Here is a 57,671-nt window from a genome sequence, read left to right as displayed (position 1 = left end):
TGACCAATAAAGGTATGGTCGTCGCTGCTACTACTCTTCACCTCCAAATCGCTGGGTTTGACAAAGAACTTACGGATGAATATCATTGCAAAGATAACACCTACAACACCGAGTGGATAGGTAACAGCCGTTGCCAAAGCTGCTCTAGCACCGCTCACACCGACATGCTGCAACGCTTGCTGACCCGCACCGAGAGCCGGCGTATTCGTGGTTGCACCGCAAAGAATACCTATCATATCCGACATGGGCACCTTCATGATATACGTAAGGGCTATTGCCATTGCCGTACCAAGAATGATGACCGCCAGAGACCAGATATTAAACGAGGTTCCCTCATGCCTGAAGGAACCAAAGAAGTTAGGTCCCACGTGCAAGCCTAAGGTATAAACGAAGATAACCAAGCCGAACGTCTCACAATAGTTGAGCATTTGGTCGTCTACCTTCAAGCCGAGACTTCCCACAGCGATACCAAAGAAGAATACAAAGGCAACGCCTAACGAGATACCAGCAAACTTTATCTTACCCAAGCCGAGACCAACAGCACAAATGAGCGATATAACTACTACGCCTTGAAGCGCTGAAGGAATGGAGAAGAGTCCATTGATCCAATCCATATTATCGTTGTTTAGTTGTTATCCTTTATAATAATCCTAAGTATTGCTCCAAAGGGATTCCCCTGTTCTTATCCTCGTTATCCTTATTACGATCTATCAGTGCGTAAACGCCATCCATCGCCTTTTGTGTACTAGGGATGAGCAGTTCGCCATCCAGCAAGTGACCAATAAGAATAGCTGAGAAGATATCGCCTGTCCCTGGGAAATGGACGGGGATTTCGGTATAAGGGAGACTGAAATACTTATCTGTTACATGATTATACCCCGCTACGGAAGGCGTACCATCAATAAGAATGGAGGTGATTAATGCCGACTTCGTTCCTATCAAACGCAAGTCATCGAGCAAACGCTTCGCCTCATCGAAGTCTACTCCATCTGTATTAAACTTGCTCGATGTGAGGTAACAAGCCTCCGTGTAATTAGGGAAAGTGAGGTCGGCAACGCTTATCATCTCACGCATTGAGTTGATAGTGGCAGCCGTCACACCATTATAGAGCTTCCCTTCATCGCCCATTATCGGGTCAACAAAGATGGTTGTGCCCCGTGCAGCTTGCTCACGACAATAGGCTGAAACTAATTGCGCCTGACGTTCTGATGCGATAAAGCCCGTCGCTATCGCATCGAAACTGAAACCTAATTCCTTCCAAACAGGGAATACATCCTTGATATAATCAGTTGTCTCTAAGATCTTAAACTTACCATAGTCGAGCGTATTTGAGACCAATGCCGTAGGAAGGTTATACACCGGATGCCCCAAATAAGACAAGATAGGCAGCATTGCGGCTGTAGCCACTTTGCCATATCCTGCCATGTCATTGATAAGAAGTATATGTTTCTTACTCATTAATTATGTTGGTTAATGGACTACAAAGGTAGTGTAAACCGCATGAACGGCAAAATAAAAACCCCATAAATAACGTGTTGACACGAGTTGACGAGTGTATGAGGTGACAAGTGAACAAGTGGTTAGTTCCGTTGGAGAGGCTACCCAACACGCCCCCTAAAAGTTATAGCTAACAGCTAAGAAGATGCCATGCATGCACTTCTTCTTCGGATAGAAGTCATTGAATCGGACGTTGTCATAGACCAGATTGCGCCGCAGGGCATACGTATCAAGAGTAGAGAACTTATAGCCAGTCCAAATGCTCATATCACCAACATCAACACTCAGTCCCAGCTTGTAATCGAAGGCATACCACGTACCCTTACTCGTATGGACATTCACCACATCCTTTGGTAGGTTGTAATTACCCAACAAGTCAACAAAGACATTACCCAAAGGGATATTCATCATAAAGCCTGGTTCGGCAAATAACTTCAGCTTCGCATCAGCTATCTTCAATACAGTTGGAGACACAAGACGCAGCGAAGGACGAAGGAAGAAGTCCTCCGCTTCTCTATAGTCTGACGAGACTATCCATCCATTGCCTTCGGGAACTCCATGATAAGAAACCTGCTTCCACATTCCCACCGATGCACCCACGCCTACATAAGGGGTAAACATTCGATGATAGGAAAAATCTACTTGCCAAGTGCCTTGTAAGGTTAGTTCGCCCCCTAAGGCGGTACTGTTCTTATTAAACAAGTCATTGTCTTGGGCACTCGCGACTAGCACGGAGCCTAACAAATAGAGTAACGTTAGAATCTTCTTCATCATATTTTGTCGAATTAAGTCAGGTGCAAAGGTAAACAAATAATACCTATTTCTATTTCATCATACCCTACTTAATGACCATACTACCGCTCTGCCCATCGTTTCTAACGTGTTTCCACTTCGATTATAACCCTTTCGAGGATGGTTTCTAATCTGCGTTCAGCTTGTTATTCCCCTACCTCCGAGTTGCCACGCACGTGTGTTCCGTTCGTTACGCACGTATGTTTCAATCGCTATACACGTATGAGTCATTCGTTACACACGTGTGAGTCATTCGTTACACACGTGTGAGTCATTCGTTATACGCCTATGTTTCATCTCTTATATACGTGTGTTTTATTCGTCTCATCATGAAGAGACACAAGTTTCATCGTGATGAGACATAAGTTTCATCATGATGAGACACAGACTTCACCATGGTGAAGATAACAAAACATACGTGAGAAAAAGATGCAAAGCATAGGAGAAAGCAATCGAAGACAGGCGAGAAACGAAAGGGAATCGTATTACGCAAGGTGGGGATACGGGGGAGAAAGAACAACAAGAAAGGGCAACGGGCGAGAGGGAACAAGGCGGTTGCGGGAAATGAAACAGCCCGCTACCAAAGGGTAACGGGCTGCTTATATATATATAAGGTGTAAACCTTATCTGTTTTTGACCTATTGATTATGCCTCTACAGGAGCTTCTGCAAGTTCGTGTGAACGCTTTTCAATCTTCTTACCTAATACGAGGTAAGCAACTGGAGATGCAATGAAGATTGAACTCAAAGTACCGATGATGATACCAATAATCATTGCGAATGAGAAGCTGCGGATGCTATCACCACCGAGGATGAAGATAGATACGAGCACAATCAATGTAGAGACTGACGTATTGATAGTACGTGAGAGGGTCTGGTTGATAGAGTCGTTAAATATCTTCTGAATATCCGCCTTACCGAGTGTGTGCTGATGTTTGCGCAAGTTCTCACGGATACGGTCATATACAACCACCGTATCGTTGATATCGTAACCGATAACGGTCAAGATGGCACCGATAAAGGTCTGGTCGATCTCGAGAGAGAAGCCTATCCATCCATAACATAACGAGAAGCAACCGATAACGATAGTGGTATCGAGGACAAGTCCTACTATTGAACCAACAGAGAAACCGATATTGCGGAATCGTAAGAGAATATAGAGGAAGATGAAGAAGATAGCCAGTAAGACGCTCATGAACGCATTGTAGGTAATGTTCTTTGCGATAGAAGGACCCACCTTTGCGCTCTGGATGATAGAACCACCCTCACGAATGTCTGGATTCTTGAAGTTCGCTACACTTGCCTGACTAACGAAGCCACCCTTCTTCAACGCATTGTAGAGGATAGTCTCTGCTTTGTCGTCTTCCATTGGGTCGTTAGAATCGATGTTATAGTTGGTTGAGATACGAACAGTCTTACCATCTGTACCAAGTGCGATAACACTGGTTGTAGCTGGTTTACCTGCGTTCTCGCCCACTGTGTTGACGAATGCATTAGTCATCACCTTACGTACATCCTCAACCTGTGTTGGCTTATTCAGTGTGACAACATAGTTGCGACCACCAGTGAAGTCGATACTACGGCTCAAACCACGTACTACGAAACTACCGATACATACCAATACTGCAATGCCCCAGACTGCGAATGTAGTCTTATACATTGAGAGGAAGTGGTAGTTCTTATCCTGCATGAAGTTCTTAGAGAAGGCGGTTGTAAATGTCTGATTCAACCACTTATCCTTACCAACGCGGTTCTCGAATACGATACGTGTGAGGAATACGGCGGTGAAGAAAGAGATTACAAGACCGATGATCCATGTTGTTGCGAAACCACGGATAGGACCTGTACCTGTAACAAGGAGGATAACACCTGTGATGAGTGAGGTGAGGTTAGAGTCGAAGATAGCAGAGAATGCGTTACTATAACCTTCCTTCAAGGCTTGCTTCATACCCTTGCCGAGTTTCAGCTCCTCCTTAATACGCTCATAGATAAGCACGTTAGCATCCACGGCTGTACCCAAAGTCAACACGATACCAGCAATACCTGGCATAGTCAATGCCGACTGGAAGGATGCTAGGACACCCAAGGTGAAGAAGAGGTTGGCAAGCAATGCCAAGTTAGCCATCATACCTGGGATGAAGTTATACATCAGAATCATGTAAAGCATGAGCAATACAAAGGCGATTGCAAATGATACAAGACCTTGATGGATAGACTGCGCACCCAATGTAGGACCAACGACTTCCTCCTGTACTATCTTAGCAGGTGCAGGCATACGACCTGACTCCAATGTGTTTGCTAAGTCTTTTGTATCCTCAATCGTGAAGTTACCAGAGATAGATGACTGACCACCTGTAATCTCACCATTTACACGAGGAGCAGAATATACTACGCCATCCAATACGATAGCAATAGCCTTACCAACATTTGCCTTCGTGAGAGCTGCCCACTCACGAGCACCTTCTGAGTTCATGGTCATGCTAACCTCAGGGCGACCAAACTGGTCGAACTGGTCTTTAGCATCTGTAACAACGTCACCTTCCAATGGTGCACGACCGTCAGAGGTTGTGACCTTCAAGGCGTGAAGTGCATATACGTTCTTCTGCTGTAAGCCTTCAGCTGGCTTTGCACTCCAAAGGAGTTTCAAGTTGCTAGGCAATACTTGCTTTGCAAGCTGACTATGGATGAGCTTATTAATAGCGGCTGTGTCACGCACATTTGCATAACCTACGAGGCTCAAGCCTTCGCCTGGCACAGTCTGTAACATTGAGAGTAATGGGTGTTGCTTCTTAGCAGCAGCCAAAGCAGCTGACTCTGTTGATGTGGCAGAGTTCTTACCTGCATTCAATGTTAGTTTAGCCTCTTTGTTAGGCTTTGCAGCCTTCGTAGAATCCTTTGCTGTAGCATCGCTCTTTGAATCACCATTAGCTAAACGCTGGTCGAGCTGGGCTAGGTAAGGAGCAACCTCTTGGCTGTTGTAAGTCTCCCAGAACTCTAGATTAGCTGAACCCTGAAGGAGTTTACGCATACGCTCAGGCTCACGAATACCAGGCATCTCAACCATCAAGCGACCTTCCTGACCTTCCAACTTCTGGATGTTAGGCTGAACTACGCCGTACTGGTCAATACGATTGGTAACAACGTTGTAAGAGTTATCGATGGCTGAAGCAACTTCCTCACGGAGAGCCTTCTCTACATCTGCATCAGAACTCTGTGTTGTAACCTTGCCTTTCAACTGCTGTGTTGCAAAAATTTCTGCCAGCTTATGACCTGGAGCTACCTTGTGGTAAGCATCAACGAAAAGACTGATAAAGTCCTTCTGACTTGTCATCTCTTCCTTCTTTGCCTCCGCCATAGCTTTCTGATAAGCAACATCCTGCTTGTGGTCAGCCAACACGTCAACAACATCAGGTACTGAAATCTCAAGTACAACGTTCATACCACCTTTCAAGTCAAGACCTAGACCGATCTGTGTTTCAAGGCACTTCTGGTAAGAGTAGATACCCAAGTACTTAACAGAATCTTTATAATCCTGTCGCGCAATAGGGTCTTTAATCTCCGCTGCCTTGCTATCGTAGTAGCTTGTCGCCACTGAGAAAGACAGGTAGAAGATACTTGCGAGCGTCAACAAGACTGATACGCAAATTACTAATCCTTTGTTTTGCATTTTATTTGATTGTATTTAATTATAGTTTCGCTACGCTTAATAGACGTGCAAAGATAAGCATTTTCTCACACTTTGGGAAATTTACACCTTATAAATGTGTGCTTTTTAAGGTTTGGGGCGGTATTTGAGCCAACAATAAATGGGATAATGGTCAGATGTAGTCACACTATTGTCGACGTGCGCATCGTATGGCTCAAAGTCGTCAGAACAGAATATATGGTCTATACGGAAGTACATCCCGCTACGATGATAGCTGATTCCAGGACCATTACCACTCGCTACGAAGCAATCTATCAGTTCCTTATCTATGACTCGATGGGTGTAACTTAGTGGGTTATCATTAAAGTCGCCACAGAGTATTACGGGCACTTTCTTATCGAGATATTGCTTAACATAACGTGCCACCATATCTGCTTGTGGGGCACGACGCATTGAGACCTTTCCCAACTTACGCAATAGGTGCACGGACTCTGACTTGGCCTTATTCGTCCGCATATGCCCTTTCACGAGCGACTTAAAGCCCGCTTTATCATCATTGGACAATCCGTTACTCTCAAAATGGTTATTCACAACAAGCGTCTTTGTGCCTTTTATGTCTACCATATAAGCCACACTTTGGTTAGAACTAGAGCCATACGGGATGGTATCTTGCCAAAGAATTGGATAACGACTCAGCAATACCATGTAATCAGCACCGGGCTTCTTCTTCACCATCAACTTGAAGTATGGATAGTGTGCCTTTAGTCTTTTATAGATTCCTCCATTCTTATCACCATCGCCTTGAGCTTCTTGCAAGCAAACCAAATCAGCCTTGCTGTCAATGATATAGTTGACAATTGGGTTGGTCTTAGGATTGGTCTCTTCCCAAGAATCAAACATATAGACATTGTAAGACAGGACTTTAATAGCACCATGGGGCTTATCCTTTGGAAGATTAAACGGGCAATAGATTCGGATAGAGGCAAAACAAAGGATAAAGCCCAATACGGGAAGCCATATTGTACGCAATCTCACAAATGCCCAAAAGACAAGGAAAGCGAAGTTAAACGCAAGGAGTATAGGATATCCCAATCCTAGATTAGCAAGCAGAGGATAATCAACAGGATTCAACCAGTCGATATTGCCAATTAGCAACATCAACAATATAACAAGGATATTACCTACAAAGAGTGCTCTGAATGTGAACTTCTTGAAATTCTTAAGCATCATAAATATACGCTCATAAGTCTCGTTCAGGACATCTGCCCATGCTTATTACAATTACACTTACTTCTTGCTACTATCGAAGAGCTTTTGCTTCTCTGATTTAGAAAGACTATCATAGCCGCTCTTGCGAATCTTGTCTAAGATACGATCTATCTCTTCTTGCTCTCTATGCTTCTGCGCATTATAATCCCAATCACTAGTCTGTGGTGTCGAGTTATGCTGTGAGGAGGTTCCCCAAGAGTTATTATTCCCGTCTGTCCCAACCTTCCCTGTATGCTTTTCCCAGCTATCTTTCATACGATCAAAGAACTGATGTCCTTTGTGCATACCCATATTTCCATATCCTGAATATGGATGTCTCTTCCAATACATAATCAGCAAGAAACCCGTTAAAGCACCTCCCACATGCACTACATGGGCAATATCAGAGCCAGGACTGAACGATGAGAATATCTCAATAGCAATCATACCAGTCACCAACCATTTGGCTTTTATGGGAACAGGAATCGGTATAATGAACATTCGCTCATTAGGGAATAACATTCCAAAAGCTAGCAACAAACCTACGACAGCACCGGATGCTCCAATTGCCATTGTCTGTTGGATATATATAACAGATGGTATGTCAATGCTCACCCCATTCCTCGTCACAGTAATCGTATCCATTACGAAAGGCATACAATACCACGCTAATTCCTGAAGGATACCGCCTCCGATACCACAGATAATGTAATAAAAAAGGAACTTCCTCGGTCCCCATACATGCTCTATGACTGATCCAAACATCCACAACATAAACATGTTCGTGGCAATATGCATAATATTGCCATGCATAAACATACTGGTAAAGAACTGCCAGACGCCGAAGTTAGAAGAACCAATATAGAATAACCCAAAGAGATTATCAAAATCAATACCTATAACTCCAAACACATAAGAAGCAAAAAACACCAAGACGTTTATAATAAGGAGATTTCTTGTGACTATCGGAATATTCAGTATATTACGCATTTGTTAATTTCTTATTGTAAGCCATTATCTTTAAAACGTTGCAAAAATACGAAATAATCCCGTTATTTAGCAGGAAAAGGGAAGGATAAGAGCCTATTTTTATATTTTTCTACACTTTTCCTTCGATTTTACTTGTTATATAAAAGGAATCAACTATATTTGCAGCATAATCGAAAGTATCATTCATAAATTAATCAACAAATAAATCGGAATTATGAACAAGACAGAGTTAATCGAGAAGATTGCGGCTTCTGCTAATCTAAGCAAGGCTGACGCAAAGAAGGCATTAGATGCAACAACTGAAGCAATCAAGGGTGCACTTGTTGAAGGAGATAAGGTTCAGCTCGTAGGCTTCGGCACATTTTCTATCAACGAGCGTCCAGCTCACGAAGGTATCAACCCAGCAACAAAGCAGAAGATTCAGATTCCAGCAAAGAAGGTAGCAAAGTTCAAGGCTGGAGCAGAATTGGCAGATGCTGTTAACAAATAAATTGTAAACTATTTACAATAGTATAAGAGGCGAGCCTTGCAAGGTTCGCCTCTTCGATTGTTTTACTATTCAAGACAAAACAATAAAAGAAATGACATATTCCTCATTGCTTATCATTCCCGTCTCTCAATATCCTAACTAGCTTCCCATTAGGCACATCCCCTCCTAGAGCTACCCTCTCCCTCGGAGAGGGGCTGGGGGGTGAGGCCTGGGCTTGGGGAGGCCTTACCCAACCACCGGTCCAGGATTCTCTTCACTCCCCTCTCCACTCGGAGAGGGGTCGGGGGTGAGGCTTTCTTTTCCTGTTTTCCTAGCAGGATTATCCACTGACACCTCCACGGCATTTGCAGCCTCACGCATCCTATTCTTAGGAGTAAAGACAATCTTCGGTTTCTTCAGCGTGGCGGCTGTTACATCTTTCTGATTGTCCATCATCTTTGGAGGGAAATAAACACGGAGCGAACCAAGGTCGCCAAGATCAACACTAGCACCCATCTTCAATGATCGGCACGCCATCTTACCCAACGTGATAAGCGTGCTCATCACATCACCACGCGAGAGCGATGTCTCGTCCATAATCATGTCGCAAAGTGCATCAAGCGTCATGTGTTGGTTACTCTTGGGCACAGCATAGTACACCGTCTGCCCCTTCTTCTTCCCGATTGTTTGTTTCTTTGATTTTACCTCAAATTCTACCATAGTATCATTCTTTTAAATGGTTGATAATTATGTTATTAAAACTCTTTTTCTATTAGTATTCAACTGTTCGTATGTTACTATGTCTCAAAATCCTATGTACCTCTGTCTCATACAAAAGCCCCACCCCGTTAGGTTGGGGTGAGGCTATACCACGGAAGCGAGAGAACCAAATTAATACACTAGTTTTGAAAGACATTAATTTCACAATTAATATAATCGATTGTCTTATTACAGAACGTTTGAGACCCTGAATCAATCTTAAATGCTCCCGTGGTAAAAAAGAAAGCCGACCCTAAAGGAAGCCTCCCCAAGCCCCTCCGAAGGAGGGGATGTCCATAACCCAACTTACAGGCTCTCTGTCGTTTCAAACTATATCCAATAAGGACATCCCCTCCTTCGGAGGGGCTTGGGGAGGCTTTTTGAGGGGGCTTTTACCCTGCCTGTGGTCCAGTGTGGTCTTCACTCCCCTCTCCTTTCGGAGAGGGGTCGGGGGGGAGGCTTTTTTTCTTCCTAGCAGGATTATCCACCGACACCTCCGCAGCATGAGCAGCCTCACGCATTTTAGCTTTAGGCGTGAAGATAATCTTAGGAGTTTTGAGTGTGGCAGCTGTCACGTCCTTCATGTCGTCCATCATCTTTGGAGGGAAGTAAATGCGGAGCGAACCAAGGTCGCCGAGGTCAACACTGGCACCCATCTTCAATGAGCGACACGCCATCTTACCCAGCGTGATAAGCGTATTCATCACGTCACCGCGCGAGAGCGATGTTTCGTCCATAATCATGTCGCAAAGTGCGTCAAGCGTTATGTGTTGGTTACTCTTGGGAACAGCATAGTACACTGTCTGCCCCTTTTTCTTCCCGATTGTTTGTTTCTTTGATTTTACCTCAAATTCTACCATAGTATTTACTTTTAAATGGTTGATAATTATGTTGTTAAAACTCTTTCTCTATTGGTATTCAACACTTCAAATCAAGGGTGTTTAAAGACTCGTCATCAAGGGTGTTTAACACTGTTGACCAAGGGTGTTAAACACCCTTGACCGTAGGTATTAAACACCCTTGAAGCCCATTGTCTATGTCCTATTTCAATCACCTTACGGCGTTGTCCGAGGTGGAGCTTCTTAGAGGGCGACACCTGTAAAAGGGCAAGCGCACGGACTACTCGAACCCGCCGACCCTGAATCCGCTGACGCGGTTGCGGCTGTTCACGCCGAAGCCACCACTGTTGAAGTTCAGGCTGTACGCGCTGCCGCTGTTCCCTGGGAGAGCACTTGACAACCAATAGTAGCCGGTGACGCCAACGAAGTACAGCTGACCAGAGACGTAGTAACCCAAGGCGGGCAGGTAGAAATATTTGTTTGCATCGGCTGCGGAAGGAAGTGTATGAGATGCTGACCAACTTTGATAGTTTAAGTTAGTTCGCCAATCGATTCCATCGACAGCCGTGTTGGCATTGAATCCGCTTATGTATGCTTTCTTCTTAAACCACATGCCACCTTTATATAAATGACCCATAGTTGTCCATAATTCGTCATTGTCCCAACAAGGATCGCCATTTGCGGCGTACCATGTCATCTCGTTTACGTTAGGAAGACCTGCGCAACTCTGGGTAGCGTCGAAGCGACCTGAACCACCACCCCCGTGGTACCGACGAGAGTCAGTGTAGATCTGGGCGTAGTTTGATGAACTGTTACCATTAAGGGTTGGCTGACCTGCGTTTCCTGGTAAGTGCTTTGTCCATTCGTAACCTTTCCAATATTGTTCCTGTGCGTCCCACATATAGTAATGGTCGCCGTCGTAATCGTGCACGTCAAGGTTGGCAGTGATGTTATAATACTTGTTCTGCTCAAAGTTCTTTGAAGAAAGGACCTTAGTGATAGTTCCCTCAACATTGGTGGCAATATCTTTCACCCAATAACGAATCTTTAAGGTGTGTGTGCCTGGCTTAATTACCATATAAGCACCATTAGTGGCTGCACTGGCTGTGCTATTAGTCAAAGGGAAACCATTAGCATAAGTACCGCTACCACCTAGTTCAACTGTAATCTGCTTGCCAGTGCCCGTTCCTGTGAGTTCGCCTGTTGTTGGGTTGAGGGTGTAAGTATCGGTAATATCATCAGCGGAATTTACCTCTACCTTGGTTAAGTAACATTTGTTCAGAACCGTGTTGCTAGTGCGTGGCAAGAAGAGGAGGTAAGCTGCCTTATGGTCTAAGGTAAAAGCGAACTGCTGTTTACCTGGTACTTTAGTTGCTGTTGCCATTCCGCAATCACCTGCTGCACCGAAGTGAGTGGTTGTGTTTGGCTCTGCTTGGCTTTGGCTGGCAGCGATAACAGCTTGGTCATTGCTACCGCCTTGACCTGGATAATAAACCTCGTATGACGTGTGGGCTGTGTAAGTGCCAGGCACTTTGAACTTAAAGTTATCTGTCTTACCTGTTGGTGAGTTGCTACTTGCGTTCCATGAACCGTTATCGTCCTTTACATAAATCTTATCTCCTTGCTCCCAAAAGAACTTACCGTCGCTCTCCATTGAGGTGCGGGTTGTGGGAGTGCCTGCTGCAAAGGTCGTCAAATTCTTGTCGTCGTTAGGTATTGTTGGGTTCTGTGCTACATCATCGTTCGCGCAAGAACCGATTGTCAAAGCCATGCTGCATAATGCCATCAATGACAAAAGCCCTGACTTGAATGAATGTCTTTTCATTGTTTTCTTCATTTTCTTTGTTTGCTTGTCGTAAGTCTGTACTTACGTTCTTTACTTTGTTAATAACTCTCTGTTAGTCTTCCCATGCTGGGTTTTCTTCTTCCTCTTCTTCAGACAACCATCCTGGTGCTTGCTTTGCATCACCAAAGGTTCCACCTGACTGTGCAGGATTATGCTGACTGGGGAAAGACGTATCCATCAAATTAGTGGTCTCGTTCATTTGGATTATCATGCAACTGGGTGCAGAATAATCCCTTTTAGTTTGTTCTTTTCTCATAACTTTCTTGATTAAAATAGCTGTTATTTCATTCTTATTTTGCTCTAAATCGAGTTCACAAAAGGGCATAAAAAAACGAACAAAGGAAACTCTTGAAAGTCCTTTGTTTACAGGGGTTACGGCACGCTTCGCGCGCGCGTATGAGAGAAGAAAAAATGTGTTATTAGACGCTAGGTGCGAATGTGTGTGTGTGTGTGTGTGTGTGTTAGCAAATTATTTGGATTGACCAAAGATAAAGTGCAAAAAGATGCAAAGAACTTGATAATTCTTTGCAGTACTTCGTTCACTTGATATGTCATTGCTAATTCTTTCACGGCGGCAAAGGTAAGAAGAATAAATTAAAGGAGCAAGGAAAAGAGGAAAAGTCTTCTCTAGGACACCTAAATTTTACTAGAAGTCCTAGAGAAGACTATGCGAAATTAGAGGAACTAGACGCATCACTAGCCATAGTACTTTACATGATTCCAGTCTGCTTATCTTCTTGACGTTCTATTCGCTTTTCAATCTGCTTATAAGCCTTACCCTTCGACAATCGCCACGTAAAGTTAAGCCCTATCATATTACCCAAGTCTCTATTACGTTCTATTTCACTCTTATGTAGATATGCGTTGAGGAGCTGTGACTTATACATTCGTGGATGCTGTTGGAAGACGTGTTGCACATCGAGAGAAAGACTGCAATTCCCCCAACTATAACTTATTGCCAAATAACTAAACGCTCCATTATGCCCTAATCTCTCTCCTTCTAAGAACCTCCAACCATTATCTGCATATCCTTGCAACGTCCATTTACCAAGGTAAGCCTGCACACTTCCACCATAAGTGTAGCTGGTGAGATAATGACGATAAAGACTACAAACATTAAAATAACGGTTAATTCCACCCGTCAATGTCACTGATAAGTGTTCAGGAATAAGCTCATACTTCAAATTATCTTGCACATGGAACAAGCTAATACTCCCCATGTTCTGTTGCGAATAAAGGAACTCATCCGATGCAGTTCGCTCATATCTTGCCATATTACAATGCAAGTTTCGCCGATACTCCATGTACATACTGTTCGACACCCGATCACCATAATAATCTAAACTCATCGTATGTTGAATGACGCGTGAGGGCTTCAAGGCTGGATTACCCACAGTCCATTCACGACTATTATTCCTTATTCGCATATCAGAAACCATTGCGTAAGGCGAAACTCGGCGATAAGTTTGAAAAGCGTAACCCACATTTAGTCCTTTCAGAAGCATATACTTTAATGTAACCTTCGGTCGCAACGTCCAATAATTATAATCATAACTGGCTTGAGAATAGGTTTTGTTTGCCACTCCAACGCCCAGAGAATAACTCAACTGCTGCCACTTTCCTTTTAACTCAGAGAAAAGATAGAGTTCACCAAGGTGCATCTTATTCAGTGCATCAACATCCCCTGTATAATGATTACGCGTGTATTTCTGCATGTGTTGCAAGCCAGCAGAGAGCGTGAAAGGCTCCAATTTGTTTTCATAAATAGCCTCACTCTGAACCGACCAAGTATCTCCATCTACATTATAAGTATAAGGTGTTCCCTCACCCTGCCTCACGTACTTATCCGTGTAGATAGCTGTTCCAACAACGTTCGCCGTTACACTCTGATGATTCCCTAGCTTATGAAAGAAGTAAAGATCGATAACTGGCGTAAAACGACTCGACTTATTCACATCTTGATAAGCCTGTGTTAGCGTCCCATCCATTAATTGATAATCAGAGAAACAACTAGGAGTATTCATTCCAAAGGTCGATAACGTGGCTTGGAAAACATAGGAGGCAGAATCGGCAAGGCTATACTTCATCTGAAGTCGATTACCCAAAGCTCTATCCCTACCAGCCGTTTGCTTACGTGTAACAAGATAATGACTACCATTATTTAATAGGTAATCTGCCGTCTCTGAAGTACGCCCATTACGGAAGTCCCGATAGGAGAAGTTATAAGAAAAGGACAGTTCCGAATTTTTATGATTTAGCTTTGTATAGATGGTATTATCCGTATTCCACGCTGTTAGCGTGTGTGTTAAGTCTACGCCAACGACGTATCCACCTATGTTCCTTTTCGTTTTTATATCAATAACATAAGCTATATTCTCCCCGTATCTGACACCCGGATTATCGATGAAATCAATGTTTTTCACAAGTTTAGGGTCTAAGGAGAGCATTTCCTCCTTATCTATTACAACTCCATTCAGCCTTAACTGCACCGCACCATTATTCATTAAAGCAGTAACAGCATGGCTCACAGGATCTACCCGAACGTGTGGTAACGATAGTTTACTTAGCAAACTATATCCATTCGTGGATGCTTTACGCTGTGTATCAGACGGAATAATCAACAGACCATCCACCTTTGTTAGCACTCGAGCAGCCTCAACAGTAACCTCATTCAGCTGCACCTCCTTCGGTTCTTTTGCATTCTTCACCTCTTCTTGGGCTCCAACTGGTAGCACCAAGAAGCCTAACAGCAATGTACATAATACTTTCTTCATAGCTTGAATATTTTGAATCAAAGGTAATTCCAACACTGTTCAAGTGCAAAAAATAAGACTGACATCTGTCTGACAATAGCTTTTCTCTATTGCCTTTAACACTTCCAAGGATTATTCACCTTATAAGTATTTGAGTCGATAGCCACCTCCCTTCTCTGCCGTAATGGTCAATCCACAATGCTCACTAACAACAGGCTTCAAGCGACGAATCAGTGTGTAAAGTGTCTCACTGGCATCGGGTTTCTTCGGCCAAAGGCTTTCACAAATGGTAATCTTTGATAATTTCATATCACCAGAAGCCATAAACAACTCCATTAACTGGTGCTGCATAGGTGTAAAAGGAATCTCTTTCCCCTGCACATCACGGAAGGAATGCTCTAAAGGGACGTAGGTCATACTTCCAAAAAACATTCTCCCAGCCCCATTCCGACGCCAATAAACAACAGAAAAGAGCATCCATAACATGGCAGATAAGGTGAGGAACAAAGCTAAACGTTGGTCAGATAATCCCCAAATAGTACCAAATGAACAATCAGCATAGCTTTGGAACATCAGAGAATGCCGTCCTTTCTGCCATTGATAACGCTGACTACACAAGGAATAATCGTTCTTTTCGAGTGCATAAGATACAAATGACCGACTCTTCAAGTCCTTTATTCGCAAATGCTCACGGTAGTTTTGTATCGTATCAGGCGTTATCCATGCTTCACGCTTCACTGCAAGTGTCTTCTCCAAAGCCTGATTCATGTCCTGCACAATAGCCGTTTCTGCACAACGATAACTGTTTATGCTCGTACACATAGCTGACAACACCAATAAAAGAAATACTATTACGGAAGAGATAGGTTTCATAAGCAAAGGAATTAAATAACTGAATAACAGGCATAAAAGTATGTGATTCGCAAATATAAGTCTTTTTTTCTTTACCTCCAAATCTATCCAAAGTAAATGTTGCTATATATATAATAGGTGTAACAAACAAGCACACGCAAGTACAGAACACCTATAAAAAGAATCGTTAAGAGTTGCTGATAATACAAAAAAACATTACCTTTGCACGTGTGATTGTCCTATGGTGTAATGGTAGCACTACAGTTTTTGGTTCTGTCAGTGGTGGTTCGAATCCGCCTGGGACAACTCTTTTAGATAAGAGTTCTTTGAATATCAGTACTTTCAAAGAGCCTTATCTCAAGTATAATTAACTAAATCCATTTATTACCTAAAGTAATAACTCGTGAGCTTTCAACTATTGTGTAAGATGTTTATCACAATCTTCTTGAATCAAAATAAGCACATATAAGACTGTTCACACCTATAAGAAAGAAACAAATAACAAGCTCTCTGAATAATTAAGTCACACATTTTTATAACCCTTAAACACCTACAACAATGTCACAAAGATTCTGTTCTAATTGCGGAGCACCTCTTTCTCCTGGTGCAAAACATTGCTCTAGCTGTGGAAATGCTATACCTTCAGAAAATACTGCACAGCCTTATCCACCTGTACAAGATGCGTATCAACGCCCACAATACACCCCACAGCCATCTGGCAATAACGACATGGTCAAAGTCTTAATTGGTATTCTTATCGTCCTTGTCATGGCTGGTATCGGTCTTGGAATATGGCTTTTTGCAGGGAAGAGTAAGGAGCCTGTGTCACAGGAAACTAATGTACAACAAGAGACTATCAAAGAGATGAAGGCTTCAAACGACTCGATGAAGGCTTCATACGACCAACTCAAGAAACAGATAGAAAAGAAGAGTAAGGAACCTGTAAAGGTGCAATATGTTAAAGAAAAGCCTACATCTGTTTCACCATCAGAGGCTACTCGTGTTGTTATCAATGGTGTTGGTGTACGTATGCGCATAGGACCTGGAAAGGAATATGGCTTTTTGCAGTATTATAATGGCAAGGCTTACACAGTATCAAAAGGTACATCTCTACCTTTCTTAGGGGCATACGGCAATTGGTATAAGGTGCTTTTCGAAGACGGGGAATACTATGTTTCAGCCGACTTCGCCTACCTTAGATAATAAAGAACATGATATCTATCCATTAAATAACTGCGGTCGGCAAGAACAAAAGATGCTCTTTCCGACCGTTATAGTATATATCTATCAGGAATAAAGGTTATCATTAGATCATCAAAACATGCTTCTTTGCATTCTTAGGAGGCATGAATAACATACTCAAAAAAGGTTTTATACAAAATGAGAAAGTCAATGTTTATAGGTCTTTTAGCAGCTCTAACAGCTGTTTCTATCGTTTCTTGCGGTGGAAAAAAAGACAAAGAGAACAATAACGAAGGGCAAGGTGCATCCATGAGCGTCAATGCCAATGGGCTTGCTGTTGCTAAAGACGACAAGGCGGCAATAGAAGGTTTACCTTATTCAGGCAATGCTATCAAGGAAGAAGTAGTACTTGATTATGGCAATCGCACCATTCGCACAACGCCAGACACAAGCCTTAGCTTTAAAGATAAGGTCAAAGACAAGAAGAAACTCTTCATTGTTATGTCGAAGAAAGACTATTATCTCTATGTTTACGAGCCACAAGGTAAGGACACAACACTCATTGCTCGCTATGATTGTGCCTTCTCTTTGAAGAAAGGACAAAAGGAGAAAGAGGGCGATATGCGCACTCCGCATTGTACGATAGATAACCCTTTCCAAGTCCAACAGATTGTTTCTGCCTCTAACTGGGAGCATGACTTCGGTGATGGTCGTGGTAAAATCAAGAGTTACGGGGACTATTTTCTACGTCTAAAAACGCCTGGGCACAGTGGAATTGGTATCCATGGAAGTACAAACAACCGTGAGAGTGTACCCGGAAGGGCTAGTGAAGGCTGCATAAGACTAAAGGATGAGGACATAAAAGACCTAGCCGAAAACTATGCAACAGAGGGTATGAAGGTTGTTATCAAGGCTGAAAACGTAGACGATTACCCCTTTGAAATTCATGCAATGAAGCGTCAGAAGATTGAACGTAAGCGTCACTTCGATGCTACAAAGACATTGACCAACGAACAGATAGCAACTGCCACAGCAAAGACTGGACGTGTGAAGACTTCTGATAAGACAGAGCCTAAGGAAGACAAGAAGCCTATCTCAAAAGAAGAATTGCGTATCGGTGGGGGTAAGATTCCTAATGAGAAAGGTGTACACATTGGTGGTGGGAAACTCACTGCACCAGAGAAAAAGTAAGAACATGGGCTTTTTAAGAAAGATTTTCACGTTGTTCTCTGTTGCTTTCTGCCTTAGTATCGAAGCGCAGACACTCCCTTATTCACCCGACAACATCTGCGAGAAACAGGTGGTTGTGCATGGACAGAAAACGACACGGGCACCAGCTGATGTCTCCATATCGCTCGGCGCAGAGAATAAAAACAACTGTTTCATTGTTATATCGAAGAAAGATTACTACTTATATGTTTATGAGAAGAGGTTAGATGACACTATTCTTGTAGCAAGATACGATGCTTGTTTTGCAGTAAACAGGGGTAATAAGACTCGAACAGGCGATATGCGCACTCCGCATTGCACACCTTCTATTCCTTCCTTCAGCATATCACAGATATGTAATGCAGCCTCTTGGAAGCACGACTTCCGTGATGGTCGAGGCAACATATTGGCTTATGGACCTTATTTCCTGCGTTTGAACATAGGGACAGGAAACCGAAGTATAGGCATACATGGCAGTACGAATAACAGAGAGAGTGTACCAGGATTAGCCAGCGAAGGCTGTATAAGACTGAAAGATGAGGATGTTCGCGACCTTCGAAACCGATATGCTTTTGTCGGGATGAAGGTGATTATCAAGGCAGAAGATGTCGACGACTATCCTTATGAGGTACGAGCGATGGAGCAACTGGGCGAACCCCGATTGCGACACTTCCGTCCACAAACAATCAAAACATCAACAACAAACACACAACGTCAGCTTCCGCAAGGCGTACTTATTAAACAATAACAACAATGGTTCTTAACTATATCTGGATTGCATTATTTGTAATTGGCGTCCTCGTGGGCGTTATCAAACTCATATTCATGGGTGATTACGATGCCTTACCAGCAATGATGGACTCCACATTCGAGGCTTCGAAGGTTGGATTTGAAATGACATTAGGACTGACAGGCACACTTACTCTATGGATGGGAATGCTGAAGATTGGCGAAGATAGTGGCTTGGTGCAACGCTTAGCCAACTTTCTTAGTCCCGTACTCACCAAACTCTTCCCTGATATACCTAAGGGGCACCCTGCGTTGGGATCGATATTTATGAACTTCTCTGCCAATATGCTGGGACTTGATAATGCTGCAACTCCTGTGGGACTAAAGGCTATGCAGGAGTTACAAAGCCTTAATCCGAAGAAAGACACAGCAAGTAATCCGATGATAATGTTCCTCGTTTTAAATACTTCTGGTCTAACGATTATCCCCGTATCTATCATGGCTTACAGGGCAAAAGCAGGTGCTGCCGACCCGACAGATGTGTTTATTCCAATGTTACTCGCCACCTTGTGTTCCACACTCGTGGGTCTTTTGGTCACGTCTATATACCAGAAAATCAATCTATTCAATAAGGCTATCCTCACCGCAGCGGCTGTTGTTGCAGCATTGGTAGCAGGACTCTTCACTGCAATTCATGGTATGGATACCGAACAAACGCAGCATTTTTGTCGCATCCTCACCAGTTGCATTATGTTAGGAGCCATCATTCTCTTCATCTATGCAGGCTGGCGGAAGAAGTTGAACGTCTATAACTCATTCATAGAAGGAGCCAAAGGCGGATTCAAAGTGGCGGTTACTCTGATTCCTTATTGCATAGCCATCCTCGCAGCTGTAGGTGTTTTCCGTGCATCAGGAGCACTCGATATGTTTCAAGACACTATCAAAGCGGGTGTAGAAATGCTCGGAATGAATAGCGATTGGGTAAGTACTCTCCCTGTAGCATTGATGAAGCCACTCAGTGGACCGGGTGCGCGAGGGATGATGTTAGAGTGTTTTAACTCATTCGGAGTCGACTCTTTCATCGGACATACAGCCAGTATCTTACAAGGAAGCACAGACACAACCTTCTATATCCTAGCTATTTACTTCGGAAGCGTGGGTATTAAGAAATACAGATATTCAGTGGTTTGTGGTGTCATGGCGGACATTGCAGGTATGGTTGCAGCCGTTCTTTTCAGCTACTTCTTCTTTGCTTAATGTAAGAACACGGCAAAAAAGTAGGAAGAATATTTGATTATAACATACAAAAGTATTACCTTTGCATCGCAATTGTCCTATGGTGTAATGGTAGCACTACAGTTTTTGGTTCTGTCAGTGGTGGTTCGAATCCGCCTGGGACAACGTTAAAATCCGCTGATTCTAGTTGAGTCTGCGGATTTTTTTGATTACACTAACAAACTAAATTACTATCTTTTATGAATTACCTAACAAGTAAACTCAACAAGACTTTTTTGTTTTTAACGATGTTATTAGGCTGTTGTTTGAACTCACAAGCAGGCAATCGTGACTCGTTAGCACTGACTCCTCCAATGGGATTCATGACTTGGAACAAGTATGGAGAGGATATTAACGAGCAATTAATACGACAAATTGCAGACAAGATGGCGGCTGATGGCTATGCAGATGCAGGCTATCAATACATCTTTATTGACGATGCTTGGCAGGGAGGACGTGACAAACGCAATAACATTATACCTGATCCTGTGAAGTTCCCAAGCGGTATGAAGGCTTTAGCTGACTATGTTCATAGTCGTGGATTAAAGCTCGGTATCTATTCAGATGCAGCTCCTTTGACCTGTGCTGGCTATACTGCAAGTTATAACTTTGAGGAACAAGACGCAAAGACCTTCGCTGAGTGGGGAATGGACTACCTGAAATACGACTATTGTCACGCTCCTTCTGATAGTGCAGTTGCCCACGAAAGATACAAACGAATGGGTGATGCGCTGGAGAAATCAGGGCGAAAAATAGCTCTCGGAGTGTGCGAATGGGGACAACTCAACCCCGAACTATGGGCAAGACAGGCTGGTGGTTCGCTGTGGAGAATAAGCTATGACGTGCGAGATATGTGGAAGGACATAGTGAAACAAGGCGGTATGGGCATTTTAGACATCATCGACATCACCGAACCTCTTTACTCTTTTGCTGGCCCGGGACACTGGAATGACATGGACATGCTGATTGTTGGACTTGAAGGAAAAGGCGGTCCGTCAAGCGATTTAGGGGGTATTGGCTGTACATATACGGAGTATCAGACCCAAATGTCTATGTGGTGTATGTTCGCCTCGCCCTTGGCTATGAGTCACGATATACTCAATGAGAATGCTGCAACACGTCGAATCCTACTCAACAAAGAGATTATTGCCATCAACCAAGACGCACTTGGCAAGGCAGCTCGGCTTGTTCAGCGCATTAGAGAGTGCCGTGTTTATCATCGTCAACTGACGAATAACCGACAGGCAATAGCTATTATGAATCCTTCTGACAAAGCTCAACGCATTAGCTTGCCCTTATCTTTCCTTGGCAAGAGTGCCAAATACGACTTTAGAGATGTTTGGGAACACAAGAACACATCGGTTAAGAAAGCATGGGAAGGTAAGTTAGAAGCCCACGAAACAAAAGTATTTGTCGTTACAGAAAAGTAATATTCTGACCATAAGAAAGGCTTGATACAAATTCGTATCAAGCCTTTTTTTATTGCAACAAACACTCATTTAAAATCCATCTTAACCATCTACAGGATTATTACAAGTGCTTTGGAGAAGTATTACAAAGCACTTGGAGAAGTATTACAGAAGTCTTGTAATAATCTGGAGAACCATGAATTGGATTAGAGGACATAAAGGAATGGAGGGATAAACACGATGTTTACCCCTCCACAGTCATATTTCATAATGTTTAGTCAACCTATAAGCGCAAATGAGAGAATTAGATCTTACCCACGAGATCAATGCTTGGCTTCAATGTCTTTGCGCCTCTCGTCCATCTTGCTGGACAAACTTCTCCATCGTGAGTAGCAACAAATTGAGCTGCTTCAACCTTACGCACTAACTCTTCTGCATTGCGTCCTATGCTGTTATCTTGTATCTCTGCAACCTTGATACGGCCTTCTGGATCCACTAAGAATGTGCCACGATAAGCCAAACCCTCATCCTCTTTGTAAACACCAAAGCCACGGCTCAATACGCCTGTTGGGTCAGCAAGCATGGTGTACTTAATCTTCTTGATGCTTTCAGATGCGTCATGCCATGCCTTGTGAACGAAGTGTGTATCGCAACTAACCGAGAATACCTCAACACCCATAGCCTTTAATTGCTCGTACTTATCAGCAAGATCCTCTAACTCAGTAGGACATACGAATGTAAAGTCAGCTGGATAGAAGAAGAACAAAGCCCACTTGCCTTCGATATCCTTGCTTGATACGCTCTTAAACTGTCCGTCTTGGAAGGCTTGAACACTAAATTCTGGTGCTAATGAATTGATGATTGGTTCCATATATGAATATACTTTAATTATGAGAAAATATTTTGTTTTGTGATGCAAAGATAGATTTTCTATTTGTCGTGACCAACTGATTATTTCTATCAGATGATAGAGAAAATCTATAAAGGGCATTAAGAGTATTGAAAATGAAGTACTTACAGCGTGTAAGTAGTCGTCAATAATAATTGAGAATATTGATACCTAAAAATCATGATTATCATTTGTTTTTAGATTTATTACAGGCTAAGTCAATCCGAGTTCGGCTTTTTATTCCTATATTTGTTGCATTCTTTATAGCTCAATAAGACAATGACACTACAGCAATTAGAATATGTTATGGCACTGTATCGGCTCAAACATTTTGCAAAAGCCGCCGATGAGTGCAACGTAACACAGCCTACTCTGAGTTCGATGATACAAAAGTTAGAGAATGAGTTGGGCGTTAAGATCTTCGATAGAAAACAGCAACCCATACAGCCAACAAAGGCTGGTAGGGTGGTGATAGAGCATGCGTGGAAGGTTCTCTCACGTGCAAAGAAACTAAAACAGACGATAGAAGAGGAGCAGAAAACGCTTACGGGAACCTTTGAAGTGGCTGTTTTGCCAACGATAGCACCTTATCTTATCCCACGATTCTTCCCTCAGTTGATGAAAGAACACCCTGAAATGGATGTGAGAATAACGGAGATGAAGACGGATGAAATGTGCCGTGCGATCAGAAAAGGGAATATTGATGCAGGGATATTGGCGCAGGTGAGTGGTTTGGAAGAGATGAATTGCACCACACTCTACCATGAACAGTTCTTGGCTTATGTAGCGAAAGAGGATCCATTGTACGCTTGTAAGTTCATACGACCAGCCGATCTGTCAGGAGAATACCTATGGTTATTGGACGAAGGGCACTGTTTTCGTGATCAACTCGTTAAGTTTTGCCATCTTAAATCGGCTTCATTGAGTAAGAAGAGTTACAATCTCGGGAGCATAGAAACCTTTATGCGCATTGTTGAAAATGGTAAAGGGGTGACGTTTATACCGCAATTAGCATTGCCACAACTCAATGAAGAGCAACGCAAACTGGTGCGTTCTTTTGCCCATCCTGTGCCTTCGCGTGAGATTGTTATGATGACTTCGCCTAACTTCATACGGCATACATTGTTGGAGATGTTGGTGAATCGAATCCGAGAATCAATACCTGAAGAGATGAAGAAATAGAGATTTTGGACTGACGAAAATAGACTTTTAGAAACGAAAAAGGCTGCATCAAATATCCAACAAACGATTGGAAACATTTGATACAGCCTTGTTCTTTATAGATAGAAAATGCGTTCTTGTGAATTACTTGAACTGATTTTCAACGATTTCACTCAATACTTCCTTGATATCTAAGCCTGCTGCACGCACCTGTTGAGGGATGAAACTGGTGGCAGTCATGCCTGGGGTGGTGTTAATCTCAAGCATATTGATAACGTCATTGCCCTCTTTATCCTTCGAGATGATATAGTCAATGCGGATGATACCATTGGCATGAAGGATGTCATAAATGCGACTGGTTTCTGCTGCTACACGCTTTGCAGTGTCGGGATTGATACGTGCTGGGGTTATTTCCTGCACCTGTCCGTTGTATTTCGCATTGTAATCAAAGAACTCATTGCTGGTTACTACTTCCGTAGCAGGGAACACAATGGACTTATCTTTAGTCTTATAAACACCTTGCGAGATCTCTGTTCCATCCAAGAAACCCTCTATCATGACCTCATCACTCTCCATAAATGCAACGCGAAGGGCTGGTGCTAACTGGTCAATGTTCTTTACCTTTGATACACCAAAGCTACTTCCATCAGCGGCGGGCTTAACGAAACAAGGCATACCAAGACGTTTTTCGATTTCCTCCTCATTGTATTCTTCACCGCGACGAAGCAATATGCTGTCTGCAACATTTACCCCGAAACCACGGAGATAATTGTTCAGAACGTACTTATCGAAGGTTAATGCCTCGACTAAAACGCCTGATGTTGAATAAGGAAGGTGTATCAAATCGAAGTAACCTTGCATGATTCCATTCTCACCAGGGGCTCCATGAATGGTAATATACGCATAGTCGAACTCTATGTGTTTACCATTTTCGATAAAAGAAAAGTCGTTCTTATCAATAGGAGCAGATGTCCCATCCTCTAACTCAACGTGCCAATCAATGCCTTTAACATCTACGATATATATATTATAACGTTCCTTGTCAAAGAAAGAATACAATCCTTGTGCTGAATGCATTGATACATCATGTTCTGATGAGTCACCACCACATACGATGGCAATCGTTCGCTTCAAATCTTTCATTATACCTGTTTATTTAGTTCTATCTAACTGTTCCTGTCTTTCTCATTATGTTCTTGAGAGATAGAAACCTGTTTTACTTATCTTATCATGTACTATTACTGATTGTCAATACCTGTATGCCCATTGATAAACTCACGCCACTTCGTTATCAGTGAGGCTAAGTCTTGAGGCAAGTCACTCGTGAAATCCATTTGTTGACCAGTAACCGGGTGGACGAAACCAAGTGTTCGGGCATGGAGTGCTTGACGATTACAAAGGGTCAAGCAGTTGCGTATGAAGGCTTTATAAGAGCTTGATCTCTGACCGCGAAGGATCTCTGTTCCACCATAACGTTCATCTCCAAACAGGGGGTGACCGATATGTTTCATGTGTGCACGAATCTGATGTGTACGTCCCGTTTCAAGTATACATTCGATGAGAGTTGTATAGCCGAAACGCTCAAGAACACGGTAATGAGTGACGGCAGGCTTGCCTATCTCTGAATCAGGAGGGAATACGGTCATGCGAAGCCTGTCCTTTGGATCACGTGCTATATTACCTTCTATACGCCCTTCATCAGCTGTTAGATTACCCCAAACGAGGGCATTGTAACTGCGATGGGTAGTCTTATTAAAGAACTGTTTACCTAATATTGTCTTCGCATCAGGGGTCTTGGCAATCACCAATAAACCGCTTGTGTCTTTGTCAATTCGGTGCACTAACCCAACCTCTGGGTCGTTTGGGTCAAATGAAGGTAAGTCCTTCAAGTGCCAGGCAATAGCGTTAATCAATGTTCCATGAAAGTTCCCTGCACCTGGGTGAACGACTAATCCTGCAGGCTTATTGACCACCATTAAAGCATTGTCCTCATATACGATATCCAACGGAATATCCTCTGCTTCAATGGTGTTATCATGCTTCGGTCTGTCAAGCATCAGTGTGATTGTATCCTCTGGACGTACCTTATAATTGCTCTTAACAGGTGCTCCATTCACATGAATGAAGCCCGCATCGGCAGCTTTCTGAATACGATTACGACTGGAGTGTTGCATACGCTCGAATAGAAACTTATCTATTCTCACAGGCACCTGACCTTTATCAACTTCTACACGGAAGTGTTCGTACAACTCGCCATCACCCTCTTCTGACTCTGTGGAAGTCAGTAAGTCATCAGATAGCTCATCGTCATATAGCATTTCCTCGTCCGTTCTCATCATTCCTTATTCTGTCGGTTTCGTTGATGAAGGGTCAGCAGGTAAACCTGAATGAGAGGAAGAATTAGAACTACCAGAGCCTGACTTCCCTCGTTCATCCTTTATTTCATTGCCGTTCTCATCTACTGGCACTTCCACATACTCATAAACTTCATCATACTTCGGACGCTTCTGCTCCACTTCAACATCTTCATATTCTGACTCGTTCAAACCTGATGTATCAGTTATTTCTCGTGTACCATCTCCTACCTGTAAGACAATCACAGCATCTGCAGGTACACGATCGCCAGCTTGCACATGTTTGCCATTTACAAGAATACCATATATCCAGTCTTTCTCACCTGGTATATATTCAGGCTCACCAACTTTGAATCCCATAGATAATAACTGGGCTTGCGCTTCACGCAATGAGTTATTGTCTATGATGTCAGGAATAATCAATGAAGGCGCACTGGCAGCGTTAATTGTAACATAGATAACGTGTGTGGACTTAACGCGCTTACCACCAACTGGAGATTGCTCAAGTATGCAATCAGGAGGAAGATCCTTAACATATCCAGTGTCGGTAACCTCTATCTTTAGTCCAACCTTATCCATGATATCAACCGCATCATCGTATTGTTTATGAATAACGTTCGGCACCACGATGGATTCACCGTGTAAGGTATAGTAGTCAAGACCGAACTTAACTCCTATTGCCAACAATAGAACAAGTATCACGATAGCAAGAATATTGCCCCAGATATATGTGCTATTAAACTTATGGAAGAATTCTCTTGATGTCATCAATCTAATTAACTGACCTTAATAATAGATGTGGCAAAGGTAGACAAAAAAACGGAAAGAAGCAAAGATTACCCTCTACTTCTTTCCGCTTCTGCGCTAAATCCCTATGGGAAAAGCGTTCTCGTTCTTACTTACCGTGATGTTCGTCAGAAACAGTTAACTTCTTACGACCCTTGGCACGACGTGCTGCTAATACGCGGCGACCATCCTTTGTAGCCATTCTCTCACGGAAACCGTGCTTGTTTACACGACGACGATTGTGAGGCTGAAATGTTCTTTTCATTGTTCTTATCCTATTTTATTGTTATTATGCGAACTCTTTTCGACAGGATAAGACCTGTCGTTACGGGTTGCAAAATTACTTAATCTTTTTGAATTAACCAAAGAAACCATGTTTTTTACGCCTTTTATTTATGTTTTTCCTATAATTTCTGTAACTTTGCAGCGCTTTAAGTAGATTAAAGAGAACAAAAAGTAACAAATTAGATATTAGTAAATTATGATTAATTCACAGGAAATTAAGATTGGAACTTGTATCCGTCTTGATGGCAAGATTTGGACTTGTATCGACTTCCAACATCGTAAGCCAGGTAAAGGTAACACCGTCATGATTACCAAACTGAAGAATGTTGCTGATGGTCGAGTACTAGAGCGCACATTCCAGGTAGGTTTCAAGCTCGAGGATGTACGCGTTGAACGTCGCCCATATCAGTACCTTTATCAGGATGCAACTGGTTACATCTTCATGAATCAGGAGACTTTTGAGCAGATTCCTATCCCTAAGCACCAGATTACAGGTTCTGACTATATGAAAGAAGGTGACGTTGTTGAGGTTGTTACTGATACATCAGATGGTACGATCCTTCTTGCTGAAATGCCTGTTAAGACAACGCTTACTATCACTCACAGTGAGCCAGGTGTAAAGGGTAACACTGCAACAAATGCAACTAAGCCTGCAACACTTGAGACTGGTGCTGTCGTTCGTGTACCATTGTTCATCAATGAGGGTGAAGTCATCCAGATCGATACTCGCGATGGTAGTTACCTGGGACGCGTTAACGCCTAAGCCTCTTCTGCCTCGCAAGAGATAAACGACAAAACAATAAGAAAGACCATTTCTGAACTCCTTTCGAGTAAAGAAATGGTCTTTTTTGTATAGCCTCCCCAAGCCCCTCCGAAGGAGGGGATGTCCCTAACCCTACTTACATGCTTTCATTCGTTTCAAACTATATCCAATATGTTTCTTTGCTTTACCATGTCTTCAAAACCTATGTCATTGAAAAATATGTCTCTTTGTCATTCTGTCTAAAACTCTGTTACTAACGTCTTATGTTCCTCTGTTACTCTGTCTTCAAAGCCTATGTTCTTCTGTCTTACACAAAAGCCCCACCCCGTTAGGTTGGGGTGAGGCTGTGTACCACGGAAGCGAGAGAACCAAATTAATACACTAGTTTTGAAAGACATTAATTTCACAATTAATATAATCGATTGTCTTATTACAGAACGATTGATACCCTGAATCAATCTAAAAATGCTCCCGTGGTAAAAGCCTCCCCAAGCCCCTCCAAAGGAGGGGATGTCCCTAACCCTACTTACATGCTTTCAGTCGTTTCAAACTATATCCAATAGGGACATCCCCTCCTTTGGAGGGGCTTGGGGAGGCTTTCTTTTGTGAGGGGGCTTTACCCTGCCTGTGGTCCAGGGTGCTCTTCACTCCCCTCGCCTTTTGGAGAGGGGGCGGGGGTGAGGCTTTTTTCCTCTTCATCTTTCTTCCTCAACGATTCGTAGGAGTTTGCAGCCAACTCTCGCTTCAATTCCGTTCCCGGCGTGAAGACCACACGAGGCTTAATCGTCTCGGTCTTAAAAGCTTTTTCTGTTTCCGACCCTTTACTCGACAACGTGACACGCATTGAACCGAAATTACCCAGCTGAATACTAAAACCATCACGGAGGTAATGAGGCAGACAATCAATGAAGTTATACAACACGTTCGATACATCACCACGAGTCAAGGACGAACGCCCCGCAATGTCACGTGCAATATCATCCAGCGACTTATGCCCAACGTTTACAGGGTTAGCATAAAACTTCACTTCCTCCCGCTTCTGCGGATTCTTCTTTTGAACTAATTTAAATCTCATGATTCTTAGGTTTTTAAATTATTAAATAACTATTGTTTATCATAGCGTAGGGCAGCACGCCTCCACGTCTATTCGTTGCATCTTCATGCTGCCCCATTCTATTTTCTTAACTAATTTTCCTCCTCTCACCGCTTCATTTTGTCACCCTTTCAGCATTCCCCTCCTGCCAGATGCGTATTGCCTTGCTGCCGAATACGTATCTACGTGCTGTCAGATGCGGTGAGCGTTGCTGTTAGATACGTATCTAGCAACTGCGCAATACGTATCTAGCAGTTCGTAGATACGCATCCGCCAGCACGTAGATACGGTGAGCGCAGCAACGGAATACGCATCCAGCAGAAGCCCTGTCCGTTAGGCTCCCTCCCCTTTTGGCGAGGGTTGGGGTGGGGATTCTTAGAGGGCGACACCTGTAAAAGGGCAAGCGCGAGGACTAGTCAAACCAGTCGCTCCTGCACCCGAAGTAGCGGTAGTAGTTGTACACGTAGACACTACCTGGGTCGAATTCCAGACTGTATGCTTCCCGGCTGAACCATGTGCTAGCACTCGATGCCCAATAGCAGCAGCCGAAGCCAACTCTGACCAGCTGACCATATTCGTAGTAACCCAAGGCGGGCAGGTAGAAATAATTGTTTGCATCGGCTGCGGAGGAAAGACCAGAATTGATACGACTAACATTGCCGTTGTTATATCTCTTGTCCGTTGTACGCATGTCGGTTGTACCATCGGCAGATTTCTCGGTGTCGTAATGATGCTCGGCTTGCAATACGGATTTCTTCTTAAACCACATGCCACCTTTATATAAATGACCCATAGTAGTCCATAACTCGTCTTTGTCCCAACGAGGATCGCCGTACATACAATACCAAGACAGCTCGTTAGCGTTTGGAAGGTCTTTGCATGAATGGATGGCGGGGTTGCTTATGCCGTAACCTGGGTAACTTTCGTTGTACCAACGGGGGTTAGAGGCGCTACCATACATGACAAAATTTGGTGAGGTACCGCCATTGACTGTCGGCTGACCTGTGTTGCCTGGCAAGTGCTTTGTCCATTCGTAACCATGCCAATAATTTTGCTGAGCATCCCACATGTAGTACTTTGTTCCATCGTAATCACGTGGATTAAGATTAGCTGTTATATCATGGATTGAACCTGCTGTACAGTTAAGCGTTACAATTTTTGATACTGTTCCTTCTATCGGTCGTCCATCAGGAGTATCCGTTGTATTGCGAAGCCAGTAACGAATGCGGAAAGTATGTGTGCCAGGAGCAACGACGGCGTAGGTTGCATTCTTGCTCATATCGTCAGCAGCGTTGTCTATATCAAAGCCCGAACCAGTTGTTACGGTGATTGTCTTTGAATCACCCGAATAGAGGGTAAGAGCTCCATTGGTAGCTATATTGTAAATACCGGCAATATCGTCATCGCTCATAATCTCAACTTTAATCAACTTACTACGATTTACGTATGGATTACTTGAGCGAGGGATAAAACAGAGATAAGCAGCTTTGTGATTAAGGGTGAATTTATAATTACTGCCCACTTTGTTAGCTGTGGCAATACCAAAATCGCCCGATTCGCCTGCATGGTCAAAGTTGTTTGGCGCAGATTGTGTTTGGTCAGCCTTTATCTCAACTTGTGGTTGCGTCCCTGTCACATCCTTGTTTGTATATAGAATGTCGTACGAAGCATCAGAATAAACACCCGGAAGAGCAAACATTCCTTGTGCCTTATTAGTAGCAGAGGGGAATGTTACAGTTCCACTCTGGTACCAGTTTATTCCATAGAGACTTACCCATATCTTGTCCGTGCTACTCCAATTTACGAAAGCACCTGCACCTTTTGTGTGCTTAAGGATGGCTGTACGTGTTGTTGCATCTGGTTGAGACGTACCTGTAAAGACAGTTGTACCAGCTGGAATATTATCTTTCTTCTGCTTTTCATCCTGTGCAACATCATCATTCGCACAGCTGGCAGCAAACAATAAAGCTGCGAAGCCATAACATATACCTCGCATTACTGAACCAATAGTCGTTCTCTCCATAAACTTATTCATTTCTTTTCCTTTCTGATAATTCTTAATCATTTTCCGTACTATTCCAAGAAGTCCCACCTTGGTCTTCCTCTTCTTCGTTAAAAAAATTACGTTTTGCATCGCCCGTTACTATACCAGGTTGAATTGTACCAGCATTACCACTGGCATTAACCAAGAGAGCTTCTGTCTCCGTACAAACAATGTTGCACTGGGGCTTTTGATAAATCTTTCTTTCAATTACCATCATTTCGTTTAATTTTAAAGGATACGGAGTCAGCGCATCCTACTTGTTTATTGATTAAAATAGTTGTTATTTCGTTCTTATTTTGCTTAAAACGGGGTTCACAAAAGGGCATAAAAAAGCGAACAAAGGAAACTCCTAGAAGTCCTTTGTTTACAGGGGTTACGGCACGCTTCGCGCGCGCGTATGCGAGAAGAAAAAATGTGTTATTAGACGCTAGGTGCGCATATTGTGTGTGTGTGTGTGTGTGTGTGTGTTAGCAAATTATTTGGATTGACCAAAGATAAAGTGCAAAAAGATGCAAAGAATTCGATAATTCTTTGCAGTACTTCGTTCACTTGATATGTCATTGCTAATTGTTTCACGGCGACAAAGGTAAGAAGAATAAATTAACTAGCCAAATAAATTAGGGAAAAAGAAGCCCTCAACAATCAACCTCACCAGCCTCAACACTCGACCCAACCAGCCTCACCCCCAACCCCTCTCCGAATGGAGAGGGGAGTGAATAGTACTGTTAACTAGGGATTTGTGGGAGGTTGTGAGGAGTTAGAAGGAAGATTACAAGGTATTGCTCCGCATGAATTTATCCATTATTAAAACTCCACATAAGGGCGAAGATGATCAATAGCTTCGGCATTGAAGTCCTTTAAGAGTTGGAGTTGTGAAAGACTGGTGAGCTTTCCTTTTAATCGACGATAGTCACAGATTGCCCGCGCCTGATAGAAGTTTATATACGGATGACTGCGTAGCTTGCCCAAAGAAAGCGTGTTCAAGTTTAGCTTTTCAGGCTTAGGATTGACCACAGAGAAGTAGGGTAACGCCTCTTCGGGGAATCCCTCAATCTCAAGCAGTTGCCCTGTAGCAACATAACCACCTAATCGCTTGCCATAATTAACGATTGCCTTTGCCCACCCGGAGCCTATCCCTGGCACTTTCTTCAACTGATTTGTATCTGCAGAGACTAGGTTTATATGCTCGCCCAACTTTATTTTCAAAGGGTAAAGGACTGTATCTCGAGTAGAATGGACATACGGCTTGTATGTATTCGTTGCCTTATATTGTTCGTAAGCCTCATGTGCCGCTTGCTTATCTGCCTCCTTTTGCGCAATATAAGATTGTACAGAAGCAAGCGTTGAAGCAGGTTGATAATCGTCACCTATTCTTATATAAGGTTCTAACTCACGATACTGCTTGCGTGTAAGACCATAGAGACGGGCGAAGTCCATCGGTGCTCGATATACACCTCCCTTACTTCTATATTTCAAGATATTACGTACCTGAAACTCAGATAACCCCAGTTGCAGCAATTCCTCGGCTGTTGCTGTATTTGGATCAAAGGCAAAAAGTCTCTTTCCTGACTCTGTCACTACCTCATAAGGAATGCCTTGTTGCGAACGAGCAGAATATCCTTTCCGCACCACACTATCTCCGTCTACAGCTGAAGTTTCTGTCACTTGCTCACCAATAAAGACGGATGTGATAAGGCAGAGCATAATTAATATGACCAAACTAAGAATGACTTTCCTGTCAGACCGTTGTAAATAAAAGAATGATTTAAGGCTCATAGCGTATTTAATTATAGGTTTTCAATCAAGGTAAAGGTTGTCTGTTTATGTCTTCTTACACCACATTAAATTGGTGTAAGAAGATCATCAATATAGCTAAAGGACATACATAACGCACTAAGAAGTAATACACTCCAAAGAAGGTTCCACGTACTGTTCCCCAGTTCGTGAACTCATCTTTTACTATCTTCTTCGGTACATACCAACCCAAGAACAGGCAAGTTAACAAGCCGCCAACGGGTAAGAAGATTTGTCCAGTCACAAAGTCGAACACATCAAAGAGGTCACGACCAGCAATATTGAGGAACTTCCATTGTCCTAAAGACATTGAACAGAGGACTCCTATCAATGTGCAACAGCCTGTAACAATCATTGCTGCACGCGAACGAGATATGTGTAACTCCTCTTGAAAGAATGCGGTACTCACCTCATGGAGCGATATCAGCGATGTAAGGGCAGCCAATGAGAGTAGGATATAGAAGGAGAATGAAACGAAATATCCTATTATTGGCAATCCACTGAACGCTTGTTCAAAAACATTGGGTAAGGTAATAAAGACGAGCGAAGAGCCACTACCAGGATTGACGCCCACTGAGAAGGCTGCAGGAAAGATGATTAAACCTGCTAAAATAGCCACTAATGTATCTATAGAAGCTATCTGTACCGCCGAATTTAACAGCTTTGTCTGCCTACTATAATATGAAGCATAGGTACAGATACAGCCCATGGCAATACTTAAAGAGTAGAACGACTGCCCAAGCGCACCAAGAAATACATCCTTCGTAACCTTTGTAAAGTCTGGACGCAACAGGAATTCAACACCTTTCCAAGCTCCTGGTAACAAGCAAGCAGCCACTACTATCACCAACAAAAGAATGAATAGCACTGGCATCATAATCTTTGAAGCTCGCTCAATACCATTTCTTACACCATGAATAATCACATAATGCGTTATAAAAAGGATGACTATGACCCACAAGAGAGGCTTCCATCCACTTGTGGAGAAGTCTGCAAAGTAAGACTTAAAGAACTCTGGTGTTCCATGAAGGTTATTCATTGCTGATGCCGCACTGTATTGTAAGCACCAACCAGCCACTACTGCATAATAACCTGTTATTAGAAAGCCAGTAAGAACACCTAAGAATCCAACCCATTTCCACGCTGTTCCATTTGCCAACTTACTATAGGCACGAGCCGTATTAGATGCCGCATGACGCCCAATGATGAACTCGCTAATCATACAAGGAAGCCCTAATAGAAGGATGCAAGCCAAATATATAAGGATAAAAGCGGCTCCACCATTCTGCCCTGTCATATAGGGAAAACGCCAGACATTACCTAACCCTACTGCACCTCCTGCTGTCGCAAGGATCATTCCTAACTTACTTCCAAACTTAACTCTATTTTGTTGTGCCATAAAATATTCCCTTTTAGATTGCACAAAATTACTAATAATTATCTATCTTTGTATCAATCTAGAAGTAAAATATGCTTTTTATGAAGAATTTACTAACTCATTACTACTTTAGTTGTGCGTTTATTGTTATTATATGGCTACTATGCTTCATTCCAATACCCGACAACCCGCTAAGTCATGTAAGGCTAATCGACAAGTGGACACACTCTGTCTTATATCTAGTATTAGGTCTGCTCATATTGACGGAACGCCTTCGAACAAAGAAGAAAACCAAACTCAGCAGTCTTATTTACTGGGTTTGGCTCATTCCAATAGCCATGGGAGGCATTATAGAAGTGTTGCAAGCCACCTGCACAGGCGGTAGACGCAGTGGAGAATGGCTTGATTTTGTCGCTGATGGGATTGGTTCTACCCTCGCATTGCTTATCGGTATTCTTCTGGCAAAGTATTACGCCAAAGGATAAAAGGGGCTCTCCGCATGTGAGAATTATAGAATCTACGTTCGCCCGTAACCTCTTTTCCGATGAAGTCAGGTTTTTCAAAGGCTTCATCCTCACGCTTCAATTCCACCTCCGCCATAACAAGTCCTTCGTTATCTCCGTGGAACTCGTCCACTTCAAACGTGTGTCCAGCATATTCAATAAGGTATCTATGCTTATCAATAATGCCTGGTTCACATAGAGACATGAGTTGTTGAGCCTCTTGATAGCTTATTTCTTTCTCAAATTCATAACGAGATAAGCCTCCATCACGCGATGGTCCCTTTATAGTAAGGTATCCTTTATTGTCTCGAATACGCACACGAACAGTATTGACAGCCGCAAAGTAGCCTTGTTGTATATGACTACAACTGCTTGCAAGAGACTTCCAATCCATCTGCTTATGCACTAAGAACTTTCTTTCTATCTCTAGTCCGCTCATCAACTATTAATTGTTACGACAAAAACATACGCTAACGTAAGAAGTATCAAGACTGCACCAATCCAAAAGACAACACGCTTTGCTTGCTTTTCTTGCTTCTCTTCACGAACCTTACGATTTACTTTACTTCTTTCACTCATAGGTATTCAATTTTAAAAGACCTACTTTTGTCGACACAACCTATTCGGTTTATCGAACAGCAAGTGGTCAAAGGTTAATATTATATAGGATAACTTTTTCACATATCATTGTCCTTCAACGGGGAACTCCATCAAGTAGGCTTTAATGAAATCATCGATCTTTCCATCCATAACACCATCCACATCGGAAGTTTGGTAATTGGTTCGATGATCCTTAACTCGTCGATCATCAAAGACGTAACTACGTATCTGACTGCCCCACTCTATCTTCTTCTTTCCAGCCTCAATCTTGGCTTGCTCCTCCATACGCTTCTTCATTGCGCGGTCATAGAGTTGCGACTTTAAGAGCTGCATAGCCTTTGCACGGTTCTTAGGTTGGTCTCTTGTCTCTGTGTTCTCGATGAGTATCTCTTCTTGTTCTCCAGTATCAGGATCTTCGTACTGATAGCGTAGGCGTACACCAGACTCAACCTTATTGACATTCTGACCACCGGCTCCACTCGATCGAAAAGTATCCCAACTAACACGAGCAGGGTCGACATATACCTCTATAGTATCGTCTACCAGTGGCGTAACAAATACACTGGCAAAACTCGTCATACGCTTTCCCTGTGCATTAAATGGACTAACACGAACGAGGCGATGGACGCCATTCTCGCTCTTTAAATACCCATAGGCATACTCTCCACCTTCGCACTTCATTGTCACACTCTTTATACCAGCTTCATCTCCTTCTTGTATATCTGAGATGGTAACTTTGTACCCGTGAGCCTCTCCCCAACGCATATACATACGCATGAGCATTGATGCCCAATCCTGGCTCTCGGTACCTCCAGCACCAGAGTTAATCTTCATTACGCACTCCATCGGGTCTTCCTCTTGACGGAGCATATTCTTTAATTCAAGGTCCTCTATCGCTTTTAACGCTTTGTTATAAGCGGTATCAACCTCTTCTTCTGTTACTAATTCATCCTTATAGAAGTCGACTGCTAACTGTACTTCATCAGTCAGACTGCGAGCCTCATCATAGCCTTTTATCCACTTCTCAATGTCCTTTACTTTCTTCATCTGCTCCTGCGCACGCTTCGGATCATCCCAAAAGTCGGGTGCTTGTGTGCGTAGTTGCTCCTCTTCGAATTCGATTCGCTTCTCATCAATACATAAGTATCTATGTAGCGATTCGGTACGTTCTGTTATATCTTTAAGCTGGTCTGCTGTTATCATCGTTAATCTTTTCTCCTCTCAACTATCAACTTCTCATTCACTACTATCAAGTGTTTGCACTACTCCTCATACATCTTATCTATCACAGCTTGATAGTTTTTATTAATAACGCCACGTCTCAGTTTCAACGTGTTTGTCAATTCACCATTCTCCATAGAGAAGTGATGTGCCAACAAGGTGAAGCGTTTGATTTGTTCATAAGGCGCTAACCTCTGCTGTAATGTTTCGATACGCTCAGCCATCATATCACGCACCTTCTTATTTGAGCACAACTCTTCACGACTCTCAAATGGTATATTCTGTTGCTTTGCCCAGTCTTCTAAGACGGTAAATTCAGGGACGATAAGAGCCGAAACAAACTTCCGTTGGTCTGCAATAACAGCCACTTGTTCGATAAACTTATCAACTAATAGCATTGACTCTATCATCTGTGGTGCCACATACTTACCATTAGATGTCTTGAAAAGATCCTTTATTCTCTCTTTCAAGAACAACTCTCCATCTTTCAAATAGCCCGAGTCACCTGTGTGGAAATATCCATCTGCATCAAAGGCATCAGCATTTAGGGCTTCACGACGGAAGTATCCGGGTGTAATCGTGTCTCCTTTGAGCATCACCTCACCCTCTTCACTAATCTTAATCTGTATGCCCTCAATAGGACGACCTACCGAACCAACCGTGAAAGGTTCGCCCTTATGATCGCAACTTACAGTAGCAAGGCTCTCTGTCAGTCCGTATCCTACTATCATATCAATACCAATGCTGTGCACAAACTCCTCTACCTCAGGGGATACATAAGCACCTGCTGTTGGAAAGATATTAGGATTTTCCAATCCTAACTGCTTACGCACCAAACTGAGAACAGTTCTGTTTAGCACTTTATATTCCATCTCTAATGCAAGAGGGACACGCTTTCCACGAGCCAGATAAGTGATGTTACGTTTCCTACCAACGTTCAGTGCATGATAAAAGAGCTTTCGCTGCATTGCACTTGAGCTGTCCATGCGAGCTTTAACAGCAACATAAACCTTCTCCCAGAAGCGTGGTACAGCCGACATACACGTTGGGTGGGTCTCTCGCATACTGTCTTGTATCTCCTTCGGATAGGTATTCACAATCAGTTGTGCACCTTCCGACAAACACAGATAAGCCCATCCTCGTTCAAAGACATGCGTCAATGGAAGGAAATTGATCACTCGATCTTTCTCAGTAACAGGTACACACTTGTTATTAGCGACCAAAGCTGCATGATACATCTTATATGTCAAGACTACGCCCTTACTCTCTCCTGTGGTTCCACTAGTGTATAGTATGTTACAAATATCATCGTAGTTAGCCTGTTGCCAACGCTCTTCTACCTCCGATTGACGTGGTAAACCTTCACCTAATCTAAGGAAGTCTTCAAAGTAGATACTATTTGGGTCATGCGAACTAATGCGTACACTCGGATCAAAGATGATTATCTTTTCAAGTGTAGGGCACAACGTTGCGATTCGATGTGCCTTGTCGTACTGCTCTTGCTCACCAACGAAAAGATACTTAACTGCTGCATCTTGAATCATATACTGTATCTGCTGCTCGGAGCTAGTAGCGTAGAAAGGAATACTAATCACCCTCACACCATAAGCACCAAAGTCTGTATACAGATACTGAACACAATTCTGTGCAAACACGCCAATCGTCTCCTGCGGATTCATTCCTAGATTAAGTAGTGCGTTAGAGACTTGCTTTACACGCATAGAAAACTGATTCCATGAAACCGATTTCCACTCTAGACTACCGAAGTTACGGAATGTCAACACTGGTTTAGAGCCGTATTTCTTAGCTTGCTCATGTATAAGAACGGAGAGATGACAGTTTGTTTGCATCGCTATTGGTATTTTTTTATATTCGCAAAGATAGACATTTATCCGCAAAGAAGGAAATAAATTAGATAATAAATTACATTTTCCACCTTTGCTTCTATCGCTTGATTAAGGGAAAGAATAGGACAATAAAATTCCTAATAAGGCTACACCTCAAATACAAACTAAACCCTATTAAAACGAAAGAAACGCCCTTCTCTAATTGAAAAGGGCGTTTCCTTGTTAGCAAGAGAGCCTTTCCTTGCCACAAAGAGAGGCTCTCTTCAAAATGATAAGGGTATCATTTCAGATTATCTCAACCATTGCTCTGGATTCAACTTAGCAGTTTCCTTACGCAATTGGAATTGGAGGATACCACTTGACCCGACGGTTCCAATGGTCTGACCAGTACCCACTTTCTGTCCTTTGCTGACGCTTACAGAACCTAAATTAGCATATACTGAGATATAAATACCATGTCTGATCATCACAACACTCATTCCCCCTGCCATGAAGATACCGCTCACTTCGCCCATAAAGACACTGCGCACAGCACTTCCAGGAGCACCCTTAATATTGATACCATCGTTATTCAAGCGTATATTTGACATCCCCGATACATTGTATTGACCGAAGTGACTAACGATGTGACCCGATAGTGGCATAGGCAAACGACCACGATTATTGGCAAAGTTACCAGTCATCGCACGGTCAGCAGAGCTCAACATATCATTGTTATTATTAGCTGAAGCCCTTGCAGCAGCTGCCTCTCTCTCTGCTCGCTCGTGGTCAGCTGCAGCCTTACGTTCGGCAGCTGCACGATTTGACTCAGCCTCACGAGCAGCCTGGTCAGCACGTGCTTTATCGGCAGCAGCCTTTGCCTCAGCCTTTGCCTGTGCTTCACGAGCCGCAGCCTCACGCTCTTCAATCTTGCGCAAAGCCCGCTCACGAGCAGCAGCACGCTCCTTTTGTAAGGCTTCCTGACGAGCCTTTTCTGCTGCAGCACGCACTGCTTCGGCCTTTGCTGCAGCTTCTTGACGTGCTTTCTCAGCCGCTTCTGCAGCCGCCTTAGCCGCTGCCTTCGCTGCAGCTTCACGTGCTTTTGCTTCTGCTATACGCTTTGCATTCTCACGCGCAGCCGCTTCTGCCGCCGCTTTCCTGCGTGCTATCTCCTCCGCCCGCTTCTTAGCTTCAGCAGCACGAGCGGCAGCTTGCGCCTTAGCCTCTGCTATGGCACGAGCCCTAGCCTTCTGTATTTCTACTTGAATAAGGCGGTCTATCTGTGCATTCAACGCCTGTTGTTGTTGGCGGCGTTGTGCTATCACACCTTCAAGAACCTTTTGGTCTTGTTGAAGAGAGGCTACAACCGTCTGCTGTTCAACACGCTTCTGCTCCATTTGAGCATGTATCTTCTTATCCTTATAGAGTAAGGTAGACTTGTCAACACGTACCTCCTTTAACTGAGAATGCTTCTGATCAATTTGCTGTTGTTTAGCTTTTATCAACTCACCTTGCGCCCTCTGATAAGCTGCATACTCCCGAACGAAACGCAGACGACGATACATTTGCGTCAAACTATTGGCAGAGAAGATGAACATAAGCTTATCTTGAATGCTACGATGGCGTGCCATGTAACGCATGGAACGGATGAAACGAGTGCGACGCTCGCCTAATTGCGCCTCTAAAGACGCCAACTGACCTTTTAATATACCAATGTTACTATCCAAGCCTTTGATGTCTGTGGCGATAGTATCAATCGTTCTCTGATGCTGACCAATCTCTGTATCAAGGCGAACTATCTTCTCCAATCGTGTATCAACATCCTTTTGCTTGACCTTCATCTCCTCTTCATGCTCCTTAATCTCATTCTGCAACTTCTGATTCTGCTGTTGCAAACCTTTAATCTCTTCGGTTGTTACATATCCAGGAGACTTCGCTCCACGCTTTGCATTATGCGCATTACGAGGATTCAACTTGCCATGTAAAGGTTGTTTAGCTGGTACTTGAGCAGGCTGTTGACCCTTTACAGGATTTGGTTGATGCCCCTTTGCAGGTACAGCTTGATGCCCTTTTACAGGCATAGGATGTTGTCCTTTCACGGAAAGTTGATGTCCCTTAGCTGGTACCTGTTGCCCCTTCATAGGGATAGGTTGCGTTTTCACGGACTGGTGAGCCCCCTTCGCTGGAACTTGTTTCTGCTCTTTACCAACAGAAGGCTTGGCTTGTACGGGTTGAGTTACAGCCGTTTTCTGCTGCACCTTATGCTTTTTAGTATGTTGCGCATAGCTTGTCAACATACCCATTGTCGATAATAAGAATAAAAGATAAAGACGTTTCATTTAAAAGTTCATTAGTTTGCCGAGTATCTCTTCCACGCTTACTTTAGTGTACTTATCTGATGGTTGGGTAAAAGCCTCCCAATCACTTGCATCACTAAAGTCGTTTAGTTCAAATGTAGCTGATAGTTCCTTAGCTGGTCGCGAACCAATAGCTGGAGTTTCGATTGTGACTGAATGTGTCGCAGGGAACATCTTCGAACCAAAGGGTTTAAAGTCTCTATAAAGCCAAGAGAGTTCTGATGTTCCATGAGTTGAGCTCTTATACGTTATAAGAGTGTTGTAGATGTAACGATATTCAGCGGGTATTACCCAGTCATAAGACATCTTCCCATCCTTCAAACGGATGTGCGCACTACCATCAACTTCCCACCTTTTGGCATCAACAGAGAACTTCGACATATCAGCCTCGGCAACTCTTTGCTGACGAGGAATGAATAACTGGTTCCAAAACAACGCTTGGAGGGTATAGAAGTTAATGCCGTTATCACGCAAGAAGCCCACTTCATCGTAGCTAGCCTTTACGTATTGCTTATGGATGCGGTCGATGAAAAGAACGTAATCTTTCGTAAACTCAATGCGTCCCACTTCACTGCGAAGGAGCGGAATAAGCAGTTGTAAACGTATAACTTCATCCTTTCTCATGTGCAAGATACCGGGAACTGTGATGTCCTTGCGCCCATTGTTAATAGTAAAAGAGAGGTTTGACACCACGTTCTTTTGGTAGAGAGCCAAGTCAGCAATATTCTGCACAAAGGCTAACTTATACTTCGTGGAATCAACCGACGCACGAGGTGTCTCGCTGGGAGTCGTCTTTAAGACTGGTTGTTGCCTTACTATGGCTTTATGTGTACCGCACGATGCCAACACTAACGTTGCCATGCTTGCAAGTAATATCTTAGTTCTTTTCATCCTGCTATGTATTTCTTTTGTTGTAACTTATCCTTCAATACTTTGCTATCATTGCCTTTCTCTATTGCTTTCTGCCAATACTCCAATGCTTTCTGTGTATCGCCAGTTTTCATATAGATGTCTCCCACATGCTCAAGCACAACCCCACTAGGGTCTTTGTCATTGCGTAGAACCTGGTCAATGTATATCTTTGCCTCCTCATAACGTTGCTGTTGGAAGAGAATCCAAGCGTAGGTATCAAGGTAAGTAGCGTTATTGGGCTCTGCTTTTATCGTCTTATAGCTCATCTGTTCAGCCCTTGGAAGGTCTTTGTTCGCCACACTTAGATAGTAAGCATAGTTATTCAGAGCACCATAGTTATCCGCTTTCCACTTTAAGCAACTGTCGTATGCAGCAAAGGCTTCAGACGCCTTTCCTTTCTCATGAAGGATATCTCCAAGGATTGCATAGAAGTCTGACACAATCTCTGGATCACTATCTTCTTTTATTTGTCCTACACCTTTCTTAAATGTTTCAAGTGCCGCATCAATGTCGTGCTTTTGGAATTCTGCCATGCCTTTGAAGTAATAGAAAGCCATCTCATCAGGGTTATATTCAATGGCAGGGAGGCATATCTCTATGACCTTATCATAATCTTCTGTTGCCCAGATATTCTGTATCAATGCCAATCGGGCACGTGAGTTATCGGGTTCCACCTCAATGGCTTGCTCGTAAACATGATTGATCTCTGCTTTAGGCATGTTCTTCATTGCCATATAAGCAGCCTTCATCATAATCAAGTCAGCATCCTCCTGTTTCGTAGAAAGTGCCAGTGAGAAGAGATTCATGACCTTTGCACTATCAGAGATATTCGCTTGTTGGTCACTCGAAATGATGTCTCTTAGGAGTGTCATCTTCGTCTCTTTCTCTGTCTTAGGAGACTGTAGTAGTTCGTTGGTAAGTTCATCTACGGTTGCTTGATCTTTAATGGAACGATAGTAATCAAGCATTGATAGCTTTGCAAGTGCATTATTGGGTTCCTCCTTCAAAACACTCTTATACTCCTTTAAAGCATCGTTCTTCTTACCATTCTGCAGTAGCCAATTACCGAACATCACACGATAGTCAAGCTCAAGTGGGTGCTCATCAACGAGCGACTTTAGCGACTCATACTCCTTCTTCTTATCGCCCATCTGCTCGTAAATCTGCATCTTACTCAATGAGATCTGCTCGCTACTCCCCTCAAGAACTTCTATACGATCAAGGACGTTAATCATCTTCTTATAGTCGTTTTGAGAGCCGTATAACTGAAGGAGAAGTTGCAAGACATCAACGCGAGTCTTATTGGAGGAGTACAAAAGCTCGTATGCTTTTATGGCATTCGGATAGTCTTTCTGCGTGATATATAACTGTCCGAGCTTCTCTTGATAAGTGGCATTCTCTGGATCCAGTGACGCTGCCTTCTCAAAGTAAGTACGTGCTAAAGCATCGTTCTTCATATTGACATAGTAGCCAGCCAACTGATAGTAAACCGCTGCCGAGCGTGGATTCAAGTCATGTGCATGCCTAAGAAGATCGTAAGCAGCCGTTAGATTTCCCATTTCCTGCTGTCGAAGTCCTTCGAGATAGAAGTAGTTTGCAATGGTAAGACTATCCTTCTCTGCTGCTTGTGTAGCCACCGAGCCACCCAGCAAAGCCAATGCAAGAAGTGTATTACGCATGTTAGTGGTTATATATCTGAAGTTATCAAACATGAGATCTATCCTTTCTTTTACCTTACTTTACCCCCGTATGACCATAGCCGCCTTCTCCTCTCTCTGTCTCGTCAAGCTCTTCCACTTCCACGAACTCCCCCTGCTCGTGACGAGCAATTACCATTTGGGCAATCCGCTCACCATCGTTAATGGTGAAGTCTTCAGTTGAGAAGTTCACTAACAAGACCATTATCTCACCACGATAATCAGCATCTATGGTGCCAGGAGTGTTCAGAACAGTCAGTCCATGCTTCAAGGCTAGACCACTGCGAGGGCGTACCTGCGCTTCATAACCAACTGGCAAAGCGATATGCAAGCCTGTTGGAATGAGCCTGCGCTCCATTGGGTGCAACACTATTGGGGCTTCAATATTAGCACGGAGATCCATCCCCGCACTCTGAGAAGTAGCATAAGCAGGGAGCTGCTGATGCCCTTTATTGATTACTTTAATCTTTATCATCGCTATATAATAAGGTACAAAATTAAGCAATTAATGCCACATTCATACATTTTTAGTACGTAAAAAGATGGTTTTTAGCCAATTTTAATTACTTTTGCGAATGCCTTTTCGGGGCATAACAAGCGGATAGATGCCTTGTAGAACATCTATCGCTCTATTGCAAACATTCAATATTCAACACCCTTAGGAACATGTCATTAGCTTCAAACCAACCACAAACAAGTCTCATGAACTGGCTACAACTCATCTCCAACAAGCGTCTTGGACAAGAAAGAAGACATGCGTTAAGGCACGACGACCGCTCTGAATTTAAGCGTGATAGCGACCGCCTGATTTATTCCGCACCCTTCCGTCGACTGCAAAACAAGACCCAAGTGTTCCCACTCCCAGGTAGTGTCTTTGTGCACAATCGTCTCACTCACTCGCTTGAGGTGGCATCCTTAGGTAAATCACTTGGTGACGACGTAGCACATAGACTAACGGAACTACATCCAGAGTTGCGTGGTACGCTCTTTGAAGAGATTGGAACGATTGTCCAGACGGCTTGTTATGCGCATGACATGGGTAATCCGCCGTTCGGACATAGTGGTGAGAAAGCCATCCAGTCGTTCTTCACTGAGGGCAAAGGCAAGGCGTTGCAGGAGTATGTAAGCCCTCGTTTCTGGGATGACATCACCCACTTTGAGGGTAATGCCAATGCTTTCCGCCTATTGACGCATCGTTTCCTCGGGCGAAGGGAGGGCGGCTTTGTAATGACATACACCACCTTGGCAAGTATTGTGAAGTATCCTTTCAGCTCGTCTTACGCAGGCAAACATGGGAAGTTCGGCTTCTTCCAAACCGAACAAGACACTTACAAGAAGATAGCGGAGGAACTCGGTATCATACAGAAGGAATGCTCTGCAGAGGGTATCAAGTACGTGCGCCACCCGTTAGTCTACCTCATGGAGGCTGCGGATGATATCTGTTACGAGATTATGGACATCGAGGATTCACACAAGCTCAAGCTCTTATCCTTTGAGGAGACCACCGACTTGCTATTAGGCTTCTTCGACGAAGACACGAGGGCGGCGATTCGTAAGAACATCAAGGAGGAAGGTGTGACCGATAGGAACGAGCAAGTGGTTTACTTCCGGGCACGTGCCGTTGGTTTATTAGAGGCTGAATGTGTCAAAGCATTTGTTGAACACGAGGCGGAGATACTATCAGGCACCTTCAAAGGCTCGCTCATCGAACACATATCAGAGCTTCCCCGACAGGCTTACAAGCACTGCTCACAGGTGTCAGTAGACCGTATCTATCGCAGTAAAACCGTCCTTGACGTAGAGTTATCAGGCTATAAGATAATGGAAACACTGATGGAGGCACTCATTGGAGCGGCTGTGGAGCCTAACCACTTCCACAGTCAACAACTCATCCGGAGCTTCTCCAGCCAGTATGACATCCAAAGCTCGGACCTTGAAACACGCATTATGGCAGTCTTAGACTACATCAGTGGCATGACAGACATCTATGCCTTAGACATCTACCAGAAGATAAATGGTATCAGTCTACCCATCGTTTAGCCCTCTCCCCCGCCTTTCCACAAGGCAAAGAGGGATGACACTCCTAAGAATCACGCCCCTAACTCCTAATAAAGAACAATGGAAAATCAATATAAAAAGACCTTCCCCGACCTCATGGTAGGGAAGAAAATCATCTATGTACACGGCTTCATGTCAGCCGGTTCCACCCACACAGCACAAATACTAAGGGACTATATGCCCCAAGCAACCGTCATTGCACCCGACTTACCCATACATCCTGAAGAGGCAATGACGCTCCTTAGGAATCTTGTTAAAGCCGAGCAACCCGACTTAATCATAGGTACTTCCATGGGCGGAATGTACACCGAGATGCTATATGGCACCGACCGCATTTGCGTGAACCCTGCTTTTCAGATGGGCGCAACCATCACTGAGAGTAATATGATGGGCAAGCAAGTATTCCAGAACGTACGTCAAGACGGAATACAAGAGGTCATCGTGACCAAAGCACTCGTCAAGGAGTACAAGGATATGACGGAGAATTGCTTCAAGCAGGTTGACGCCAAGGAGCAAGAACGTGTCTTCGGACTATTCGGCGACGCTGACCCTATCGTACACACATTCGATCTCTTCAGCCAGCATTACCCACAGGCTATCTACTTCCACGGCGAACATCGGCTCATTGAGAAGGCTATCTTCCATTATCTCATGCCTGTTATCCGGTGGATTGACGACCGACAGGAGGGGCGCGAACGGCGCACGGTTCTCATTGACAAGGATACGCTTGCGGACGCATACGGCAAACCGAAGTCGAGCTTACACAAGGCTTATGAACTATTACTCGACAATTACAACGTCTATTTCGTTTGTCCTGCACCCACCAATCAGCCCTCTGCTATCAGCGAACAACAGGCTTGGATAGAGGAAACCTTCAGTGCGCCGGCATGGAATCATGCTATTTTCACCAACCAGCCGCAGCTCCTATACGGCGATTACCTTATTAGTAGCACCGCCCATGACGACTTCCTCGGTACGGCACTCCGCTTTGGCAGTGACGAATTTAAGACGTGGGAAGACGTTATCACTTACTTTGAACGATTGGGCGGACAGTGATTTAGGCGCATTACTAACGCATTTCCGCTTCGTACCTAACGCATTTTAAAACCATTCCTAACGGGTTTGCTATCCGATTCTAACGTATTAAAAAAACGTTCCTAACGGGTTTGCTATTCGTTTCTAACGGGCATAACCTCCGTAACTAACGCATATCCCATTCATAACTAACGTGCATGACATTCGTTTCTCATGTGTATCTCATTCGTTTCTCATGTGTATCCCATTCGTTTCTAACGTGCCTTATTGTTGTTTCATCATGATGAGACATTCGTTTCATCATGATGAGACACAAGTTTCATCGTGATGAGACACTCGTTTCACCATGGTGAAAATAGCGCAACTCACGTCACTAAAAGACGGAACACGCCTTAGAAACGATTGGCAGACGCAGGGAATAACAATTCAACACGTATTGTGTAGGAGGGAGAAACGTATTGCGTAACAACGTTATTCGTATTCTGCAAGAACATAAAACATAACAATCAGAGAAACAAGAAAGGCTTATCAACGATGGCACACGAACTCTTCACACGTATTGCTGATATTCTCACGGCTCCGTCAGAAGCCCAAGCACGCATCATGCACGAGACGCTTGTCATAGCGTGTTACGAGGGCTTGAAAGAGACGAAACATGGTTTTGGCAACCTCTCATCGCAGGTGGAGGCTCTTTGCAGACTGCATCATATTGCGCCGAAGGACGTTGTGGCGATTCACAAAATGCGTCGGCACAGCAATTCCGCAGCCCCTATTCTGCCCGACGACATCGCTTATGATTGTCGAGCACTCGCCCTCTTCGTCTCTGCCGTATTCCAGGAAGCCATCCCCGATACGCTTGTGGGCAAGCTGCCAACGCACGGGCGCATCACGGAGAACATACAGATTGCGAACTACCGATACATCCGTTGCATTGTTAGGGAATGGGATGAGCAGACGATACTGGTTGCCGTAATCAATCAAGACAGCAGTGAGGAGTTATTGACGGTGGACTATATGAACACAGCCGAGTATGTGGACTTTAGTTATCTGCGCTCTCTTCTGCGTGAGGGAATGCAACTCAACTTACTTGATTGCACTGTCACACGCAAGAAGGTGGTTCCACGTCTGATAGTCGTAGAGCCTGATTATCTCGTAGACATATCCTCCATCGCTAATTGCTTTGAGAGTTATGGGCACCACCCACTGCTCTTTACGGTAAAGCGGATGGGCGAGCGACCTAATAACAAGCATATCGTACTGGGTAACTTTGCGGGTTCTGCACTCGACGATATCATCAATCATCCCACAGACTATACCATCAAGGACACTTTCCGTTCGAACTTTCGAGAGAAGGCGTTGGACTTTGCCACCTGTCCCGACTTCAATGCAGTGGAGTTTAAGCAAGCCGCTGAACAACAGGTAGCGAATATTCAGGAGATAGTCAACGAGTTATTCCAGTCGTTCGAGCGTGAGAAAGCCATCTTAGAGCCGTCTTTCGTGTGCGAACGATTAGGTTTGCAGGGACGAATAGACCTCATGACAACCGACTTAAAGCTGTTAGTTGAGCAGAAATCTGGTAAGAATATCTTTATTGAAAGGCAGTATAAGAACCCGCATGGCTCGCTCCATGTGGAGAAGCATTACGTGCAGCTCTTGCTTTACTATGGTATATTGCAATACAACTTCCAGCTGAATCCAAAGGATGCACACATAGAATTAATGTATTCGAAATACCCTCTCCCGAACGGACTACTTGAGGTTGAACCGCTACAAAAGCTCATTCGTGAGGCGATAAAGTTCCGTAATCAAGCCGTGGCAACGGAGTATTGGATGGCGGAGAATGGCTTTCATCGTTTATTGCCACTACTGACTCCGCAGGTGCTGAATGTTGAGAAGCAGAATGATGTGTTCTATCAACGATACCTCTTACCACAACTTACGGAGGTGCTCGCACCCCTTCATCAGCTAAGCGAACTGGAGCGTGCTTACTTCACACGTATGATGACTTTCATTATTAAGGAGCAACTGGTATCGAAGGTGAGCGCACAAGAGGGCGTGGGGAATAGTAATGCCGACCTTTGGAATATGCCTCTGGCGGAGAAGAAGGATACGGGAAATATCTACACGGGACTTACGATAACGGATAAGAGCTGTAGTAGCTCGTTCAACGGATATGATACTATTACGCTCAACGTACCGCAACAGGGCATAGACTTCCTCCCGAACTTCCGCAGGGGGGACATGGTTTATCTCTATGCGTATAAGAAGAATGAGGAACCGGACGTGCGTAAGAGTATTCTTTTCAAAGGCTCTTTACAAGAGATACATACTTCGTCTATCGTAGTGCACCTCAATGACGGGCAACAGAACCCGAATCTTATAACTGGAGAGTGCTTTGCCTTAGAGCATGCAGGGAGCGATATTGGGGGAACATCGGCTATTCGTAGCCTCTATACCTTCATCACCTCTGATGTGGAACGGCGGCAATTACTCCTTGGACAGCGTGCGCCACGTGCTGACAAATCCCTTGTTTTGTCGCGTAGTTACCACCCCGATTACGATGAAATCATCTTGAAGGCAAAGCAGGCACAGGACTACTTCCTCTTGATTGGTCCTCCTGGAACGGGTAAGACTTCGCAGGCTCTGCAATATCTTGTGCGTGAGCAACTGGCTGAAAAGCCCAAAGTTCAAAGCACCAAGCCCAATGATCAAAGCCCAATGGTCAATGGTCAAAGCTCTATCCTCCTCCTTGCTTACACGAATCGTGCTGTTGACGAGATATGCAATATGCTTTCTGAGCACGAAATAGATTACATCCGCATTGGTAACGAGTACAGTTGCGATCCGAAGTATAGTGACCATCTCTTGCAAGAGGTGCTTGATGAGAATACAACCCTCAATAGTATTAAGTCCACCCTATCAGAGGCGCAAATCATTGTAGCCACTACCTCGACCATGAATAGTCGTTCGGCTCTCTTTAACATCAAGCACTTTGACCTCGTCATCATTGATGAAGCGAGCCAAATACTAGAGCCGAATATCGTGGGAATACTGACTGCCCGACAGGAGGAGAGGCGTGCGATAGATCGGTTTATATTAGTAGGCGACCATAAACAATTACCTGCGGTGGTGCAACAACAGGGGGAGGCTGATGTGGAGAATACATCGTCTGTACTTGAGAACATCCATCTTTCATCGTGTGCCAACTCCTTATTTGAACGCCTCATCCTCACTGAAAGAGCAGCTGGAAGAACCGATTTCATAGGGACGCTACACAAGCAAGGACGTATGCACCCCGATATTGCCGACTTTGCTAATCGTAAGTTCTATGCAAAGGAACAGCTGGAATGTGTGCCGTTAGCCCATCAGTTGGAAACGGAACTATCTTATAACGAGGAGAGCGAAGATGCTTTAGACAATGCGCTAAAGGCACATCGCATGATTTTCATTCCTTCTATGCCTTGCAAGCAACTGAACATTTCAGAAAAGGTAAACACTGACGAGGCACGAATCATCGCTGACCTATTGCGTAGATTGTACCGACAAATGAGCAAGGACTTCGACCCACAGAAGTCGGTTGGCGTCATCGTTCCATACAGGAATCAGATTGCTATGATTAGAAAAGAGATAGAGCGGCTGGAGATTCCTGCTCTGGAGGATATTAGCATAGACACAGTGGAACGCTATCAAGGTAGTCAGCGTGATGTAATTCTCTATTCATTCACGATTCAGAGTCGTTATCAACTCGATTTCCTAACGGCTAACACGTTCTATGAAGAGGGGCAACCAATAGACAGAAAGTTGAATGTTGCTATCACAAGGGCACGCAAACAACTCATCTTAACAGGCAATGAGTCTACGCTAAGACAGAACCAACTCTTTGCCGAACTGATTGATTACATAAAAGAAAAAGACGGTTATGTAAGGTTTCACTAAGATGAGATAAGGACTCATCTTAGTGAAACTTTACTGAGAGAGACGAATGATATACCACCATTACGGCATTATATATTCCCGTTACGATTAGCTAAATCCAGCACATCCTTGCGTGTTGTCACCTTGCCCTTGTACTCTCCACTCTTCGATCCGTTCTTCCATACGAAATTAAAACGCATCTCGACGTGGTGCTCATCAATGCGACGAAGATAGACAAAACTGCCTTTCTGGAAGAAGTGATCATCGTAGGTATAGAGTCCTTTTACGACAGATCCACCTACTGTCCAGTCTCCTGATTGGGTCAAATCAACCTGCTTTCCCAGCTGACTCAATGGTATGGAGAATCCAACAAACTCTCCCGTTAGATTAAGCGGACAATTGATAGAGGCTTCACCATTAAATTCGCTGTAAAGTACTGGACTGATTTTGTTGTCGTCATCATCGTCACTACTGCAAGAAGCAAAGCTGAAACACATTGTAAGAGTAAACACACTCGCTAAGAGGGCATAAGCCCATTTCTGTAAGTTTTTAGACATAATGGTAATTATTTAGGAGTTTATTATCGCCTACAAATGTACAATAATATATTGAGAAAGTAACGGAATCCCAATGATAAAACGTCATAGCCCGTGAGGATATACTCACCTTTACATTGGATTCGGGCTTGAGATTTGCGAAATACTACCACGAATTATGGTCTAAAGAACGATTATTCGACTGATTTTCCGTAACTTTGCAAACAGAATAAAACGACAAACAAAGATGAAGATAGAAGCACAAATTACCGCTGCGGCACGAGCAGCTGTCAAGGAGTTATATGGTGTTGAGGTACCAGAGAAGATGATTCAACTACAGAAGACACGTAGTGACTTTGAAGGAAACCTTACGCTTGTCACTTTCCCACTACTGAAGACTTCACACAAGAAGCCCGAAGATACGGCACAGGAAATAGGTGAGTACTTGAAGACGAATTGTAAGGCTATCGCCGACTTCAACGTTGTGAAGGGTTTTCTTAACCTCGTTATTGCTCAAGCGGCATGGGTGGGTTTGTTGAACGACATTAATGCGAATGAGAAGTTCGGTGAGAAGTCAGTGACAGAGAACAGTCCGCTTGTTATGATTGAGTACTCTTCACCTAACACGAACAAGCCTCTCCACCTTGGACATGTGCGTAACAACCTCCTCGGATGGTCGTTGGCACAAATCATGGAAGCCAATGGCAATAAGGTAGTAAAGACGAATATCGTCAATGACCGTGGTATCCACATTTGTAAGTCTATGCTTGCTTGGCTGAAGTGGGGCAATGGTATCACCCCTGAAAAGGCTGGCAAGAAAGGTGATCACTTGATTGGTGACTTCTATGTACTATTTGATAAGCACTTCAAAGAGGAGTGCAAACAACTGCAAGAGCAGTATGAGAAGGAGGGTATGACACCCGATGATGCGAAAGCAAAAGCCGAACAAGAGGCTCCATTGATAAAGGAAGCACACGAGATGCTCGTTAAGTGGGAGCATAACGACCCAGAGGTTCGTGCCTTATGGGAGAAGATGAACAGTTGGGTTTACGCTGGATTCGATGAGACTTACAAGGCTTTGGGCGTTGGATTCGATAAGATCTATTATGAGTCAAATACCTATCTCGTTGGTAAGAAGAAGGTGGAGGAAGGACTCGCCAAAGGGCTCTTCATTCGTAAAGAAGACAACTCTGTATGGGCTGATCTCACGGATGAAGGCTTAGACCAGAAGCTCCTTTTGCGTAAGGATGGCACCTCTGTTTACATGACACAAGATATTGGTACGGCGGAGATGCGCTTCAACGACTTCCCTATTGATAAGATGATTTATGTCGTTGGTAACGAACAGAACTATCACTTCCAGGTGCTTTCAATCCTCTTGGATCGTCTGGGCTTCAAGTGGGGTAAAGACTTGGTACACTTCTCGTATGGTATGGTTGAATTGCCAAATGGTAAGATGAAGAGTCGTGAGGGTACCGTTGTCGATGCCGACGACTTGGTAGCGTCAATGATAGAGAACGCCAAGACACTCAGCGAGGATAAGGTAAATAAACTCGAAGGAATTACCGAGGATGAGAAGAATGAGATAGCACGTATCGTTGGTATGGGTGCGCTGAAGTACTTTATATTAAAGGTGGATGCTCGCAAGAATATGCTCTTCAATCCAGAAGAGTCAATCGACTTCAATGGTAATACAGGTCCATTCATCCAATACACCTACGCTCGTATCCGTAGTATTCTTCGTAAAGCAGAGGCACAGAGCATTGCTCTTCCAGCATCACTCGCCGATGACGCACCATTGAACGAGAAAGAGATTGCGCTCATTCAGAAGCTCAACGACTTCGGTGCAGCTGTTGCACAGGCTGGTATAGACTATAGTCCAAGTGGTATTGCTAACTATTGCTACGAACTGACCAAGGAGTTCAATCAGTTCTATCACGACTATAGCATCCTTAATGCAGATACCGAAGCAGAGAAGATCACCCGCCTCGTACTGGCTAAGAACGTAGCTAAGGTGATTAAGAATGGTATGGCATTGCTCGGCATAGAGGTACCAGAGAGGATGTAGAAGCCCCACAACAGAGGAACACAAAGTCTGGACATATACTATAATAAAAGGTAACAATGGTTAGGACTGAGTGTTCCCACTACCTTTAGAAACCCTTTAATGTTTTATTCATACACGATATGAGATATTTTTTCGCTCCCTTGTTATTCTGCTTGTTACTGATTCCAACATATAGCTCTGCACAGAATAACGACTCATTAACAGTATCAGACAAGGAATATCGGGCAGCTGTAGAAAGGCTCGTAATGGTATCTGGCGGTCGGAAAGCACTTGAAACAAGCTATCCACTACTAATGGAAAGCCTAAAGAAGATGTGTTATTACGTCCCAGATGAGATTATGAAACAAATAGAAGAGAAGTTCAGAACCATTTTCTTCGATAATATAAATGAGCTATATGTGCCTGTTTACAAAAAGTATTATACGTTAGAAGAGCTGAAAGCGTTCGCTGACTTCTTTGAAACTCCATTAGGGAAAAAGGTGGCAGCAACGACACCTCTACTTACAAAAGACCTATTCGAAGCAGGTCAAGAAGCAAGTAAAAATATTATCAAAGAGGTTCTCAAGGATCTAAACTTAGATGAAAAGGAGTCTTCAGAGAAGTGATATTGAATTGTTTATAAGCAGATGAACACTTTACACAACCCTCCTTCGTATCGCAATGACACTGTACTTCCACTACCAATGGGTGTTCGGGCTTCAGCTTGGGCTGTCGATGCAGCCTGCTCTGGCAACCCCGGTCCTATGGAATATCAATGTGTTGACCTGCAAACAGGAGCTCAAATCTTCCATTTCGGACCAGTACAAGGTACGAATAACATTGGTGAGTTCCTCGCTATTGTACATGCTTTAGCCTTGATGGAGAAGCAGGGAATCAAGGACAAGGTCATCTATAGTGATTCGTATAACGCCATTCTGTGGGTTAAGAAGAAGAAGTGTAAGACGACATTAACCCGTAATTCCGCAACAGAACAGCTGTATCAAATCATTGCACGGGCAGAACAATGGCTCATGACGCACAATGTCATCACTCCTATTATCAAATGGGAAACAAAGCAATGGGGCGAGATACCTGCGGACTTCGGTAGGAAGAAATAATAACATCAGTCTCAGCAAGAGAAGGGAATATCTAACAACAATGTTGTAGATAATATGTGACTGCATTAGGGAATACAATCTCATCAGTTACAACAAAAGCTCCAGTAAGTCGAAACTTGCTGGAGCTTTTACTATATTATAAGGTGATAAGTAACCTTATCTTATGGTTTTCTATTTATCCGTAGATAATGTTGCCGTTCTCGTCCTTATACTCATCAAGACCCTTCTCATAGGTTGCCATGGCACGAAGACTCATACCAACATTAGAGAAGCCACCATCGTGATAGAGGTTCTGCATCGTCACCTTACGAGTGAGGTCAGAGAACATTACGATACAATAGTCGGCACATTCATCCGCACTAGCATTGCCCAATGGAGACATGCGATCGGCAAAGTCGAAGAGTTTATCCATACCCTTTACACCAGAACCAGCGGTTGTCATGGTTGGTGACTGCGATATGGTATTGATACGAACATGGTGCTCACGACCATAAATATAGCCAAAGCTACGAGCTATACTCTCAAGTAAAGCCTTTGCATCAGCCATGTCATTGTAACCATAGAACGTGCGCTGAGCAGCTACATAACTCAATGCAACGATTGAACCATACTCGCTGATCGCCTCGAGCTTCTTAGCACTTTGAATCATCTTATGGAATGATACAGCTGAAATGTCAAGTGTTGTATCAAGCAACTTATAATCCAAATCATCATAAGTGCGGTGCTTACGAACGTTAGGAGACATACCGATTGAATGGAGTACGAAGTCAATCTTACCGCCAAGTATCTCCATTGAACGCTTAAACACGTTCTCCAAGTCTTCTACATTAGTAGCATCTGCAGGAATAACCTCGCAATTTAACTTCTCAGAAAGGGCACTCACCGTACCCATTCTCACAGCGACAGGAGTGTTAGAAAGGGTTATTGTTGCACCTTCTTCTACTGCTCTTTCAGCTACTTTCCATGCAATTGACTTGTCATTGAGGGCTCCAAAAATAATACCTCTTTTACCTTTTAATAAGTTGTAACTCATATTCTTCGTTGTTCAAATTTGGTGTAAAGGTAAGAAGAAAAGGTCGATTTGCCAAGAGTTTATAGATAAATAACGTCATTCGTACTATCTAGATAAGACAAATCAAGTGGTTACATAACATTAATAATGGTGTTTATGTTCTCGGTCGTATGCTGTAATCATGCGCTTAATCTGCTCTATCTGGGCTCTATCGTAAGGAGGAAGATCGGCTTCTTTCAGCTTCTTCTCGACCAGAGATAGCAGTGTTTCTTTATTTTGATAGAACGTTAAATGCGGGTTAGCACCATGTTCCAAAAGACAGACAACGATGGGATAATGCTCGCTTATCATCGCTAGAGCAACAGCTGGAGGGTTGTTGTAAGCAATGTCATCTATCGTGTATTGACCTTGATAATTTACATCTGCACCATAATTCAACAATAGCTTTACCATAGGAAGTGTGCTCCATGAAGCAGCCTCACTCAATGGTTCTACACTGATCGTGTCGCCTGCATTGGAAGAAAGTATCCGTTGACACTCTTTCAACCGAACACGCATTGGCTTCACCATAGCCCCATGGCGCAGTAATTCCTCTGCTATCTTGAGTTGCTCTTCACTGGGACTCTCCTTATTACAAAGGCTTATCAACGCGGTTTTTCCTTCACCCCATTCATAGAGGTTAGGGTTGGCACCATGGCGCAACAAGGTTCTTACAGTAGCTAAATGACCATCCATGCAAGCAAACATCAACAGACTTTGACCATAAATAGTGTCCTGATAATTCACAAGTGTTGGTTGAGTGGATAAGATACGATTGATCTCCATCGTATCATTAGCCTGCACCGCAGTGGCAAGTTCGGCAACAGGTGTATTGCGGAATATCCTATAATCATACTCATCCAATGTAGAGGGATCAACAGGACGAAGACTTATCCAGGTTATTAATAAGCTGATAATCAATATGAGAAAGGCGTGAGGAAGAATTGAGATATACGCTTTATGATAACGTCGATACAGAGCACCACTCAACTTAACAACGCCTATAAGCCACAAAGAATAGGAATTAATGAGGAAGAAGATACCGAGAGCCTCCAATTCACTTGGCGGATTGTCAAATAAGAAGATAGACCCATAAAATACTAACGGAGCCAACAGAACGGGCGAAAGAAATACCCAAGATAGGACTCTTAGCCATAGAGGAAGGTTTTTGTCAACGATACTTTTTTCCATAAAACGATATAAATTATCTGCGACAAAGATACTATTTTCTGCTGTATATCTATACTATAAACGTTGGGAAAAGGTTGCTGTCAATCTTAAAATATAGCCAATATTGTGAGGAAAGAGCATTTAGAATGACAAAGAAAATGATAGTGTGATTGCAAACCTCAAAACGATTGAATAAGAACTAAGCCTCTCTTTACCTCCACGAAAGGCTTTCTTCCCTATGAGCAAAGCCTCCTCTTCACAAGAACTAAGGCTCTCTTGCTGAAGACATGCACATACCTTATTAATTAGGTAATCAAAAGGTATCGAGGAACTATATGCCAGTTAGCTTCTTTTCTTCATATTCTTGCTCGCTAATCAGCACTTCTGTTGCTTCTTGTTGCTTGTTATCTTCTTCATTATCAGAGAGCAATAAGAGGAAATCATAGTCTTCCAAATCACAAACGACACCCTTATCTATACAGAACGAATCGGTGACATTCCCCGCCTCATAACGCAAGTAATAGTTTACACCATTACTCTCTCCATGGATAAATTGCCTGACTTTCGATAGTTCATATTCATCTATCATGTGTTCCATGAAAGCCTGCACCTTAGGAAGATAAGACCTTGCATTACCAGTGGACATTATCAAACTAATGTGTAAATAAAAATACTTTGCATGTGGATTGAAAGTCAGCTTAGAGTCTCTAGACCCCAACTCATGGTGAAGATAATCCTCTAATCGCTCAATGATAGTCGCACACAAATTCCTTGCCGTGGCTTCAGGCAATGACAAACAAACACTCCAAACCATCACTGGACTAAATTGCCAAGTATTCATAGGATCATCTAATGAGCAAACATAACGTACCCGATTCCGCAAGAAACTATGGTAGACTAGCTTCTTATCTGTCACCTCCTTATCCAATGCTCGCACAATCTTTGCAAACTCCCGCTCGGCATTTGTCAACGACGAGAACAATATAATAAGAGCTATCAACACCATCTGTATCAATTCTCCCCAGTCTTCTACACCCAGCCATGCCATCACTTTCCACAGCAAGAACACCATTACAATAAGCATTCCTACCAACTTAACCACTCTTAAAAATATCTCTTTCACCATCTCTTAACCCTTTGAACTGAAGGAAACCATGGTTAACACACACCTAATGGACATAAAGGTATATAAAAAAAGCTTGATAATCAAGAGACTATCAAGCTATCTTCTGTACCCATACCCGGTACAAGGTAGTGAAAACAAGAGAAATGAAAAGAATATATAATGCTGATAATCAGCAATTTGCATTTTTCTTATTTTTGCCAAATTAGCCCATTTTTGCCTGTTTTTGGTTAGATAGTACACTTTTAGTACACTTTGATATTCGAAACTTTTTAGTATCTTTGCAAAATAAGAAAGCATCTGAAAATAAACGAGTTAATGATTTACTCGGTCTGATACACATTTAGGTACATAACTATCAATTATGGCAAAGTTAGAGAATAAAGCAAAGGAAAACCCGAAATTGGAGCAAAATGTGCTTGTTGATGGTCGGATTAGTCTCTATTTGGAGTATTATCTCG

51 protein-coding genes and 2 tRNA genes (2 of these 53 cut by a window edge) are annotated in these 57,671 nt (G+C 43.4%); 18 read left to right on the top strand and 35 right to left on the bottom strand.

What is annotated here, in order from left to right; all coding sequences use genetic code 11:
• The 6 genes from HMPREF9969_RS00720 to HMPREF9969_RS00695 form a co-directional block, all read right to left on the bottom strand.
• A protein-coding gene (locus HMPREF9969_RS00720; RefSeq protein WP_009433937.1) for a putative transporter crosses the window boundary here: on the bottom strand, positions 1-614 show its start. Its footprint begins 1,048 nt before the window's first position; the window shows 614 of its 1,662 coding nt (coding positions 1-614); its start codon is at positions 612-614; its stop codon lies off the left edge, out of view.
• A 25-nt stretch (positions 615-639) separates the two neighbouring features.
• Positions 640-1,458: a bifunctional hydroxymethylpyrimidine kinase/phosphomethylpyrimidine kinase gene (locus tag HMPREF9969_RS00715; protein ID WP_009434005.1), complete on the bottom strand. Its 819-nt coding sequence runs from the start codon at positions 1,456-1,458 to the stop codon at positions 640-642.
• 156 nt (positions 1,459-1,614) lie between these two features.
• The gene (locus HMPREF9969_RS00710; RefSeq protein WP_050899955.1) at positions 1,615-2,271 is read right to left on the bottom strand and encodes a hypothetical protein; all 657 of its coding nucleotides are present in this window, start codon (positions 2,269-2,271) and stop codon (positions 1,615-1,617) included.
• Positions 2,272-2,934: 663 nt separating this feature from the next.
• On the bottom strand, positions 2,935-5,955 hold the full coding sequence (gene secDF / locus HMPREF9969_RS00705; RefSeq protein ID WP_009433981.1) for a protein translocase subunit SecDF: 3,021 nt from the start codon (positions 5,953-5,955) through the stop codon (positions 2,935-2,937).
• A gap of 105 nt (positions 5,956-6,060) precedes the next feature.
• Positions 6,061-7,164: an endonuclease/exonuclease/phosphatase family protein gene (locus tag HMPREF9969_RS00700; RefSeq protein ID WP_009433992.1), complete on the bottom strand. Its 1,104-nt coding sequence runs from the start codon at positions 7,162-7,164 to the stop codon at positions 6,061-6,063.
• A gap of 57 nt (positions 7,165-7,221) precedes the next feature.
• A complete protein-coding gene (locus HMPREF9969_RS00695; protein WP_036894507.1) occupies positions 7,222-8,163 on the bottom strand; it encodes a rhomboid family intramembrane serine protease in 942 nt (313 codons plus the stop codon).
• A 223-nt stretch (positions 8,164-8,386) separates the two neighbouring features.
• On the opposite strand from HMPREF9969_RS00695, the gene HMPREF9969_RS00690 reads away from it, so the two are divergent.
• Positions 8,387-8,662 carry an HU family DNA-binding protein gene (locus HMPREF9969_RS00690; RefSeq protein WP_009433913.1) on the top strand — a complete coding sequence of 92 codons (276 nt, stop codon included), beginning with the start codon at positions 8,387-8,389 and terminating at the stop codon, positions 8,660-8,662.
• A gap of 225 nt (positions 8,663-8,887) precedes the next feature.
• On the opposite strand, the gene HMPREF9969_RS00685 is transcribed toward HMPREF9969_RS00690, so the two are convergent.
• The 6 genes from HMPREF9969_RS00685 to HMPREF9969_RS00660 form a co-directional block, all read right to left on the bottom strand.
• Positions 8,888-9,361: an HU family DNA-binding protein gene (locus HMPREF9969_RS00685; protein ID WP_009433899.1), complete on the bottom strand. Its 474-nt coding sequence runs from the start codon at positions 9,359-9,361 to the stop codon at positions 8,888-8,890.
• A 431-nt stretch (positions 9,362-9,792) separates the two neighbouring features.
• Positions 9,793-10,260, bottom strand: coding sequence for an HU family DNA-binding protein (locus tag HMPREF9969_RS00680; protein ID WP_009433979.1), 468 nt, complete (start codon positions 10,258-10,260; stop codon positions 9,793-9,795).
• Positions 10,261-10,519: 259 nt separating this feature from the next.
• On the bottom strand, positions 10,520-12,076 hold the full coding sequence (locus tag HMPREF9969_RS00675) for a hypothetical protein (RefSeq protein WP_009433977.1): 1,557 nt from the start codon (positions 12,074-12,076) through the stop codon (positions 10,520-10,522).
• Positions 12,077-12,137: 61 nt separating this feature from the next.
• Positions 12,138-12,341, bottom strand: a complete 204-nt coding sequence (locus HMPREF9969_RS00670; protein WP_036894502.1) for a hypothetical protein — start codon at positions 12,339-12,341, stop codon at positions 12,138-12,140.
• Positions 12,342-12,795: 454 nt separating this feature from the next.
• Positions 12,796-14,859 (bottom strand): hypothetical protein, encoded by a 2,064-nt coding sequence (locus tag HMPREF9969_RS00665; protein ID WP_009433922.1) that lies wholly within the window; start codon positions 14,857-14,859, stop codon positions 12,796-12,798.
• Between the two features lie 120 nt (positions 14,860-14,979).
• Positions 14,980-15,711: a helix-turn-helix domain-containing protein gene (locus HMPREF9969_RS00660; protein ID WP_036894466.1), complete on the bottom strand. Its 732-nt coding sequence runs from the start codon at positions 15,709-15,711 to the stop codon at positions 14,980-14,982.
• 214 nt (positions 15,712-15,925) lie between these two features.
• Here HMPREF9969_RS00660 and HMPREF9969_RS00655 point away from each other — a divergent pair.
• The 7 genes from HMPREF9969_RS00655 to HMPREF9969_RS00625 all read left to right on the top strand — a co-directional run bounded on the left by HMPREF9969_RS00655 (position 15,926) and on the right by HMPREF9969_RS00625 (position 21,515).
• A tRNA-Gln gene (locus HMPREF9969_RS00655) sits at positions 15,926-15,996 on the top strand.
• Between the two features lie 252 nt (positions 15,997-16,248).
• Positions 16,249-16,893, top strand: coding sequence for a zinc-ribbon domain-containing protein (locus tag HMPREF9969_RS00650; protein ID WP_009433896.1), 645 nt, complete (start codon positions 16,249-16,251; stop codon positions 16,891-16,893).
• A 177-nt stretch (positions 16,894-17,070) separates the two neighbouring features.
• Positions 17,071-18,063, top strand: coding sequence for a L,D-transpeptidase (locus tag HMPREF9969_RS00645; protein ID WP_009433993.1), 993 nt, complete (start codon positions 17,071-17,073; stop codon positions 18,061-18,063).
• 4 nt (positions 18,064-18,067) lie between these two features.
• The gene (locus tag HMPREF9969_RS00640) at positions 18,068-18,829 is read left to right on the top strand and encodes a L,D-transpeptidase (protein WP_009433919.1); all 762 of its coding nucleotides are present in this window, start codon (positions 18,068-18,070) and stop codon (positions 18,827-18,829) included.
• Positions 18,830-18,834: 5 nt separating this feature from the next.
• A complete protein-coding gene (locus HMPREF9969_RS00635) occupies positions 18,835-20,067 on the top strand; it encodes a nucleoside recognition domain-containing protein (protein WP_009434000.1) in 1,233 nt (410 codons plus the stop codon).
• A 73-nt stretch (positions 20,068-20,140) separates the two neighbouring features.
• A tRNA-Gln gene (locus HMPREF9969_RS00630) sits at positions 20,141-20,211 on the top strand.
• Between the two features lie 74 nt (positions 20,212-20,285).
• Positions 20,286-21,515 (top strand): glycoside hydrolase family 27 protein, encoded by a 1,230-nt coding sequence (locus HMPREF9969_RS00625; RefSeq protein WP_009433901.1) that lies wholly within the window; start codon positions 20,286-20,288, stop codon positions 21,513-21,515.
• Between the two features lie 283 nt (positions 21,516-21,798).
• Here HMPREF9969_RS00625 and ahpC read toward each other — a convergent pair whose 3' ends face one another.
• Positions 21,799-22,365 carry an alkyl hydroperoxide reductase subunit C gene (gene ahpC / locus HMPREF9969_RS00620; RefSeq protein WP_009433884.1) on the bottom strand — a complete coding sequence of 189 codons (567 nt, stop codon included), beginning with the start codon at positions 22,363-22,365 and terminating at the stop codon, positions 21,799-21,801.
• 297 nt (positions 22,366-22,662) lie between these two features.
• Between ahpC and HMPREF9969_RS00615 the strand changes: the two genes are divergently transcribed.
• A complete protein-coding gene (locus tag HMPREF9969_RS00615) occupies positions 22,663-23,565 on the top strand; it encodes a hydrogen peroxide-inducible genes activator (RefSeq protein WP_009433878.1) in 903 nt (300 codons plus the stop codon).
• A 123-nt stretch (positions 23,566-23,688) separates the two neighbouring features.
• Here the strand turns inward: HMPREF9969_RS00615 and HMPREF9969_RS00610 are convergent, their stop codons facing one another.
• The 4 genes from HMPREF9969_RS00610 to rpmH all read right to left on the bottom strand — a co-directional run bounded on the left by HMPREF9969_RS00610 (position 23,689) and on the right by rpmH (position 26,949).
• A complete protein-coding gene (locus HMPREF9969_RS00610) occupies positions 23,689-24,687 on the bottom strand; it encodes a D-alanine--D-alanine ligase (protein WP_009433968.1) in 999 nt (332 codons plus the stop codon).
• A gap of 95 nt (positions 24,688-24,782) precedes the next feature.
• On the bottom strand, positions 24,783-25,880 hold the full coding sequence (locus tag HMPREF9969_RS00605) for an RluA family pseudouridine synthase (protein ID WP_009434015.1): 1,098 nt from the start codon (positions 25,878-25,880) through the stop codon (positions 24,783-24,785).
• Positions 25,881-25,886: 6 nt separating this feature from the next.
• Complete coding sequence (locus HMPREF9969_RS00600; RefSeq protein WP_009433996.1) at positions 25,887-26,666, bottom strand: PASTA domain-containing protein; 780 nt, start codon at positions 26,664-26,666, stop codon at positions 25,887-25,889.
• A 127-nt stretch (positions 26,667-26,793) separates the two neighbouring features.
• Complete coding sequence (rpmH, locus tag HMPREF9969_RS00595) at positions 26,794-26,949, bottom strand: 50S ribosomal protein L34 (protein WP_004354441.1); 156 nt, start codon at positions 26,947-26,949, stop codon at positions 26,794-26,796.
• A gap of 216 nt (positions 26,950-27,165) precedes the next feature.
• Between rpmH and efp the strand changes: the two genes are divergently transcribed.
• On the top strand, positions 27,166-27,732 hold the full coding sequence (gene efp / locus HMPREF9969_RS00590) for an elongation factor P (RefSeq protein WP_004384562.1): 567 nt from the start codon (positions 27,166-27,168) through the stop codon (positions 27,730-27,732).
• 239 nt (positions 27,733-27,971) lie between these two features.
• Here the strand turns inward: efp and HMPREF9969_RS12955 are convergent, their stop codons facing one another.
• The 6 genes from HMPREF9969_RS12955 to HMPREF9969_RS00565 form a co-directional block, all read right to left on the bottom strand.
• The gene (locus HMPREF9969_RS12955) at positions 27,972-28,130 is read right to left on the bottom strand and encodes a hypothetical protein (protein WP_009433949.1); all 159 of its coding nucleotides are present in this window, start codon (positions 28,128-28,130) and stop codon (positions 27,972-27,974) included.
• A gap of 218 nt (positions 28,131-28,348) precedes the next feature.
• Complete coding sequence (locus HMPREF9969_RS00585; protein ID WP_009433910.1) at positions 28,349-28,807, bottom strand: HU family DNA-binding protein; 459 nt, start codon at positions 28,805-28,807, stop codon at positions 28,349-28,351.
• A gap of 430 nt (positions 28,808-29,237) precedes the next feature.
• Positions 29,238-30,860 carry a hypothetical protein gene (locus HMPREF9969_RS00580; protein ID WP_036894499.1) on the bottom strand — a complete coding sequence of 541 codons (1,623 nt, stop codon included), beginning with the start codon at positions 30,858-30,860 and terminating at the stop codon, positions 29,238-29,240.
• Positions 30,861-30,882: 22 nt separating this feature from the next.
• Positions 30,883-31,086, bottom strand: coding sequence for a hypothetical protein (locus HMPREF9969_RS00575; protein WP_036894457.1), 204 nt, complete (start codon positions 31,084-31,086; stop codon positions 30,883-30,885).
• Between the two features lie 587 nt (positions 31,087-31,673).
• Entirely contained in the window at positions 31,674-32,645 is a 972-nt protein-coding gene (locus HMPREF9969_RS00570; protein ID WP_018911002.1) for a helix-hairpin-helix domain-containing protein, read from the bottom strand.
• 55 nt (positions 32,646-32,700) lie between these two features.
• Complete coding sequence (locus HMPREF9969_RS00565) at positions 32,701-34,062, bottom strand: sodium-dependent transporter (protein ID WP_009433988.1); 1,362 nt, start codon at positions 34,060-34,062, stop codon at positions 32,701-32,703.
• 71 nt (positions 34,063-34,133) lie between these two features.
• Here HMPREF9969_RS00565 and HMPREF9969_RS12355 point away from each other — a divergent pair, with 71 nt between their 5' ends.
• Positions 34,134-34,526, top strand: a complete 393-nt coding sequence (locus tag HMPREF9969_RS12355) for a VanZ family protein (RefSeq protein WP_083835271.1) — start codon at positions 34,134-34,136, stop codon at positions 34,524-34,526.
• Here the strand turns inward: HMPREF9969_RS12355 and HMPREF9969_RS00560 are convergent.
• The 8 genes from HMPREF9969_RS00560 to dut all read right to left on the bottom strand — a co-directional run bounded on the left by HMPREF9969_RS00560 (position 34,486) and on the right by dut (position 43,632).
• A complete protein-coding gene (locus tag HMPREF9969_RS00560) occupies positions 34,486-34,983 on the bottom strand; it encodes a CYTH domain-containing protein (protein ID WP_009433984.1) in 498 nt (165 codons plus the stop codon). The two genes, HMPREF9969_RS12355 and HMPREF9969_RS00560, sit on opposite strands and share 41 nt — an antisense overlap.
• Positions 34,983-35,123: a hypothetical protein gene (locus tag HMPREF9969_RS12950; protein WP_198005070.1), complete on the bottom strand. Its 141-nt coding sequence runs from the start codon at positions 35,121-35,123 to the stop codon at positions 34,983-34,985. The genes HMPREF9969_RS00560 and HMPREF9969_RS12950 overlap by 1 nt, the downstream gene beginning before the upstream one ends.
• Before the next feature lie 105 nt (positions 35,124-35,228).
• Positions 35,229-36,347, bottom strand: a complete 1,119-nt coding sequence (gene prfB / locus HMPREF9969_RS00555; protein WP_009433892.1) for a peptide chain release factor 2 — start codon at positions 36,345-36,347, stop codon at positions 35,229-35,231.
• 59 nt (positions 36,348-36,406) lie between these two features.
• Positions 36,407-38,215 carry an AMP-dependent synthetase/ligase gene (locus tag HMPREF9969_RS00550; protein ID WP_009433942.1) on the bottom strand — a complete coding sequence of 603 codons (1,809 nt, stop codon included), beginning with the start codon at positions 38,213-38,215 and terminating at the stop codon, positions 36,407-36,409.
• A 287-nt stretch (positions 38,216-38,502) separates the two neighbouring features.
• A complete protein-coding gene (locus HMPREF9969_RS00545) occupies positions 38,503-40,530 on the bottom strand; it encodes a murein hydrolase activator EnvC family protein (RefSeq protein ID WP_009433916.1) in 2,028 nt (675 codons plus the stop codon).
• The gene (locus tag HMPREF9969_RS00540; protein WP_009433999.1) at positions 40,531-41,439 is read right to left on the bottom strand and encodes a DUF4292 domain-containing protein; all 909 of its coding nucleotides are present in this window, start codon (positions 41,437-41,439) and stop codon (positions 40,531-40,533) included.
• The gene (locus tag HMPREF9969_RS00535; protein ID WP_009433918.1) at positions 41,436-43,172 is read right to left on the bottom strand and encodes a tetratricopeptide repeat protein; all 1,737 of its coding nucleotides are present in this window, start codon (positions 43,170-43,172) and stop codon (positions 41,436-41,438) included. Before HMPREF9969_RS00535 ends, HMPREF9969_RS00540 begins: the two co-directional genes overlap by 4 nt.
• Positions 43,173-43,194: 22 nt before the next feature.
• The gene (dut, locus tag HMPREF9969_RS00530) at positions 43,195-43,632 is read right to left on the bottom strand and encodes a dUTP diphosphatase (RefSeq protein WP_009434020.1); all 438 of its coding nucleotides are present in this window, start codon (positions 43,630-43,632) and stop codon (positions 43,195-43,197) included.
• A gap of 227 nt (positions 43,633-43,859) precedes the next feature.
• On the opposite strand from dut, the gene dgt reads away from it, so the two are divergent.
• From dgt to HMPREF9969_RS00515, 3 genes are all read left to right on the top strand, one after another.
• Positions 43,860-45,197: a dGTP triphosphohydrolase gene (dgt, locus tag HMPREF9969_RS00525; protein ID WP_009433983.1), complete on the top strand. Its 1,338-nt coding sequence runs from the start codon at positions 43,860-43,862 to the stop codon at positions 45,195-45,197.
• Between the two features lie 78 nt (positions 45,198-45,275).
• Positions 45,276-46,271, top strand: coding sequence for a YqiA/YcfP family alpha/beta fold hydrolase (locus HMPREF9969_RS00520; RefSeq protein ID WP_009433928.1), 996 nt, complete (start codon positions 45,276-45,278; stop codon positions 46,269-46,271).
• A gap of 513 nt (positions 46,272-46,784) precedes the next feature.
• A complete protein-coding gene (locus tag HMPREF9969_RS00515) occupies positions 46,785-50,186 on the top strand; it encodes a DEAD/DEAH box helicase (RefSeq protein ID WP_009434016.1) in 3,402 nt (1,133 codons plus the stop codon).
• A 68-nt stretch (positions 50,187-50,254) separates the two neighbouring features.
• On the opposite strand, the gene HMPREF9969_RS00510 is transcribed toward HMPREF9969_RS00515, so the two are convergent.
• Entirely contained in the window at positions 50,255-50,722 is a 468-nt protein-coding gene (locus HMPREF9969_RS00510) for a hypothetical protein (protein WP_009433973.1), read from the bottom strand.
• 226 nt (positions 50,723-50,948) lie between these two features.
• Here HMPREF9969_RS00510 and argS point away from each other — a divergent pair, with 226 nt between their 5' ends.
• The 3 genes from argS to HMPREF9969_RS00495 all read left to right on the top strand — a co-directional run bounded on the left by argS (position 50,949) and on the right by HMPREF9969_RS00495 (position 53,866).
• On the top strand, positions 50,949-52,769 hold the full coding sequence (gene argS, locus HMPREF9969_RS00505) for an arginine--tRNA ligase (RefSeq protein ID WP_009433929.1): 1,821 nt from the start codon (positions 50,949-50,951) through the stop codon (positions 52,767-52,769).
• Between the two features lie 119 nt (positions 52,770-52,888).
• On the top strand, positions 52,889-53,374 hold the full coding sequence (locus tag HMPREF9969_RS00500) for a DUF2059 domain-containing protein (RefSeq protein WP_009433972.1): 486 nt from the start codon (positions 52,889-52,891) through the stop codon (positions 53,372-53,374).
• Positions 53,375-53,395: 21 nt separating this feature from the next.
• A complete protein-coding gene (locus tag HMPREF9969_RS00495) occupies positions 53,396-53,866 on the top strand; it encodes an RNase H family protein (protein WP_198005069.1) in 471 nt (156 codons plus the stop codon).
• 175 nt (positions 53,867-54,041) lie between these two features.
• On the opposite strand, the gene HMPREF9969_RS00490 is transcribed toward HMPREF9969_RS00495, so the two are convergent.
• The 3 genes from HMPREF9969_RS00490 to HMPREF9969_RS00480 form a co-directional block, all read right to left on the bottom strand.
• Positions 54,042-54,899 (bottom strand): enoyl-ACP reductase, encoded by an 858-nt coding sequence (locus HMPREF9969_RS00490; RefSeq protein WP_004384535.1) that lies wholly within the window; start codon positions 54,897-54,899, stop codon positions 54,042-54,044.
• Between the two features lie 120 nt (positions 54,900-55,019).
• Positions 55,020-56,108, bottom strand: a complete 1,089-nt coding sequence (locus tag HMPREF9969_RS00485; protein ID WP_036894450.1) for an ankyrin repeat domain-containing protein — start codon at positions 56,106-56,108, stop codon at positions 55,020-55,022.
• Between the two features lie 310 nt (positions 56,109-56,418).
• Positions 56,419-57,213, bottom strand: coding sequence for a hypothetical protein (locus HMPREF9969_RS00480; protein ID WP_009433907.1), 795 nt, complete (start codon positions 57,211-57,213; stop codon positions 56,419-56,421).
• A 361-nt stretch (positions 57,214-57,574) separates the two neighbouring features.
• Between HMPREF9969_RS00480 and HMPREF9969_RS00475 the strand changes: the two genes are divergently transcribed.
• On the top strand, positions 57,575-57,671 hold the beginning of the coding sequence (locus HMPREF9969_RS00475; RefSeq protein ID WP_009433911.1) for a site-specific integrase. The gene runs 1,127 nt beyond the window's last position; the window shows 97 of its 1,224 coding nt (coding positions 1-97); it begins with the start codon at positions 57,575-57,577; the stop codon falls past the right edge of the window.

The organism is Prevotella sp. oral taxon 306 str. F0472 (assembly GCF_000257925.1).
GTDB lineage: Bacteria > Bacteroidota > Bacteroidia > Bacteroidales > Bacteroidaceae > Prevotella > Prevotella vespertina.
The sequence above is the reverse complement of the archived record's forward strand: the minus strand, read 5'-3'. Positions and strand labels throughout refer to the sequence as shown.

Excerpts from the sequence above, each read along its gene's own strand:
- HMPREF9969_RS00715 (WP_009434005.1), bottom strand. The coding sequence starts at position 1,458 with ATGAGTAAGAAACATATACTTCTTATCAATGACATGGCAGGATATGGC.
- HMPREF9969_RS00710 (WP_050899955.1), bottom strand. The coding sequence starts at position 2,271 with ATGATGAAGAAGATTCTAACGTTACTCTATTTGTTAGGCTCCGTGCTA.
- secDF (WP_009433981.1), bottom strand. The coding sequence starts at position 5,955 with ATGCAAAACAAAGGATTAGTAATTTGCGTATCAGTCTTGTTGACGCTC.
- HMPREF9969_RS00700 (WP_009433992.1), bottom strand. The coding sequence starts at position 7,164 with ATGATGCTTAAGAATTTCAAGAAGTTCACATTCAGAGCACTCTTTGTA.
- HMPREF9969_RS00690 (WP_009433913.1), top strand. The coding sequence starts at position 8,387 with ATGAACAAGACAGAGTTAATCGAGAAGATTGCGGCTTCTGCTAATCTA.
- HMPREF9969_RS00685 (WP_009433899.1), bottom strand. The coding sequence starts at position 9,361 with ATGGTAGAATTTGAGGTAAAATCAAAGAAACAAACAATCGGGAAGAAG.
- HMPREF9969_RS00680 (WP_009433979.1), bottom strand. The coding sequence starts at position 10,260 with ATGGTAGAATTTGAGGTAAAATCAAAGAAACAAACAATCGGGAAGAAA.
- HMPREF9969_RS00675 (WP_009433977.1), bottom strand. The coding sequence starts at position 12,076 with ATGAAGAAAACAATGAAAAGACATTCATTCAAGTCAGGGCTTTTGTCA.
- HMPREF9969_RS00670 (WP_036894502.1), bottom strand. The coding sequence starts at position 12,341 with ATGAGAAAAGAACAAACTAAAAGGGATTATTCTGCACCCAGTTGCATG.
- HMPREF9969_RS00665 (WP_009433922.1), bottom strand. The coding sequence starts at position 14,859 with ATGAAGAAAGTATTATGTACATTGCTGTTAGGCTTCTTGGTGCTACCA.
- HMPREF9969_RS00660 (WP_036894466.1), bottom strand. The coding sequence starts at position 15,711 with ATGAAACCTATCTCTTCCGTAATAGTATTTCTTTTATTGGTGTTGTCA.
- HMPREF9969_RS00650 (WP_009433896.1), top strand. The coding sequence starts at position 16,249 with ATGTCACAAAGATTCTGTTCTAATTGCGGAGCACCTCTTTCTCCTGGT.
- HMPREF9969_RS00645 (WP_009433993.1), top strand. The coding sequence starts at position 17,071 with ATGAGAAAGTCAATGTTTATAGGTCTTTTAGCAGCTCTAACAGCTGTT.
- HMPREF9969_RS00640 (WP_009433919.1), top strand. The coding sequence starts at position 18,068 with ATGGGCTTTTTAAGAAAGATTTTCACGTTGTTCTCTGTTGCTTTCTGC.
- HMPREF9969_RS00635 (WP_009434000.1), top strand. The coding sequence starts at position 18,835 with ATGGTTCTTAACTATATCTGGATTGCATTATTTGTAATTGGCGTCCTC.
- HMPREF9969_RS00625 (WP_009433901.1), top strand. The coding sequence starts at position 20,286 with ATGAATTACCTAACAAGTAAACTCAACAAGACTTTTTTGTTTTTAACG.
- ahpC (WP_009433884.1), bottom strand. The coding sequence starts at position 22,365 with ATGGAACCAATCATCAATTCATTAGCACCAGAATTTAGTGTTCAAGCC.
- HMPREF9969_RS00615 (WP_009433878.1), top strand. The coding sequence starts at position 22,663 with ATGACACTACAGCAATTAGAATATGTTATGGCACTGTATCGGCTCAAA.
- HMPREF9969_RS00610 (WP_009433968.1), bottom strand. The coding sequence starts at position 24,687 with ATGAAAGATTTGAAGCGAACGATTGCCATCGTATGTGGTGGTGACTCA.
- HMPREF9969_RS00605 (WP_009434015.1), bottom strand. The coding sequence starts at position 25,880 with ATGAGAACGGACGAGGAAATGCTATATGACGATGAGCTATCTGATGAC.
- HMPREF9969_RS00600 (WP_009433996.1), bottom strand. The coding sequence starts at position 26,666 with ATGACATCAAGAGAATTCTTCCATAAGTTTAATAGCACATATATCTGG.
- rpmH (WP_004354441.1), bottom strand. The coding sequence starts at position 26,949 with ATGAAAAGAACATTTCAGCCTCACAATCGTCGTCGTGTAAACAAGCAC.
- efp (WP_004384562.1), top strand. The coding sequence starts at position 27,166 with ATGATTAATTCACAGGAAATTAAGATTGGAACTTGTATCCGTCTTGAT.
- HMPREF9969_RS12955 (WP_009433949.1), bottom strand. The coding sequence starts at position 28,130 with ATGTCTTTCAAAACTAGTGTATTAATTTGGTTCTCTCGCTTCCGTGGT.
- HMPREF9969_RS00585 (WP_009433910.1), bottom strand. The coding sequence starts at position 28,807 with ATGAGATTTAAATTAGTTCAAAAGAAGAATCCGCAGAAGCGGGAGGAA.
- HMPREF9969_RS00580 (WP_036894499.1), bottom strand. The coding sequence starts at position 30,860 with ATGAATAAGTTTATGGAGAGAACGACTATTGGTTCAGTAATGCGAGGT.
- HMPREF9969_RS00575 (WP_036894457.1), bottom strand. The coding sequence starts at position 31,086 with ATGATGGTAATTGAAAGAAAGATTTATCAAAAGCCCCAGTGCAACATT.
- HMPREF9969_RS00570 (WP_018911002.1), bottom strand. The coding sequence starts at position 32,645 with ATGAGCCTTAAATCATTCTTTTATTTACAACGGTCTGACAGGAAAGTC.
- HMPREF9969_RS00565 (WP_009433988.1), bottom strand. The coding sequence starts at position 34,062 with ATGGCACAACAAAATAGAGTTAAGTTTGGAAGTAAGTTAGGAATGATC.
- HMPREF9969_RS12355 (WP_083835271.1), top strand. The coding sequence starts at position 34,134 with ATGCTTTTTATGAAGAATTTACTAACTCATTACTACTTTAGTTGTGCG.
- HMPREF9969_RS00560 (WP_009433984.1), bottom strand. The coding sequence starts at position 34,983 with ATGAGCGGACTAGAGATAGAAAGAAAGTTCTTAGTGCATAAGCAGATG.
- HMPREF9969_RS12950 (WP_198005070.1), bottom strand. The coding sequence starts at position 35,123 with ATGAGTGAAAGAAGTAAAGTAAATCGTAAGGTTCGTGAAGAGAAGCAA.
- prfB (WP_009433892.1), bottom strand. The coding sequence starts at position 36,347 with ATGATAACAGCAGACCAGCTTAAAGATATAACAGAACGTACCGAATCG.
- HMPREF9969_RS00550 (WP_009433942.1), bottom strand. The coding sequence starts at position 38,215 with ATGCAAACAAACTGTCATCTCTCCGTTCTTATACATGAGCAAGCTAAG.
- HMPREF9969_RS00545 (WP_009433916.1), bottom strand. The coding sequence starts at position 40,530 with ATGAAACGTCTTTATCTTTTATTCTTATTATCGACAATGGGTATGTTG.
- HMPREF9969_RS00540 (WP_009433999.1), bottom strand. The coding sequence starts at position 41,439 with ATGAAAAGAACTAAGATATTACTTGCAAGCATGGCAACGTTAGTGTTG.
- HMPREF9969_RS00535 (WP_009433918.1), bottom strand. The coding sequence starts at position 43,172 with ATGTTTGATAACTTCAGATATATAACCACTAACATGCGTAATACACTT.
- dut (WP_009434020.1), bottom strand. The coding sequence starts at position 43,632 with ATGATAAAGATTAAAGTAATCAATAAAGGGCATCAGCAGCTCCCTGCT.
- dgt (WP_009433983.1), top strand. The coding sequence starts at position 43,860 with ATGAACTGGCTACAACTCATCTCCAACAAGCGTCTTGGACAAGAAAGA.
- HMPREF9969_RS00520 (WP_009433928.1), top strand. The coding sequence starts at position 45,276 with ATGGAAAATCAATATAAAAAGACCTTCCCCGACCTCATGGTAGGGAAG.
- HMPREF9969_RS00515 (WP_009434016.1), top strand. The coding sequence starts at position 46,785 with ATGGCACACGAACTCTTCACACGTATTGCTGATATTCTCACGGCTCCG.
- HMPREF9969_RS00510 (WP_009433973.1), bottom strand. The coding sequence starts at position 50,722 with ATGTCTAAAAACTTACAGAAATGGGCTTATGCCCTCTTAGCGAGTGTG.
- argS (WP_009433929.1), top strand. The coding sequence starts at position 50,949 with ATGAAGATAGAAGCACAAATTACCGCTGCGGCACGAGCAGCTGTCAAG.
- HMPREF9969_RS00500 (WP_009433972.1), top strand. The coding sequence starts at position 52,889 with ATGAGATATTTTTTCGCTCCCTTGTTATTCTGCTTGTTACTGATTCCA.
- HMPREF9969_RS00495 (WP_198005069.1), top strand. The coding sequence starts at position 53,396 with ATGAACACTTTACACAACCCTCCTTCGTATCGCAATGACACTGTACTT.
- HMPREF9969_RS00490 (WP_004384535.1), bottom strand. The coding sequence starts at position 54,899 with ATGAGTTACAACTTATTAAAAGGTAAAAGAGGTATTATTTTTGGAGCC.
- HMPREF9969_RS00485 (WP_036894450.1), bottom strand. The coding sequence starts at position 56,108 with ATGGAAAAAAGTATCGTTGACAAAAACCTTCCTCTATGGCTAAGAGTC.
- HMPREF9969_RS00480 (WP_009433907.1), bottom strand. The coding sequence starts at position 57,213 with ATGGTGAAAGAGATATTTTTAAGAGTGGTTAAGTTGGTAGGAATGCTT.